At 74.1% G+C, this 56,562-nt stretch carries 47 protein-coding genes and 1 pseudogene (2 of these 48 cut by a window edge); 29 read left to right on the forward strand and 19 right to left on the reverse strand.

Annotation, left to right across the window (positions count from 1 at the left end; genetic code table 11):
* Positions 1–1,039, reverse strand: the 5' portion of a protein-coding gene (locus ANAE109_RS19690; protein WP_012098647.1) for a methyl-accepting chemotaxis protein. It extends 647 nt beyond the left edge of the window; only the first 1,039 of its 1,686 coding nucleotides appear in the window; the start codon lies at positions 1,037–1,039; its stop codon lies off the left edge, out of view.
* Between the two features lie 383 nt (positions 1,040–1,422).
* Here ANAE109_RS19690 and ANAE109_RS19695 point away from each other — a divergent pair, with 383 nt between their 5' ends.
* Positions 1,423–2,751, forward strand: a complete 1,329-nt coding sequence (locus tag ANAE109_RS19695) for a metallophosphoesterase family protein (protein WP_012098648.1) — start codon at positions 1,423–1,425, stop codon at positions 2,749–2,751.
* The gene (locus tag ANAE109_RS19700) at positions 2,748–3,467 is read left to right on the forward strand and encodes a hypothetical protein (RefSeq protein ID WP_041448535.1); all 720 of its coding nucleotides are present in this window, start codon (positions 2,748–2,750) and stop codon (positions 3,465–3,467) included. The genes ANAE109_RS19695 and ANAE109_RS19700 overlap by 4 nt, the downstream gene beginning before the upstream one ends.
* 28 nt (positions 3,468–3,495) lie before the next feature.
* Here the strand turns inward: ANAE109_RS19700 and ANAE109_RS19705 are convergent, their stop codons facing one another.
* The 3 genes from ANAE109_RS19705 to ANAE109_RS19720 form a co-directional block, all read right to left on the reverse strand.
* A complete protein-coding gene (locus tag ANAE109_RS19705; RefSeq protein ID WP_012098649.1) occupies positions 3,496–4,554 on the reverse strand; it encodes an NADH:flavin oxidoreductase/NADH oxidase in 1,059 nt (352 codons plus the stop codon).
* A 173-nt stretch (positions 4,555–4,727) separates the two neighbouring features.
* A complete protein-coding gene (locus ANAE109_RS23720; protein WP_143828023.1) occupies positions 4,728–5,774 on the reverse strand; it encodes a hypothetical protein in 1,047 nt (348 codons plus the stop codon).
* A gap of 95 nt (positions 5,775–5,869) precedes the next feature.
* Positions 5,870–6,211: a hypothetical protein gene (locus ANAE109_RS19720; protein WP_012098651.1), complete on the reverse strand. Its 342-nt coding sequence runs from the start codon at positions 6,209–6,211 to the stop codon at positions 5,870–5,872.
* A 104-nt stretch (positions 6,212–6,315) separates the two neighbouring features.
* Between ANAE109_RS19720 and ANAE109_RS19725 the strand changes: the two genes are divergently transcribed.
* A complete protein-coding gene (locus tag ANAE109_RS19725; protein WP_041448536.1) occupies positions 6,316–6,600 on the forward strand; it encodes a hypothetical protein in 285 nt (94 codons plus the stop codon).
* 4 nt (positions 6,601–6,604) lie between these two features.
* Here ANAE109_RS19725 and ANAE109_RS19730 read toward each other — a convergent pair whose 3' ends face one another.
* On the reverse strand, positions 6,605–8,686 hold the full coding sequence (locus ANAE109_RS19730; protein WP_012098652.1) for a hypothetical protein: 2,082 nt from the start codon (positions 8,684–8,686) through the stop codon (positions 6,605–6,607).
* A gap of 841 nt (positions 8,687–9,527) precedes the next feature.
* Here ANAE109_RS19730 and ANAE109_RS19735 point away from each other — a divergent pair.
* The gene (locus ANAE109_RS19735; RefSeq protein WP_012098654.1) at positions 9,528–10,973 is read left to right on the forward strand and encodes an MDR family MFS transporter; all 1,446 of its coding nucleotides are present in this window, start codon (positions 9,528–9,530) and stop codon (positions 10,971–10,973) included.
* Here ANAE109_RS19735 and ANAE109_RS19740 read toward each other — a convergent pair.
* The gene (locus ANAE109_RS19740; RefSeq protein ID WP_012098655.1) at positions 10,970–12,136 is read right to left on the reverse strand and encodes a cystathionine gamma-synthase; all 1,167 of its coding nucleotides are present in this window, start codon (positions 12,134–12,136) and stop codon (positions 10,970–10,972) included. The genes ANAE109_RS19735 and ANAE109_RS19740 overlap by 4 nt on opposite strands.
* A gap of 23 nt (positions 12,137–12,159) precedes the next feature.
* Positions 12,160–13,539 (reverse strand): pyridoxal-phosphate dependent enzyme, encoded by a 1,380-nt coding sequence (locus ANAE109_RS19745; protein WP_012098657.1) that lies wholly within the window; start codon positions 13,537–13,539, stop codon positions 12,160–12,162.
* A 119-nt stretch (positions 13,540–13,658) separates the two neighbouring features.
* On the opposite strand from ANAE109_RS19745, the gene ANAE109_RS19750 reads away from it, so the two are divergent.
* Complete coding sequence (locus tag ANAE109_RS19750; RefSeq protein WP_012098658.1) at positions 13,659–14,702, forward strand: aminoglycoside phosphotransferase family protein; 1,044 nt, start codon at positions 13,659–13,661, stop codon at positions 14,700–14,702.
* 97 nt (positions 14,703–14,799) lie between these two features.
* Here ANAE109_RS19750 and ANAE109_RS19755 read toward each other — a convergent pair whose 3' ends face one another.
* The gene (locus ANAE109_RS19755) at positions 14,800–17,094 is read right to left on the reverse strand and encodes a nitric-oxide reductase large subunit (protein ID WP_012098660.1); all 2,295 of its coding nucleotides are present in this window, start codon (positions 17,092–17,094) and stop codon (positions 14,800–14,802) included.
* A 127-nt stretch (positions 17,095–17,221) separates the two neighbouring features.
* Here ANAE109_RS19755 and ANAE109_RS19760 point away from each other — a divergent pair, with 127 nt between their 5' ends.
* Positions 17,222–18,079, forward strand: coding sequence for an MBL fold metallo-hydrolase (locus tag ANAE109_RS19760; protein WP_234945188.1), 858 nt, complete (start codon positions 17,222–17,224; stop codon positions 18,077–18,079).
* A 292-nt stretch (positions 18,080–18,371) separates the two neighbouring features.
* On the opposite strand, the pseudogene ANAE109_RS19765 reads toward ANAE109_RS19760, so the two are convergent.
* Positions 18,372–19,548: pseudogene (locus tag ANAE109_RS19765) on the reverse strand (HNH endonuclease).
* A gap of 622 nt (positions 19,549–20,170) precedes the next feature.
* Here ANAE109_RS19765 and ANAE109_RS19770 point away from each other — a divergent pair.
* The 3 genes from ANAE109_RS19770 (at position 20,171) to ANAE109_RS19780 (ending at position 25,366) form a co-directional block, all read left to right on the forward strand.
* Positions 20,171–21,337, forward strand: a complete 1,167-nt coding sequence (locus ANAE109_RS19770; protein WP_012098664.1) for a class I SAM-dependent rRNA methyltransferase — start codon at positions 20,171–20,173, stop codon at positions 21,335–21,337.
* 105 nt (positions 21,338–21,442) lie between these two features.
* Positions 21,443–23,584, forward strand: coding sequence for a cyclic nucleotide-binding domain-containing protein (locus ANAE109_RS19775; protein ID WP_012098665.1), 2,142 nt, complete (start codon positions 21,443–21,445; stop codon positions 23,582–23,584).
* 6 nt (positions 23,585–23,590) lie between these two features.
* Positions 23,591–25,366 (forward strand): ATP-binding protein, encoded by a 1,776-nt coding sequence (locus ANAE109_RS19780; RefSeq protein ID WP_012098666.1) that lies wholly within the window; start codon positions 23,591–23,593, stop codon positions 25,364–25,366.
* Between the two features lie 6 nt (positions 25,367–25,372).
* On the opposite strand, the gene epmA is transcribed toward ANAE109_RS19780, so the two are convergent.
* Positions 25,373–26,389, reverse strand: coding sequence for an EF-P lysine aminoacylase EpmA (epmA, locus tag ANAE109_RS19785; protein WP_041449465.1), 1,017 nt, complete (start codon positions 26,387–26,389; stop codon positions 25,373–25,375).
* A gap of 215 nt (positions 26,390–26,604) precedes the next feature.
* On the opposite strand from epmA, the gene ANAE109_RS19790 reads away from it, so the two are divergent.
* Entirely contained in the window at positions 26,605–27,417 is an 813-nt protein-coding gene (locus tag ANAE109_RS19790; protein WP_012098668.1) for an alpha/beta fold hydrolase, read from the forward strand.
* Positions 27,408–28,202: a methyltransferase domain-containing protein gene (locus tag ANAE109_RS19795; protein WP_012098669.1), complete on the forward strand. Its 795-nt coding sequence runs from the start codon at positions 27,408–27,410 to the stop codon at positions 28,200–28,202. Before ANAE109_RS19790 ends, ANAE109_RS19795 begins: the two co-directional genes overlap by 10 nt.
* Here ANAE109_RS19795 and ANAE109_RS19800 read toward each other — a convergent pair.
* A complete protein-coding gene (locus tag ANAE109_RS19800; protein ID WP_012098670.1) occupies positions 28,199–28,636 on the reverse strand; it encodes a PAS domain S-box protein in 438 nt (145 codons plus the stop codon). The two genes, ANAE109_RS19795 and ANAE109_RS19800, sit on opposite strands and share 4 nt — an antisense overlap.
* Positions 28,637–28,741: 105 nt before the next feature.
* Positions 28,742–28,921, reverse strand: coding sequence for a hypothetical protein (locus ANAE109_RS25915; RefSeq protein ID WP_041448538.1), 180 nt, complete (start codon positions 28,919–28,921; stop codon positions 28,742–28,744).
* Positions 28,922–29,094: 173 nt separating this feature from the next.
* Between ANAE109_RS25915 and ANAE109_RS19810 the strand changes: the two genes are divergently transcribed.
* Together ANAE109_RS19810 and ANAE109_RS19815 are read left to right on the forward strand one after the other, a co-directional pair.
* Positions 29,095–30,792, forward strand: coding sequence for a serine/threonine-protein kinase (locus ANAE109_RS19810; protein ID WP_041448539.1), 1,698 nt, complete (start codon positions 29,095–29,097; stop codon positions 30,790–30,792).
* The gene (locus ANAE109_RS19815; protein WP_012098672.1) at positions 30,789–31,376 is read left to right on the forward strand and encodes an FHA domain-containing protein; all 588 of its coding nucleotides are present in this window, start codon (positions 30,789–30,791) and stop codon (positions 31,374–31,376) included. Before ANAE109_RS19810 ends, ANAE109_RS19815 begins: the two co-directional genes overlap by 4 nt.
* On the opposite strand, the gene ANAE109_RS19820 is transcribed toward ANAE109_RS19815, so the two are convergent.
* The 4 genes from ANAE109_RS19820 to ANAE109_RS19835 form a co-directional block, all read right to left on the reverse strand.
* Entirely contained in the window at positions 31,363–32,148 is a 786-nt protein-coding gene (locus tag ANAE109_RS19820) for an enoyl-CoA hydratase-related protein (RefSeq protein ID WP_012098673.1), read from the reverse strand. The two genes, ANAE109_RS19815 and ANAE109_RS19820, sit on opposite strands and share 14 nt — an antisense overlap.
* A gap of 3 nt (positions 32,149–32,151) precedes the next feature.
* The gene (locus ANAE109_RS19825) at positions 32,152–32,364 is read right to left on the reverse strand and encodes an acetyl-CoA carboxylase biotin carboxyl carrier protein subunit (protein WP_012098674.1); all 213 of its coding nucleotides are present in this window, start codon (positions 32,362–32,364) and stop codon (positions 32,152–32,154) included.
* 192 nt (positions 32,365–32,556) lie between these two features.
* On the reverse strand, positions 32,557–33,099 hold the full coding sequence (locus ANAE109_RS19830; protein ID WP_012098675.1) for a response regulator: 543 nt from the start codon (positions 33,097–33,099) through the stop codon (positions 32,557–32,559).
* A 162-nt stretch (positions 33,100–33,261) separates the two neighbouring features.
* Positions 33,262–36,075, reverse strand: coding sequence for an HAD-IC family P-type ATPase (locus tag ANAE109_RS19835; RefSeq protein ID WP_012098676.1), 2,814 nt, complete (start codon positions 36,073–36,075; stop codon positions 33,262–33,264).
* A 178-nt stretch (positions 36,076–36,253) separates the two neighbouring features.
* On the opposite strand from ANAE109_RS19835, the gene ANAE109_RS19840 reads away from it, so the two are divergent.
* The 7 genes from ANAE109_RS19840 (at position 36,254) to ANAE109_RS19875 (ending at position 44,184) form a co-directional block, all read left to right on the forward strand.
* Positions 36,254–37,027 carry an SDR family NAD(P)-dependent oxidoreductase gene (locus tag ANAE109_RS19840; RefSeq protein WP_012098677.1) on the forward strand — a complete coding sequence of 258 codons (774 nt, stop codon included), beginning with the start codon at positions 36,254–36,256 and terminating at the stop codon, positions 37,025–37,027.
* An 85-nt stretch (positions 37,028–37,112) separates the two neighbouring features.
* A complete protein-coding gene (locus ANAE109_RS19845; protein WP_012098678.1) occupies positions 37,113–38,471 on the forward strand; it encodes a TrpB-like pyridoxal phosphate-dependent enzyme in 1,359 nt (452 codons plus the stop codon).
* A gap of 50 nt (positions 38,472–38,521) precedes the next feature.
* Complete coding sequence (locus ANAE109_RS23725) at positions 38,522–40,111, forward strand: cation:proton antiporter (protein ID WP_012098679.1); 1,590 nt, start codon at positions 38,522–38,524, stop codon at positions 40,109–40,111.
* Positions 40,108–41,436: a cation:proton antiporter gene (locus ANAE109_RS19860; RefSeq protein ID WP_041448542.1), complete on the forward strand. Its 1,329-nt coding sequence runs from the start codon at positions 40,108–40,110 to the stop codon at positions 41,434–41,436. The genes ANAE109_RS23725 and ANAE109_RS19860 overlap by 4 nt, the downstream gene beginning before the upstream one ends.
* A 149-nt stretch (positions 41,437–41,585) precedes the next feature.
* Entirely contained in the window at positions 41,586–42,548 is a 963-nt protein-coding gene (locus tag ANAE109_RS19865) for an ABC transporter substrate-binding protein (protein ID WP_012098681.1), read from the forward strand.
* A complete protein-coding gene (locus ANAE109_RS19870) occupies positions 42,545–43,369 on the forward strand; it encodes an ABC transporter permease (RefSeq protein WP_012098682.1) in 825 nt (274 codons plus the stop codon). Before ANAE109_RS19865 ends, ANAE109_RS19870 begins: the two co-directional genes overlap by 4 nt.
* Entirely contained in the window at positions 43,366–44,184 is an 819-nt protein-coding gene (locus tag ANAE109_RS19875) for an ABC transporter ATP-binding protein (RefSeq protein WP_012098683.1), read from the forward strand. The genes ANAE109_RS19870 and ANAE109_RS19875 overlap by 4 nt, the downstream gene beginning before the upstream one ends.
* Before the next feature lie 85 nt (positions 44,185–44,269).
* Here the strand turns inward: ANAE109_RS19875 and ANAE109_RS19880 are convergent, their stop codons facing one another.
* From ANAE109_RS19880 to ANAE109_RS19890, 3 genes are all read right to left on the reverse strand, one after another.
* A complete protein-coding gene (locus tag ANAE109_RS19880; protein ID WP_049768648.1) occupies positions 44,270–44,635 on the reverse strand; it encodes an immunity 53 family protein in 366 nt (121 codons plus the stop codon).
* Between the two features lie 603 nt (positions 44,636–45,238).
* Entirely contained in the window at positions 45,239–46,135 is an 897-nt protein-coding gene (locus ANAE109_RS19885) for a hypothetical protein (RefSeq protein ID WP_041448543.1), read from the reverse strand.
* 292 nt (positions 46,136–46,427) lie between these two features.
* Complete coding sequence (locus ANAE109_RS19890) at positions 46,428–47,249, reverse strand: NAD(P)-dependent oxidoreductase (RefSeq protein ID WP_012098686.1); 822 nt, start codon at positions 47,247–47,249, stop codon at positions 46,428–46,430.
* Positions 47,250–47,751: 502 nt separating this feature from the next.
* Between ANAE109_RS19890 and ANAE109_RS19895 the strand changes: the two genes are divergently transcribed.
* The 9 genes from ANAE109_RS19895 to murD all read left to right on the forward strand — a co-directional run.
* On the forward strand, positions 47,752–48,189 hold the full coding sequence (locus tag ANAE109_RS19895) for a division/cell wall cluster transcriptional repressor MraZ (protein ID WP_012098687.1): 438 nt from the start codon (positions 47,752–47,754) through the stop codon (positions 48,187–48,189).
* Positions 48,190–48,218: 29 nt separating this feature from the next.
* Complete coding sequence (locus ANAE109_RS19900) at positions 48,219–48,521, forward strand: anti-sigma factor antagonist (protein WP_012098688.1); 303 nt, start codon at positions 48,219–48,221, stop codon at positions 48,519–48,521.
* Positions 48,518–49,450 (forward strand): 16S rRNA (cytosine(1402)-N(4))-methyltransferase RsmH, encoded by a 933-nt coding sequence (gene rsmH, locus ANAE109_RS19905; RefSeq protein ID WP_012098689.1) that lies wholly within the window; start codon positions 48,518–48,520, stop codon positions 49,448–49,450. Before ANAE109_RS19900 ends, rsmH begins: the two co-directional genes overlap by 4 nt.
* Positions 49,447–49,980, forward strand: a complete 534-nt coding sequence (locus ANAE109_RS19910; RefSeq protein WP_012098690.1) for a cell division protein FtsL — start codon at positions 49,447–49,449, stop codon at positions 49,978–49,980. The genes rsmH and ANAE109_RS19910 overlap by 4 nt, the downstream gene beginning before the upstream one ends.
* 3 nt (positions 49,981–49,983) lie before the next feature.
* The gene (locus ANAE109_RS19915; RefSeq protein ID WP_012098691.1) at positions 49,984–51,999 is read left to right on the forward strand and encodes a penicillin-binding protein; all 2,016 of its coding nucleotides are present in this window, start codon (positions 49,984–49,986) and stop codon (positions 51,997–51,999) included.
* 172 nt (positions 52,000–52,171) lie between these two features.
* A complete protein-coding gene (locus ANAE109_RS19920; protein WP_041448544.1) occupies positions 52,172–53,665 on the forward strand; it encodes a UDP-N-acetylmuramoyl-L-alanyl-D-glutamate--2,6-diaminopimelate ligase in 1,494 nt (497 codons plus the stop codon).
* Positions 53,662–55,044, forward strand: coding sequence for a UDP-N-acetylmuramoyl-tripeptide--D-alanyl-D-alanine ligase (murF, locus tag ANAE109_RS19925; RefSeq protein WP_012098693.1), 1,383 nt, complete (start codon positions 53,662–53,664; stop codon positions 55,042–55,044). The genes ANAE109_RS19920 and murF overlap by 4 nt, the downstream gene beginning before the upstream one ends.
* Positions 55,045–56,187, forward strand: a complete 1,143-nt coding sequence (gene mraY / locus ANAE109_RS19930; protein ID WP_012098694.1) for a phospho-N-acetylmuramoyl-pentapeptide-transferase — start codon at positions 55,045–55,047, stop codon at positions 56,185–56,187.
* Positions 56,188–56,193: 6 nt separating this feature from the next.
* Positions 56,194–56,562: the 5' portion of a UDP-N-acetylmuramoyl-L-alanine--D-glutamate ligase gene (gene murD, locus ANAE109_RS19935; RefSeq protein ID WP_012098695.1), read on the forward strand. Its footprint extends 1,017 nt past the window's final position; only the first 369 of its 1,386 coding nucleotides appear in the window; it begins with the start codon at positions 56,194–56,196; its stop codon lies off the right edge, out of view.

Here is a 56,562-nt window from a genome sequence, read left to right on the forward strand (position 1 = left end):
TCATCGCCTCGACGGTCTCGCGGACCGCCGCGGCCCCCTCCTCCGCGTTGCGCGCCCCGCCCTTCGCCGTCGCCTCGGTGCGCATCGAGCTCTCGGCGTTCTGGGCGATCGAGGCGTTCATCTCCTCGAGCGAGCTCGTGGTCTCCTCCACGCTCGCGGCCTGCTCGCCGGTGCCCTGCGAGAGCGCCTGCGCCGTCTCGGACACCTGGGCGGAGGCGCTCGAGAGCGCCTCGGCGCCGGCCCGCACCTCGCCGATGACCTGCGCCAGCCGCGACGTCATCTCGGCCATCGCCGACTGCAGCCGCCCGAGCTCGTCCCGCCCGTCCACCTCGATGCGGGAGGTGAGGTCCCCCCCGGCGATCCGCTGCGCCGCGTCGACCGCGCGCGCCAGCGGCGAGGTGATGGAGCGCGTGACGAGCGCGGCGACGACGGCGGCGAGCAGCGCGGCGAGCGCCACGAGCGCGACGGTGACGTCGCGCGCCGAGCGCTGGATCGCGGCCGCGCCCTCGACCCCGCTCGCGACCTCCCGCGCGGTCTCGGCGATGAGCCGGCCGCACGCCGCCTCGAGCCGCTCCAGGACCGGGAACACGTCCGCCTGCGCCGCGCGCGCCGCGCCGGCCCGATCGGCGCCCGCCAGGAGCTGCTCGACGCGCTCGTGCTGCTCCTCCACGAGAGGCAGGAGGGCGCGCACCTCGGCGACCTCCACGCGCTCGGCGTCGAGCAGCTGCCCGGTGCCCTCCAGGGCGGCGAGCTCCTCGATCGCCTCGGCCCGATGGTCGTCGATCTTGGCGATGGCGCGCCGGACGTGGGCGTCGTCCTCGGCGATGAGCAGGTCGCCCAGCCCGATGCGGATCTCCATCGCCATGTGGCCGACGGCGCGGGCGTGCTCCGCCCTGGCGTAGAGCACGCCCGTGATCCTCTCGGTCGCCTGGCCGATCCGCGACATGGCCCCGACCCCGAGCGCTCCAGCGCCGAGGACGAAGGCGCAGAGGGCGGCGAATGCGATCCCGAGACGAGTGCCGATACCGAGCTTCCTCACTGTGTGACCTCCCATGGCGCTGGCCGCGGTCCCCCTTTGCCGGGTACGTGCCGCCCGAGCGTGACACGTCGCCGCATGGGCGCAGGGTGAAGTGGAGCGGAATCACACCGGTTTGCGGCGCTCTCGGGCCGACCACGGGGGCGGGTGGCTCAAAACCCCGGGTCCCCTTCCGGGTGCACGGAGCGGCACCGTGTAGTGACCCCGACCCTCGGAGCCGAGCGAGCGCCCGGTCGATGAACGCGCGTCATCACAGCGATCAGCCCGCTCCAAGCCGTCGCCATCCCTCGCGCTCTCGATCGCGGGGATGGTTCCAAAGGCGAAGCGGGTTCCACCTGCGCAGTGCGGGTACTGGGCGAGATCCCGGTCCCAGGCCCGGAGGTCGGATGAACACACGGCTGCTCCTGCTCTTGACCACCTTCGCCGCCACGACCGCGGTCGCCGCGCCGTCGCAGGTGCACCTCGGCTGGCAGGGTCCCACGGACACCACGATGACGGTGACGTGGCGATCGACCGAGCCGACGGGCGTCGTCGAGTACGGGAAGGACGGTGGGTACGGGCAGGTGCAGCCGGCGGTGTCCGTCGCGTACGAAGGCACGTATCTCCACGAGGCGCAGCTCACCGGCCTGGAGCCGGGTACGGAGTACCGCTACCGCTGCGGCGTGGACCAGGCCTGGTCGCCCGACCGCGTGTTCGCCACGGCGCCCGCGCCCTCGGCGACCGCGAGCTTCCGCTTCGCGGCGTACGGCGACAGCCGCACGGACGACGCCGCCCGCGCGCGCGTGCGAGCCGCGGTCGAGCGCGCGCGCCCGGCGTTCTCGCTCGACTCCGGCGACCTCGTGGACAGCGGCGGCGTCCAGGCCCTGTGGGATCAGTGGTTCACGACCATGGAGCCGCTCGTCGCCACGAGCCCGTTCGTCTCGGCGGTCGGCAACCACGACGTCGGCAGCCGCTTCTTCCGGCAGTTCCCGCTGCCCCGTCACGCGCCCGCCGCGACGGGGTACGACGACGAGGCGTACTTCTCCTTCGACTACGGGAACACCCACCTCGTCGTGCTCTACTCCGAGTCCGGGAGCGCGGGCGACGCGCAGGAGCAGTGGCTCGAGGCGGACCTCGCCCGCGCCGCGGCGAATCCGGCCGTCCGCTGGACGGTGGTGACGTTCCACCGGCCGCCGTACTCCTCCGGCAGCCACGGCAGCGACACCGGCCTGCGCGATCGCTGGGGCCCCGTCTTCGAGCGGTACGGCGTGGATCTGGTGTTCAACGGGCACGACCATCACTACGAGCGCAGCCACCCGATGGCGGGCGGGGAGCGCGCCACGCAGGGCGGCGTCACCTACGTCGTGACCGGCGGCGCGGGCGCGCCCGTGTACTCCGTGGGCGCGAGCGCCTTCACCGCCTTCTCGCGCTCGGTCCACCACTTCGTGGAGGTGGACGTGACGGCGAACACGCTCTCCCTGGAGGCGCGGGACGTGGACGGAGTCGTGTTCGACACCCTCGTCCTCACGCACCCCTCGCCGCTCGCGGAGCCGCCCGCCGATGCCGGCCCGCCGCCGGACGGCTCGGGACAGGCCGGCGCGCCCATCCCGCTGCCCGCCTCGCCGGCCCGGGTCATCGCCGCCCGCAGCGGCTGCGGGCTCGGCGGTGGCGCCGCGACCCTCACCTCGCTCCTCGCGCTCGCCGCCGCCGGCGCCCTCCGCAGGCGGCACCGATGAGCGCGCCTCGGACCCGCTGCGCCCGCCCCTCCGCCCGGTTCCGCCCGCGGCGCGCGGCCTGGGCCGCCGCGGACGCCGGGGCGCGGGAGCGCCCCCCTGGACCCGCCGCCGCGCGCGCGCCGGTCGCCGCCTGCGCCACGGTGCTCGCCCTGTGCTTCACGTACGCCTTCGTGCGCTACGTGGTGTTCCACGGCGAGCCGCTCGCGAGCGTGCCGCTGTACGTGACGAACAAGGCGGTCGCCCTCGGGGCGGCGCTGCTCATCGCGGCGGCGGCGGCTCGGCCACACGCCGGCTGGGCGCGGGGGGCCCGGTCGGCGGGCCTCTGCGGAGCGGCGCTCCACGCCCTCGCGTCGGCGGTGCTCCTCGATCCGGCGTACCTCCCGAAGCTGCACGGGCCGGGCGGCCGCCTGAGCGGGTGGGCCGAGCTCGCGATCCTCGGCGGAGCCGGCGCGCTGGTGGCCTTCGGGGCGCTGAAGCTCGCGCGGCCGCCGGGGGCTCCCCCACGCGTCGCGCGCCGGGTGGCGCACGTCGCCCTGGCGATCGTGGGGGTGCACTGCGCGGCCCTCGGCGCGCGCGGGTGGATGACGCCCGCGGCCTGGCCGGGCGGGCTGCCACCGATCACGCTCCTTGGCTTCCTCGCGGTCCTGGCCGGGCTCGCCGCCGCGGCGGCGGAGGCCCGGCGGTCGGCGCCGCGCCCCGCTTCGCCCCCGCGCTGAGAGGGCGAGCGCCGCTGCCGCGGCGCCGTCAGCGCGCGCGGAGGTACTGCTTGGGCCAGGGCCCCTCGTGCCCGAGCACCCGCGCCGCCCGCAGCGGGAGGTGCGGGTCCCTGAGCAGCTCGCGCGCCATGAGCACCAGGTCCGCCTGCCCGGAGCGGATCACGTGGTCGGCCTGCTCGGGTGAGGTGATGAGGCCCACGGCGCCCGTCGCCACGTGGGCCTCGCGCCGGATGCGCTCGGCGAAGCCGGTCTGGTAGCCCGGACCGGCCGGGACCTGCGCGGTCGCGAGCAGCCCGCCGGAGGAGACGTCGACCAGATCCACGCCCAGCGGGCCGAGGCCGCGCGCGAGCTCGACCGACTGCGCGATGTCCCAGCCGCCCTCCACCCAGTCGGTCGCCGAGATGCGGACGATGACGGGGAGCGGCTCCGGCCACTCGGCGCGCACCGCGCTCACCACCTCGCGCACCAGCCGCGTCCGGTTCTCGAAGGAGCCGCCGTAGGCGTCCTCGCGCCGGTTGGAGAGCGGCGACAGGAACTGGTGGAGCAGGTAGCCGTGGGCCGCGTGGACCTCGACGGCGCGGAAGCCCGCCGCCGCCGCGCGCCGGGCGGCGGCCGCGAACGCCTGCACCACCCCGCGGAGCTCCTCCGGCGCGAGCGCGTGCGGGACGCGATGACCGTCGGTGAACGGCAGCGCGCTCGGCGCGACGGGGAGCCACCCGCCCTCTTCCGGCCCGACCGGACGGCCCCCCGTCCACGGCGGCGCGGTCGAGCCCTTGCGGCCCGCGTGCGCGAGCTGCACGCAGCTCACCGCGCCCTGGGACTCGACGAAGCGGACGATCCGCGCGAGCGCCTCCACCTGCCGGTCGTCCCAGAGCCCGAGGTCGGCCGGCGAGATGCGGCCGCGGGCCTCGACGGCCGTCGCCTCGAAGGCGACGAGCCCGGCGCCGCCCACGGCGCGGGCGCCGAGGTGGACGAGGTGCCAGTCGTTGGCGAGGCCATCGACGGCCGAGTACTGGCACATCGGCGAGACGGCGATCCGGTTGCGCAGCGTCACCGAGCGGAGGGCGAGCGGGGCGAAGAGGTGCATGGGCCCTGATGAAGCCCGGAGCCGGGCGGTCCGCGCAAGGCCGCGGACGGGGCACGCCTGCGCGGCCCGGGGGCGCCGCGCCGTCGCGCTCGGCGCTCCTCGTGCCGCGAGCGCGGTCGATGGCCGCCGCGCTGCCAGGACCGCTCGTCCAACGGGACGCCGCGCCGTCGCCGCTACCGCTCCTCGTCCTCGTGCGGAAGCGCGGCGCCGAGGTCCTCCTCCCGCACCCCCGCGCCCGCCGGCGGCGCCGAGAACCCCTCGTGCGGCGCCACGTGGACCGGGTCGTGCTCGGAGAGGTCCTCCCCGCCGGCCTCGGCCCGTGGCGGACCGGGCGGCGACCTCATGTCGCGGCGGGCGACGCGTCCCTGGCGGAGGGGATCGGGCCGGCCCGAGGCGATCCCGGGCTCGAGCTCTGCCGGACTCTTCACCTCCGTCACCTCCGTCACCCGCCTCGGCCGAGCGCGCGCCTCGCCCGCGCGCCCCTGGCCCCGCACGAGCGAGGGGCGGCCCCGCGCCGCGAAGGCTGCGGTCTCGCGCACGGAGGCGCGCCGCGCCTCGCCCGCGTCGCCGAGCACGCGCCCGAGCAACGACGCTCCCACGAGGCCGGCGGGGATCCGCAGCAGGCCGCGGCCGAGCAGCGCCCGCCCGACCAGGAACGCCCCGGCGGCGCCCGCGGCGAGCCGATAGCCGGGCGAGGAGATGGGCAGGAGCGCGCCTCGCGCGCGGCGGCGCGGCCCGGCGCCCTCGAGCGCGCGCACGTCGGCGGTCTCGTGCAGATCGAGGCGGTCCTGGACCCGCCGTACGCCGCGGACCATGCGCACGCCCGCGAGGATCGCGGGATGCTCCGCCCGGAACACGGGGCCGGCGAGCTCGACCTCGCCGTCGTGGGCCCGCACCCGGATCGCGTGCGCGTGATCGGTGAGGTGGCCCAGCCTGGCGCGCACCCGCTCCGAGAGCACGTCGTCGTCGGGGGGCTCGGACGCGAGCCGCGCCCGTGCCTCGTGCGCCGCCCCGGCGGCCCGATGACCGAGGTCGCGCGCCCCCGCCTCGACGAAGTCCTCCGCCTCGTGGAACGCGCGGCTCGCGCCCTGCACGAGGGCGCCCCGGCGTCGCTCGTCGCGCATCCACGAGGCGAGCCCCGTGCCCGCGGCGACGACTCCCAGCCCGCCCATCAGCCACGCGCCGCCGAACCCACGCCGTCCTCGCCTGCGCCCTCTCATCTGCCCCTCCCGCGCTCGCCCCGGGGAAACCGTAACCACCGGGCACCCCGCGGTGCATCGCCGGCGTGGAGTCGCTTTCGCCGCCCCTGGCGGCCTCAGGAGCCGATGTCGCCCGGATCCTCTCCGTACAGGACGGGATAGTCCGAGCGCTCGCCGAGGAGCTCGGGCGCCTCCTCCGCGGAGGCCCCGCGCACGGGCGGGGAGATCTCCGGCTCGTCGCGGTGCCCCGGGATCCGCTGCTCAGGCTCGGCGCGCGGCGCGTTCGCGTCTGCGCCTGCTTCCCGGCCCGGGATCCGTCCCTCCCGCGTCCCCGGGATCGTCACGTCCGCGGGCGCGTGCACCCCGCCCGCGGGCGCGCTCGCCCCGCCGGTCTCCCTGCGCTGCGCTGCTCGCGCAGCCGCCTCCGCCGCCTTGTCGGTCCAGTCGTCGTTGGCCATGTCTCGAGGATGCGCATCCGGGGCGCCCGCGGCGGGGCGGTGCGACCGAGCTCCCCGGCGTTATGAGGCAGAGCATGACCCGGGCCGGGGGTGAGGGAGAGACGATGTTCCGGACGACACAGAGCGTGACGGAGATCCGGCGCTGGGCCGAGTCGCGGGACGGGCGCCCCTGCCGCGACGAGGGGAGCGGGCGCCTCGGCATCGCGCTGCCAGGGCAGCCTTGCGAGGCTCGCGAGGTCGGCTGGGACGAGTTCGAGGTCGCCTTCCGCGTCACCGGCTGCGTGTTCCTGTACGAGGACGCCCCGGGGTCGCGCCGCCTGTTCGTGGGATCTCCGGACGACGCGCGCGCCTGGATGCGCGTGGCGTGCGCGCCCGCGGCGCGGCCGTGATCCGTCAGCTCCGGTCGAGCGCCCGGGCGGCCGCGCGGATGAGCGGCTGCGCCGAGACGGGCTCGCCGGTCGCCCCCTTCATCCAGACGTCGGGGGCGAGCGCCCCCTGCACCGTGATGCGCTCGATCTCCTCGCCGAGCCTCTTCCCAGGGGGGAGCCGCTCGAGGTGGTCCTCGAGCTGCGCGGCGATGAGGTGGCCGATCGGGTAGTCGGGCAGGTAGAGCAGGTTCGAGACCAGGTGCGAGTAGATCGCCAGGAGCGGCACGTCGCGGGCGCCGAACACCGGCGCGTACCAGCGGTTCCACACCTCGCGCGCGATGCGGAGCGTGGCCTCGCGCAGCTCCGCCGGCGTGGCCCGCGGGTGCTCGTAGAGCCAGTGCCACATGCGGATGTCGACGAGCGCGACGCCCGCGATCTCGAACGTCGCCCAGAGGTCGTTGAGCGCGAGGAGCCGCTTCGCGTCCGCCGACGGCGGCGGGAGGCCCAGCACCTCGAGGTCGCGCGCCTGGAAGACGAACGCGATGGCCTCCGTGAACGCGGTGTTCGGCACCCCGCGCAGCAGCGTGTGATCCACGCCGTACAGCGAGAACACCTGCTCGACGTTGTGGCCGAGCTCGTGGATCGCGATGTTGAAGCCCTTGTAGTCCATGCCGTCCGCGCCGACGCGGGTGCGCAGGTGGGCCTGGTCGCCGCGCCGCGCCGCCTCGAGCGCGTGGCCCGAGCCGCGCGCCGGATCGACGGCGATGCGCTCGGCGAGGAAGCGCGCCTTCTCGCCGGAGAAGCCGAGCGCCTTCAGGATCGCGGGCAGGTCCTTCGCGAACGCCTCGGCCGTCGGGTAGCGGCCGCGCGTCAGGCGGTCGAGCTCCGCCTCGGAGCGCTCCACGCGCGGCTTGAACCCCGCGTACCAGACGTCGAAGGGCTCGAGCTTGCGGCCGAGCCGTTCCTCGACGACGCGCGCGACGCGCGCGATCTCCGGCGCGCCGAGCACCTCCTCGAGCATCGCCACCACCCGCGCCTCCGGGAGCTCGCGCTCCAGCTCGAACTTGCGGGCGATGTGCGTCGGCGCGGAGGGGGAGTACGGGTCCGCCTCCTTCACGGCCCGGAAGTTCGCGACGATGCGCGCGTAGCGCGCGTCCGGCTCGCGCGCCGCGGAGACCTCCGCGCGCGGCGGGCGCGCCTCCCCCTCGATCGTCTCCGCCGGCGCCGCGCGCACCTCGTTCGTGAAGGGGTTCCAGTCGACGCTCGGGTCGTTCACCACCGCCGCGGGGATGGTCTGCGTGACGATGCGCTCCATCGCCTTGGAGATCACGCGCTGGCGCGCGAGGCCGTCCCCCTGCGCGTACTGCGCCTTGATCTCGTCGCGCAGGTTCCAGTGCGAGAGGAGCCGCTTCCCCTTCGGGAACAGCCGCCGGCCGTCCTCGGCGAGGACGTGGTGCATGTGGAGGTTGTAGTCGGCGATGTAGAGGTCGGCGTCCGCCGAGGCGCGGGCGATGCCCTGGTTGACCGCCGCGGGCACGCGCCGCGCGAAGCGGTTCGCGAGCCGCGCCTCCGCCCACTCCCGGCGCGACCAGCCCTCGCCTCCGGCCAGCCGCTCGTCGAGGGTGGTGAGGGGGAAGTTGAGGAGCGCGACGAAGGCGATCTTGCCGGCGAAGAGATCGTCGACGAGGTGGGCCGAGGGATCGTGCGCCGCGAGCAGCGCGTCCACCGGGCGCATGGGTCCCTCGTCGAGCTGCGCGTAGCGCGACAGCTCGCGGTAGATCTCGAGCGCGTGCCCGTCCAGCGCCTCGAAGGACCGCTCGAGCCGCGCGAAGGTCGCGTCGAGGGCCTCGCCGCGCGGCAGGAAGTGCTCGGCGCAGAACGCCTCGAACGCCTTGGCGTCGCCGTCCGCCGGGCGCCAGAAGGCGGCGGCCTGGGCGACGCCCCGCGCGACGCGAGCGCGCTCCGGCTCGCCGTGCCTCGCGGCGAGCGCCGCGACGGCGCGGGCGACGGCCGGCCGCAGGCCCCGGGGCGGCTGCGGGATCGCGGAGCGGGCGGGCGGAGCGGAGAGGGCGAGGAGCGCGAGCACGGTCGCGGCGGTCGGGATCATGGAGGCGAATCATAACGGCCATCCGCGCTCCGTGGACGGCTACCGGCGAGCCCGCCGGAGCGCGACGGCGGCGGCGGTGACAGCACGCGCACGCGGATGGGTCGTGTGCCGTCGTCCGTACGCAGATGTCGCTCGGGCATCGAAGGGGAAGCGCTCGGTTCCCGCGCGCGCCTCTGCCCATCACGGTGCGTCTTCACCGGCGTCGGCGCGGTGACTGGTCAGCGGGCACCGCAGGTCCGAGGAAGTTGCGCGCACGCTCGGCCGACGGCGACATTCACCCATGTCCCTGCAATCTCCAGCGACAGCTCTTGCGGGCCACGCGAGTCCCAGTTGCGGTGGGTGAACGTTGCCCTCTTGACGAGGTTCGAGGCGAAACGCGCTTCGACGTCCTCGGCACGTCGAGAGCACGCTCCTCGCGAGCGCAGGCAGGCCGCGCCGTGCGCGTCCGGCGCGCCGCGTGGACGGCGAAGGGGCGGGCCCGGAAAGCGGCGCAGGCGCGATCCTGGTGCGTCTCACTCTCGTAGCCCGCTTTCCCTCGCTCGTACTGCTCCCTCGCGCGTGCCCACCACGGTCGCGCGGTCGGCACCTCGTCCCGAGTCCAGGGCGAGCCGATGTGATGAATGGCAAGGGCGAAGCCCCTCCGGCGGGGAACGGTCGCGCACCCGCGCAGCGGTCCCGCTCGACTTTGTGCCCGCTTCGCGTGCGCTGCGCTCGGGGTGAGCTGGACGTCCAAGGCCCCGCCGAGCAGGGGGTGGGGCCCCAGCGGCCACCGCCGCTGGGCGGGGGACGCGGTCCCCGTGTAATTGACCTGGGGCCGGCCCGGCGCTAACGGTCCGCCTCCATGCGCGCGACGAGCCGTCCTCTGACCGTGGTCTCGGTGCTCCTCGGCACGTTCCTCGCCGCCATGGAGATGACCGTCGTCTCGACGGCGATGCCGACCGTGGTGGGCGAGCTCGGCGGGCTCTCGCTGTACGCCTGGGCGTTCTCGGCGTACATGCTCACAGCCACCGTCACGGTGCCGATCCACGGCAAGCTCGCCGACCTCTACGGCCGAAAGCCCGTCCTCCTCGCCGGGATCGCGCTCTTCCTCCTCGGGTCGAGCGGGTGCGGCTTCGCGGGGAGCATGGGCGCGCTCATCGCCTGGCGCGCCGTCCAGGGCCTCGGCGCCGGGGCCATCCAGCCGGTCTCGCTCACCATCGTCGGCGACCTGTTCGAGCTGCGCGAGCGCGCGCGCATGCAGGGCATCTTCGGCGCGGTCTGGGGCCTCGCGGGCCTCGTGGGGCCGGTGCTCGGCGGCGCCATCGTCCACGTGCTCGGCTGGCGCTGGATCTTCTGGGTGAACCTGCCGTTCGGGATCGCCAGCGCGGCGGTGCTGGCGATCGCGTACCACGAGCGGCCGGAGCGCCACCCGCACCGGCTCGATCTCCCCGGCGCGGCGCTGCTCTCGATCGCGGTCGTGGCGCTCCTCTTCGCGGCCCGCTCTGGCGCGGCGGCGCTGGCGGCGCTCCCCGTCGGCGCGCTGGCGCTGGCCGCCTTCCTCCTCGTGGAGCGCCGCGCGCCCGAGCCGCTGCTGCCGCTGGACCTCTTCGCGCAGCGGGTGATGGCCGTGTCCTCCGCGACGGGGGCGCTGCTCGGCGCCGCCATGCTCGCGACGGTCACCTTCGTGCCGCTCTGGGTGCAGGCCATCCTGGGCGCGTCACCCACCGCGGCGGGCGCCGCGATCGCGCCGATGGCCGTCGGCTGGCCGCTCGCGAGCACGCTCGCGGGGCGTCTGCTGCCGAGCCTCGGCTACCGGCGGCTCCTGCTGGGCGGCCTCGCGACGAGCGCGCTCGCCGGGATCGGGCTCGCGCTGCTGCTCGGGCCGGGGGTGAGCCTCCTCGTGCCCCAGGGGCTCACCTTCGCCTACGGCGTCGGGCTGGGGCTCGCCAACACGCCCCTCATCCTCGCGGTCCAGACCAGCGTGCCCTGGCGCCGGCGCGGCGTCGCGACCGCGAGCGCGCTGTTCTTCCGCACCATGGGCGGCACGCTCTCGGTCGGCATCCTCGGCGGCGTGCTCGCGGTGGGGCTCGCGCGCACCGGCGCCGCGCCCGGGATCGCGGAGAAGCTGCTCGGCGCCGAGCGCGCCTCGCTCTCCGCGGCGCAGCTCGCCTCGGTGGGCGGCGCGCTGCAGGGGGCGATGGAGATCGTCTTCTGGAGCGTCGCCGGGATCGCCGCGGCGGCGCTCCTCGTCGCGACGCGCTTCCCCCGCCTCTCCGTGGAGCCCGCGCCCGCGCCGGAGCGCGTCTAGGCGCGCTTCGCCGCCGCGAAGCCGCGCTCGAGATCGGCGAGGAGATCGTCGGCGCGCTCGATCCCGGCGGACACGCGGATGAAGCCGTCCGCGATCCCGAGCTGCTCGCGCGTCTCCTTCGGCACCGAGGCGTGCGTCATGATGGCGGGGTGCTCGATGAGGCTCTCGACGCCGCCGAGGGACTCGGCGCACGCGAAGATCCGCACGTTCTCGAGGAAGGCGCGCGCCGCGGCGAGGCCGCCCCTGACGACGAACGTCAGCATGCCGCCGAAGCCGGTCATCTGCCGGCGCGCGAGGTCGTGCTGCGGGTGGGAGGCGAGGCCGGGGTAGGTGACGCGCTCGACCTGCGGGTGGCGCTCGAGGAAGCGCGCGATGGCGAGCGCGTTCTCGGCGTGACGATCCATCCGCACGTGCAGCGTCTTGAGGCCACGCAGCACGAGGAAGCTGTCGAGCGGCGAGGGCACGCCCCCGACCGCGTTCTGCAGGAAGGCGAGCCGCTCGAAGAGCTCGGCGTCGCTCGTCGCGACCGCGCCGCCGATGACGTCGGAGTGGCCGTTCAGGTACTTCGTCGTGGAGTGGGCGACCACGTCGATGCCGTGCGCCAGCGGCCGCTGGAAGTAGGGCGTCGCGAAGGTGTTGTCGACCACCGTCCTCGCGCCGTGCCCCCGGGCGATCGCGGCGACGGCGGCGAGGTCCACCAGCTTCAGCATGGGGTTCGTGGGGCTCTCGATCCACACGAGCCGCGTCCGCGGCGTGAGCGCGCGCTCGACGTTCCGCGCGTCGCTCATGTCCACGTAGGCGAACTCGAGCCCGTGGCGCCGGTACACCTTGTCGAAGATTCGGAAGGTCCCGCCGTACACGTCGTCGGACACGACGACGTGGTCCCCCGCCTGCAGCAGGTGGAGGATGGCGTCCGTCGCGGCCAGCCCCGACGCGAACGCCAGGCCGTGGCGCGCGCCCTCCAGCGCGGCGAGGCAGTCCTGCAGCGCGTGGCGCGTGGGGTTCTGCGTGCGCGAGTACTCGTACCCCTTGTGGACGCCCGGGCTCTCCTGCACGTACGTGGACGTGAGGTACACGGGCGTCATGATGGCGCCCGTGGTCGGATCGGGGGACTGGCCGGCGTGGATGGCGAGGGTCTCGAAGGAGAGCTTCCGGTCGTCCATGGCGTGCCTCCGCGCGGCGGTCGTTACTTGAGCCGCGCGCCCAGGAACTCGATGAGGTCGATCTTCGTGAGGATGCCGGTCACGCGATCGCCCTCCTTCACCACCGCCACGTGGTCGTCGTTGAAGATGTCGCGCAGCCGGCCGACCGGCGTGTCCGGGCCGACGACGCCCTGGATCGGCTGCACGAGCGGCTCCACGTGCTCGGAGAGCCGGTGCTTCCCCTCGATGAGGAAGTTCAGCAGGTCGTACTCGTGGATCATCCCGATCGCGCGGCCCGCCTCGTCGACGACCGGCATCTGCGAGATGTCGTTCTCCTTCATGGCGCGGACGATCGTCTCGACCTTGTCCGTCTTGCGGGCGGTGATCACCTCGCCGCGCCGCCGGCCGAGCACGTCCTTCACGGTGGCGCTCGCGACCGGCTCCCCGCCCTCGATGGCGAAGCCGTTGTCGCGCATCCACTCGTCCGAGTACAGCTTCGAGATGTAGGCTCGGCCGCCGTCCGGGAGCGGGACGACGATGGTCTTCCCCTTCCCGAGCTCGCGCGCCAGCTGGACGGCCACGTGGACGGCGGAGCCCGAGGAGCCGCCGGCGAAGATGCCCTCCTCGCGGGCGAGGCGGCGGGTCATCGTGAACGACTGCTGGTCGTTCACCTGGCGGACGTCGTCGAGGACCGAGAGGTCCATCGCGCCGCACATCATGTCCTCGCCGATCCCCTCCACCTTGTAGACGTGGGGCTGGGAGAGCTTCCCCGTCTTGAACATCGAGTGGTAGACGGAGCCGATCGGGTCGGCGCCGACGTTCAGGATCCTGGGGTTCCGCTCCTTGAAGTACTTCCCGCACCCGCTCATCGTGCCGCCGGTGCCGAGCCCCGCCACGAACGCGTCGAGCTGCCCGCCGGTCTGCTCCCAGATCTCGGGCGCCGTGCTCCGGTAGTGGGCCTCGATGTTGTCCACGTTGTGGTACTGGTTCAGGTAGAAGCTGTTGGGCGTCTCCGCCGCGATGCGCTTCGCCACGGAGTAGTAGCTGTCGGGCGAGTCGGCCGGCACGTTCGTCGGCGTGACGACCACCTGCGCGCCGAAGGCCTTCAGCGTGTCCTGCTTCTCCTTCGACATCTTGTCCGGCATCGTGAAGATGCAGCGGTAGCCCTTCACCGCCGCCGCGATGGCGATGCCGACGCCGGTGTTGCCGCTCGTGTTCTCCACGATGGTGCTGCCCTTGCGCAGCAGCCCGGCCTTCTCCGCCTTCTCGATGATGTGCAGCGCCATGCGGTCCTTGATGGAGCCGCCGGGGTTCAGGTACTCGAGCTTCACGAGCACCGTCGCGTCGTCGGGGCCGACGAGCTTGCGCAGGCGGACGAGCGGGGTGCGGCCGATCGCGGAGAGGACGTCGTCGTGGTAGGGCATGGGCGCTCCGTGAGGCCTCCGGCGCGGCAGATCGGCCGGTGACGGCGCGTTATAGGCAGGCGGTTCCGGCTCCGTCAACGCGACGCGCCGGGCGCGAAGAGCCGGGAGACACGACCCAGATGAACGATTTCCAGACGGAAGCCCGCGTGCGTGGCGCAGTCGCCCGCGCGACCGGACGCGACACCTCCGGCGCGCCGGTGCGCCGCCTCGCCGGGCACGCCTCGCTGCGCAGCTACTGGCGCGTGGGCGTCGCGCCCGCCTCGCACGTGGTGATGGTGCTCCCGCCCGACGCCAAGCCCGAGGAGGTCACGAAGGGGGGAGCGCCCGCCGAGAACCCGTTCGTGGACGTGCAGCGCTACCTCGCCGCCCTGGGGGTCCGCGTCCCGGGCATCCTCGGCTGGGAGGAGGCCGAGGGCCTCATGGTCCTCGAGGACCTCGGCGACGACATGCTCGAGACGAGGCTCCTCGCCGGCGACGGGCGCGAGCTGCTCTACGCGCGCGCCGTGGATCAGCTCGCCCGGCTGCGCGCCGCGGCCGAGGCCCGTCCCGCCGGCTGCGTCGCGTTCACGCGCAGCTTCGACTACGACCTCTACCGCTGGGAGCTCGACCACTTCCGGGAGTGGCTGCTCGAGGCCTGGAAGGGCGCCGCGCTCTCGCCCGGCGAGCGGGAGGTGGTGGATCGCCACTTCGACCGGATCGCCCGCGCGCTCGACGCCGAGCCGAAGGGCTTCACGCACCGCGACTACCAGTCCCGGAACCTCATGGTCCTGCCCGGCGGCGAGCAGGCGGTGATCGACTTCCAGGACGCGCTCCTCGGGCCGCGCCAGTACGACCTCGTCGCGCTGCTGCGCGACAGCTACGTCGAGCTGGAGGCGCCCTTCGTGGAGGCGATGCTGCGGCGCTACCTCGACCGCCTCGCCGCCGAGGGCGGCCCCCGCCTCGAGTACGGCCCGTTCCGCGAGGTGTTCGACCTGCTCACCGTCCAGCGCAAGCTGAAGGACGCGGGGCGGTTCGTCTTCATCGATCGGGTGAAGCAGAACCCCGGGTTCCTGGTCTCCATCCCGGCGTCGCTGCGCTACGTGCGCGACGCCTTCGGGCGCCGCCCCGATCTCGCCGAGCTCCAGGACGTGCTCGCGCGGCACGTGCCGGAGCTGCGCGGCTGAGCCTCGTGCCTCCCGGGGGCGAGGCGGAGCCCGCGGCGGGAGCCCGCCCCGGTGACCCGCGGGCGGCGCGAGCGACGGGCCCGCGGCGCCCGCGCGATCAGGCGCGGGTCGCCTCGGTCTCGGCGCCCTCGTGCACCTCGGTCGACCCCTCGTCGACGTGGTGCGTGCGCTCGAGCGACCAGCCCGTGGCGAGCCCCAGCACGAACCAGCCGAGGACGAGCGCGCCCACGGCGAAGATCGTGTCCCCGGGCACGCGCAGCCAGCGGAGCACGTTCATGAGCGGGGTCTGCATGAACTCCGCGCTGCGCGCCCACCAGGTCCCGGTCTCGACCGCCGCCCAGGTCTGCAGGATGCCGACCGGCAGCACGGAGACGAGCACCATCAGCGCGAGCCCGCCGTTGATGCACCAGAACGCGACGGCGATCGGCCGCGTCTTCCACGCCGCGCCCGGCCGCAGCGCCCGCAGGCAGAACAGCATGAGGCCGATGCCGAGCATGCCGTACACGCCGAACAGCGCGGTGTGGCCGTGGACCGGCGTCGTGTTGAGCCCCTGCATGTAGTAGAGCGCGATGGGCGGGTTGATGAAGAAGCCGAACAGCCCGGCGCCGACCAGGTTCCAGAAGGCGACCGACACGAAGAAGTAGATCGGCCACTGGTAGGCGCGCACCCAGGTACGCGCCCTCGACAGGCGGATGTTCTGCCAGACCTCGAGCCCGACGAGCACGAGCGGGACGACCTCGAGCGCGCTGAAGGTCGCGCCGAGCGCCATGACGCTGGCCGGCGTCCCGGCGAAGTAGTTGTGGTGGAACGTGCCGAGGATGCCCCCGGCGAGGAACACCGTCGTCGCGAAGAACGTCGCGCGCGTCGCCTTCTCCACGTGCAGGAGCCGCAGCCGCACGAACAGGAACGCGATCACCACGGTCGCGAACACCTCGAAGAAGCCCTCGACCCACAGGTGCACCACCCACCAGCGCCAGTACTCGACCATCGCGAGGTTCGAGCCGCGCCCGTACATGAGCCCCGCGCCGTAGAAGAGGGCGATGGCCGCGGAGGAGAGGACGAACAGGCCGAGCAGCGCGCGCGAGTCCGACGGACGTCGCAGCGCGGGCCAGAGGGCGCGCAGCATGAGGAACAGCCAGAGGAACAGGCCGACGAACAGGAAGATCTGCCAGAAGCGACCCAGGTCGACGTACTCGAGCCCCTGGTGCCCGAACCAGAACCAGAGCGTGCCGCCCAGCATCCGCTTCACGGAGAGCCACTGCCCGGCGAGCGAGCCGACCACGATCACCACCAGCGCGACGAACAGGAAGTTCACCCCCGCGCGCTGGCCGGCGGGCTCGTGCCCGGAGACCGCGGGGCCGACGTAGAGGCCGGTGGCGAGCCACGCCGTCGCGATCCAGAAGATGCCGAGCTGGGTGTGCCAGGTGCGGGCCACGGAGTACGGGAGCACCTGGTCGAGCGGGAAGCCGTAGAACCCGGAGCCCTCCACGCCGTAGTGCGCCGTCACCGCGCCGAGGGCGATCTGCACGACGAGGAGCGCCGCCGCCGTCCAGAAGTACTTCACGGTGGCGCGCTGGCTCGGGGTCGGGTGGAGCCCGAACAGCGGATCCCGCTCCGGCAGCGTCGCGGCGACGGTCTCCGGCTCGACGCGGCTCCCGTGGTACCAGACGAGCGCGCCGATCCCCGCGAGGAGCAGCACGAACGAGATGACGCTCCACACCACCGCGCCGCCGGTCGGGACGTTGCCGACGAGCGGCTCGTGCGGCCAGTTCATCGTGTAGGTCACCGTCTGGCCGGGGCGCTCCGTCGAGGCCGCCCAGCTCGTCCACCAGAAGAAGGCCGCCAGGTCGCGCAGCTGCGCGCGATCCGTGAGCGCACCCGCCGGGATGGCGTACGCGTCCCTCCCCTGGCTGAACACCTCCGCGTAGTGGGCGGCGGTCGCGTCGAAGGCGGCGGCGCGCTCGGCGGAGATCCGCACCGCGCCGGAGCGCGGGTCGTAGGTGTTCTCGCGCATCGCGCGGGTGAGCCGCGCGCGGAGCGCGGCCTGGCGCTCGCCCGGAAGGACCGCGTAGCCGGCGGCCCCCTCGGCCTTCGCCCAGCGGTCGAGCACGAACATGGCCTCGCGGTGGAGCCAGTCCGCCGTCCAGTCGGGCGCCACGTAGGCCCCATGCCCCCAGATCGAGCCGACCTCCTGGCCCCCGATCGACTGCCAGACGTCCTGGCCACGCAGGATGGAGTCCTCGTCGACGACGACCTGTCCCTTCGGACCGAGCACCCGCTCCGGGACCGGGGGGGCGGCCTTGCTGATGCGCGGGCCCCAGGCGCCCAGCACGAGGAAGGAGCCGCCCATGACGAGCAGGAGGGCGATCCAGTGGGCTCGATAACGTCGCATTCGTGTTCACCTCCGGTGGTGGCCCCTTCAAGATGCGGCGCAGGTGCTCGCCCGTGGAGGGGGTGCGCTGGGGGTAAGGCGGGCACGAGCGAAGAAGTGGCCGCCCGCAGCGCGGCCGCGTAGGTTCGTGACCGTGCGCATGGGCCGCTACGAGATCGCCACCGTCGTGGACGCGTGGTTCGCGCTCGACGGCGGCGCGATGTTCGGGATCGTCCCGCGGCCGCTCTGGGAGAAGAAGCTCGCCCCCGACGCGCGGAACCGCATCCGCCTCGCCGCGCGCTGCCTCGTCGCGATCGACCGCGACGCGCACCGCGTCATCGTGGTGGACGACGGCATGGGCGACAAGTGGGACGCGAAGCGCACCGACATCTACGCGATCGATCGCTCGAGCGGCGGGCTCGACGCAGGCCTCGCGCGGCTCGGGATCTCGCGCGACGACGTGACCGACGTCCTCCTCACGCACCTCCACTTCGACCACGCGGGCGGCACCACGCGGCGCGGGCCCGGCGGCAGGCTGGAGCTCTCCTTCCCGCGCGCGACCTACCACCTGCAGCGGCGCAGCTGGCTGTGGGCGCACGCGCCCTCGGAGCGCGACGCGGGGAGCTTCGTCCCCGACGACTTCGCCCTCCTCCAGCACTCGAACCGGCTGCACCTCATCGACGGCGACGCCTCGCCCTTCCCCGACGTGGACCTGATCCTGTCGGAGGGCCACACCGTCGGGCAGCAGCTCCCCCGCTTCCGCGGGGAGGGCACCCACCTCGTCTTCTGCGGCGACATCATCCCCACCCACGCCCACCTGCGGCCGAGCTGGGTCATGGGCTACGACCTCTTCCCGGTCACCACCGTCGAGGAGAAGAAGGTCCTGCTCGCCGAGGTGCTCGAGGACGACGGGGTCCTCGTGTTCGAGCACGATCCCGTGATGGCGGCGTGCCGGCTCCGCGAGGACGAGGGAGAGCCGGTGTTCCACGAGGTGGTCGAGCTCTGAGCCCGACCTCGACCCCGCCTGGATCTCTCGTGGCCGGTCATCCCGCGCGGAGTCGAAAGGTCGCGACCGCGACCGCGACTCCGACCCCGACCCCGACCTTGTCATTCGTCACATCGGCTCGCGCTGGACTCGGGACGAGGTGCCGACCGCGCGCCCGCGGTGGGCACGCGCGAGGGAGCAGTACGAGCCAGGGAAAGCGGCCTACGAGGGGGCCGGAGGGCCGGCGTCGCCGCGCGTCCGCCGCGTCGCCGGAAGACGCTGCGGTCGGCTGCTCCCGTTCCGCCGACCGCGGTCACGTTGCCCACAAGCCCTGCTGAATGGCAGCTGGCGCGGCGCCGGCGTACCCCGTCCGCTCGGAGGCGCTCTCACGCCGGAAACGATCCATGTGCTCGCGCCCGTAGGTCTGTTCGGCGTGCAACAGGTTGTGCGACTTGCAGGCGACTCGGAGGTTCTCGACCGTCGAGGGTCCGCCCAGGGCCTGCGGGTGGATGTGGTCGAGCTCCAGCTGCCAGCGGCTGTCGCAGCGCCGCCCGTCCGGAGCGACCCAGGCGCAGCGTCCGCCGTCGCGCTTCCAGACCTCGCGCCGCACTATCGCCGGGATCGTGCTCGTGGGCGCGGCGGACTCGGCGGAGGGACGTGGCTCCCGGTCGGTCCCCCGCTGCCGCTGCGGCGCGACCGCGCCCTTGCGCCTGCCGTGCTTCTCGATGGCGCAGCGGATGGCCTCCCGGAGCACCGCCGCGAGATCGCCGTCCGGGAACTCGTGCGAGAGCAGCGCGGTGAGCGTCTCGAGGTCCTCCTTGCAGGCCCGGTCGATGGTGACCCGCAGCGACCAGCCGCTCTCGCTCACCGCACGGGTGACCGCCCGCGTCCTCTGGCGAGACGGGTCGGACGGCGCGGGCATCGTGGCGGGGGACACCCCGGCAGCAGCGGCCGACGACGGCGGCGCGAGCGGCGACTCCTGCGGCTCGGCACGTGAAGGTTCGGCTGCCGCCAGCGGCAGCGCCGGGGCGCTCGCGGCTGAGGCGCGGTCGGGCAGCTTGCGCAGGCCCGCCCGCGGAGCGGTGCGCGCCTGGAGCGAGGCGACGAGGTGATCCACCTCGGCCTTGGTGCGGTAGGCGGCACGGCCGACGAGGTCGGGCAGGTTCTCCTCGGTCAGCACCTGGCCGAGCAGCTGGACGGTGGAGATGCAAAGGCGGCCATCTCGCAGGGCGTCCTCGAGGCTGGGGAACCGGCGCAGCACCCGCATCGCCTGGATGCGTCGCCCCGCAGCCGCCCTCGCGCAGGTGGAGCACCTCCAGGCAATACGCCCAGAGCGAGGGGTACCCGGCGTCCACGTACGCGCGGCGGCGATCGAACACCTCGAGGTGGAGGAGGAACTCGACCTGGACGTCGCGCTCCTGGCCTGCGAGCTCGCGCAGGCGCTGGGCGAGCAGGGGCGAGTCGAGGGCGGAAGGGGCGATCGCAGGCACGGTGCACCTCCTTGTGCACCCTTCGTAACACGCGATTTCCGCACCTCCCGAGACGCGCCAGGATCGCGCCTGCGCCGCTTTCCGGGCCCGCCCCTTCGCCGTCCACGCGGCGCGCCGGACGCGCACGGCGCGCCCTGCCTGCGCTCGCGAGGAGCGTGCTCTCGACGTGCCGCGGACGTCGAAGCACGTTTCGCCTCGAACCTCGTCAAGAGGGCAACATTCACCCACCGCAACTGGGACTCGCGTGGCTCGCAAGAGCTATCGCTGGAGATAGCAGGGACTATCAGTGAACGCCGGCATGGGCGGAGACGTGCGCGCAACTTCCTCGGACCTGCTCTGCCCGCTCGTACAGTCCTCGCGCCGACGGCGACGAAGACCCGCCGCGTGCCATGCCCGAGGCGCGCCGGGAACCGGGCGCTTCTCCCCTCGATGCCCGAGCCCTCTGCGTCGAGCGGCGGCACACAACCCCGCGCGCGCGCGCGACCGCGACCCCGACCCCGACCGCGACCCCGACCGCGACCCCGACCCCCACCGCGACCCGTAAACGAGGCGTCGACGCCCTGGCGCCGTGGGCTCACCTCGGGTAAGGGTCACCGGCTTTCGCGCCGGAGGAGTCCGAGGCATGGATGAGCAGAAGGTCACCGTCAGCCGCCGGGGCGCCGAGCGCCTCGCCGCCGGCCACCTGTGGATCTACCGCGCCGACGTGGAGAGGCCGCCGCGCGCGGAGGCCGGCGACGTGGTGGCGCTCGTGGACGGCCGCGGCCGCTTCCTCGCGAAGGCGTTCTGGTCGGCGCGCTCCAAGATCGCGCTCCGCGTCGTGACGCGCGACGAGGTGCCCGTGGACGAGGCCTTCCTCGCCGAGCGGATCGCCCAGGCGGTGGAGCTGCGCCGCCACGCCTTCGGCGACGAGCGCTTCGTCCGGATCTGCCACGGCGAGGCGGACCTCCTCCCCGGCCTGGTGGTCGATCGCTACGGGGACGCCGCGGTGGTGCAGACGCTCGTGCCCGCCACCGACCGCCGCAAGGGGCTCCTCGCCGAGCTCGTCGCGACGGCGCTCGACGTGCGGACCGTGATCGAGCGGAACGACGTCCGCGTCCGCGAGCTGGAGGGGCTCGAGCAGGTGAAGGGGGTCCTGCGCGGCGAGGCGCCGGGCCCCGTCGTCTACCGCGAGGGAGCGGTCCGGATGACGATCGATCTCCTCACCGGCCAGAAGACGGGCGCGTTCCTCGATCAGCGCGAGAACCACCTGCGCGCGGGCGAGTACGCCCGCGGCCGCTGCCTCGACTGCTTCGCCTACGCGGGCGGGTTCGCCCTGCAGCTCGCCACGCGCGCGGAGCACGTCACGGCCGTCGAGATGCAGCCCACCGCGGCGGCGCTCCTGCGCGAGAACGTGACGCTGAACCTCGCCGCCAACGTCGAGGTCGTGGAGGCGAACGCGTTCGACTACCTGCGCGACCGCGCCGAGGAGGAGCCGGCCTTCGACCTCGTCGTGCTCGACCCGCCGGCGTTCGCGAAGAGCAAGGACGCGCTCGCCGCAGCGCGGCGTGGCTACAAGGAGGTGAACCTCCGCGCCCTCCAGGTCCTGAGGCCGGGGGGGATCCTCGTCACCGCGTCGTGCAGCTACCACATGGCCGAGGCGATGCTGGAGGAGCTCGTCCTCGACGCCGCGAACGACGCGGGCCGGCGGGTGCAGCTGCTCGAGCGCCGCGGCGCGGGCCGCGATCACCCGGTGCTGCTCGGTGTCCCCGAGACGCGGTACCTGAAGTGCTTCGTCCTGCGCGTCGTTTGACGCTCCGCGAAGGACCCGCGCGGGCGCTCCGCCGCCCCGCCTCCTATCGGAGCGGACGCGCGGCGGGGTAGGATCCTCCCTTCGAGGCGGAAGGAGACGTCCGGAATGGCCATCCGGCCCGACGAGCTCGGTGCGGGACCACTCGACGCGCTGGCGCGCGCGCCGCTCCTCGCGCGGCTCGACGCCGCCGAGCGCCGGGCCCTGCTCGCTTGCGCGCAGGTCGTGACCGTGCCCGCGCAGGCTCGGGTCCACGGGGCCGGCGACGCGGGCCATCACCTCGATCTGGTCCTCGAGGGCGCCGCGACGCTGCGCCGCGCGGACCTGCCCCTGCGCCGCCTGGGTCCGGGGGATCACTTCGGCGAGCTCGCGCCGCTCCGCACCCACCACCGCGGCGAGACCGTCACCGCCGAGACCCCGCTCACGCTCGCGCGCCTCTCCGCCCGGTGCTGGGAGGGGCTGGAGCGAGATCGCCCCGCGCTCGCCGCGAAGCTCGCGGGCGCCCTGGCGGCGACGCTCTCCGAGGAGCTCGTGCGCCTGACGAGCGAGATGGGGCTCCTGCTGCGGGGGCGGTCCCTGCCGCGCGCCGCCGAGGTCACGGTGCGCGCGCTGGGCGAGGAGCTGCGCGTGCGCACGGGGACGCGCCTCGCGGACCTCCTCCCGGCGGAGGTCGACGGCGCGCTGGTCGTCGCCGGGCTGCTCGGGCAGAAGCCGGTGTCGCTCGCGACGCCGGTGTTCACCGACTCGACCGTGGCGCCCCTCACGCTCCGCCACTGGGAGGGGCGGGCCATCTACGCCCACTCGGTGGGGCTCCTCCTCCTCGAGGCCGCCCACACGCTCGCGCCCTCGCTCCACGTCCGCATGGGCGCGTCGCGCGGCAAGCGGCAGATCGTCGAGCTCGCCGGGGTGCCTCGCGCCGAGCTGCCCGGGTGGGCGGCGCGGATCGCGGCGCGCATGGAGCGGCTGGCGCAGGACGACGCGCCGATCCGGCTCGAGTACTGGCCGACCGACGAGGCGGCGGCGTACTTCTCGGAGCGCGGCTGGGACGACGCGGCGCGGCTGCTGCGCGTCCGCCGGCAGGCCACCGTCCGGCTCGTCTCCTGCGGCGAGCTGTACGCGCTGTCGATGGGGCCGCTCCTCCCTTCGACCGGCGCGCTGCGCGGCTTCCGGCTGGAGCCGTGCGAGGAGGGGCTGGCGCTCGACCTCGGCGAACGCGATCCGCGCAACGGCCGTCGGGGCGGACACGTGGCGCCTCCGCCGGCCGACGGCGGGATGGTGGCGGAGCACCAGCGATGGCTCGAGGCGTTCGGCGTCACGAGCGTCGGCGCGTTCAACGACCTCTGCATCTCCGGGCAGGTGTCCCAGCTCATCCGCGTCGCCGAGGGCTTCCACGAGAAGCGCATCGGGCACATCGCGGACGCGATCGCGGCCCGCCGCGACCAGCTCCGCGTCATCGCCATCGCGGGGCCGTCCTCGTCGGGGAAGTCGACCTTCATCAAGCGCCTGACGGTGCAGCTGCAGATCGACGGCGTGAACCCCGTGGCCCTCGGCCTCGACGACTACTACGTGGATCGCGAGAAGACCCCGCGCGACGAGGCCGGCGAGTGGGACTTCGAGGCGCTCGAGGCCATCGACCTCCCGCTCCTCCACGACCACGTGCGCCGGCTCATCGCGGGGGAGCCGGTTCGCACGGCGCGGTACGACTTCCTCACCGGGACCAGCCACCCCGACGGCGGCCCCCTCATCCAGTTCCGCCCCGGCGACGTCCTGCTCGTGGAGGGCATCCACGGGCTCGACCCGCGCCTGCTCGACGGCATCCCGCCGGCGGGGGCGCTCTACCGCGTCTTCATCCACCCCGCGACCACCCTGCCCTTCGACCGGCTCACGCGGACCTCCGCGACCGATCTGCGCCTCCTGCGGCGCATCGTGCGCGACCGCCACCGCCGCGGGTACGGCGCGGCGGAGAACATCCTGCGCTGGCCGTCGGTGCAGGCCGGGGAGCGCGAGCACATCTTCCCCCACCAGCACGAGGCGGACGCGGTGTTCGACTCCTCGCTGGTCTACGAGCCGGCGGTGCTGAAGGTCTTCGCCGAGCGCTACCTGCTGGAGGTCCCGCCCAGCCACCCCGCGTACCCGACGGCCCACCGGCTCCGCTACCTCGTCGATCGCTTCGTCTCCATCTACCCCGACCACGTCCCGCCGACCTCGCTCCTGCGCGAGTTCATCGGCGGCAGCGGGTTCGAGTACTGAGGCCCGATGCCGCTCGGCCGCGAGCCGCCCTGCCTCCGTCACCTCCGCGACGTCGTCGAGCGCGCGGCGCGCGACAGCACCCCGGAGGAGGCGGCCGCGCTCCGCGCCGAGGTACGGGACCTCGTCGAGGAGCGCGAGCTCGCCGAGGCCATCATCGAGCAGAGCGCCGCGCTGGTGGTGGTGCTCGATCGCGAGGGGCTCATCCGCCGCTGGAACGCGGCCTGCGCCCGGATCACGGGCTACTCCGCCGACGAGATGCTCGGGCAGCCGGTGTGGAACCTGCTCGTGCCCGAGGAGCGCGAGGGGGTGCGCGGCACCTTCGCGCGGCTCGTCGCGGGGAGCCTCGCGTCCACCTTCGAGAACCAGTGGGTCGCGCGCGACGGCGAGCGGCGGCTCGTCTCCTGGAGCAACGCCGCGCTCCTCGACGACGCCGGCGAGGTGCGGGCGATCGTGGCGACGGGGCTCGACATCACCGAGCGCAAGCGGGCGGAGCTGGCGCTGCGCGGCCACGCGAAGCGGCTCGAGGCGCTCGCGGAGGCCTCGCGCGTCTTCGCCTCCGGCCTCGACTACCGGACCACCCTCGACACCGTCGCGCGGCGGCTCGCGGAGCTCATCGGCGACGGGGCGCTCATCCGCATCGTCTCGCCGGACGGGGCGTGGCTCGTCCCGGTCGCCGTGTACCACCCCTCGCCGGAGCGGGCGGCGCTCCGGCGCCGGATCATCGCCGCCGCCCCGCAGCGGACGAACGAGGGGATCACCGCGGGGCCGCTCGCGACCGGGCGCACCCTCCGCATCCCGCACCTCTCTCGCGAGACGGTGCGCAACGAGATGAAGCCGGAGTACTACCCGTACCTCGAGGGCGTGACGAGCCTGCTCATCGCCCCCCTCGCCCAGCGGAACGAGGTGTTCGGGCACATCACCCTCATGCGCGACGCGGGCGGAGCTCCGTACACCGTGGAGGACGAGGCGCTGCTGGAGGACCTCGCCCACCGGGCGGCGCAGGCGATCGAGAACGCCCGGCTCTACTCGGAGGCGCAGAACGCGGTCGCCGCGCGCGACGAGTTCCTGTCGATCGCCTCTCACGAGCTGCGCACGCCGCTCACCGCCCTGCGGCTCGCGCTCGGGAACATGCGGCGCGTCACCTCCCGCGAGGCGCTCGAGCGCCTCCCGCCGGAGCACGTGGAGCGGGTCCTCGCCGCCGCGGAGCGGCAGGGGCAGCGGCTCGAGAAGCTGGTCGCCGCGCTGCTCGACGTGTCCCGCATCCACATGGGCAAGCTCGAGCTCGAGCTCGACGAGGTGGAGCTCGGCGCGGTGGTGAGCGACGCCCTCACGCAGCTCGAGGACGAGGCCTCGCAGACGGGATCCACCCTGTCGGCGGCGGGCGAGCCGGTGCTCGGCGCGTGGGACCGGCTCCGGCTCTCGCAGGTGATCACGAACCTGCTCTCGAACGCGGTGAAGTACGGCGCCGGCAAGCCGGTCGAGGTGAGCTACGGCCCGAGCGCCGCGGGCGCGTACGTCCGCGTCCGCGATCACGGCATCGGGATCGCCCCCACCGACCAGCGCCAGATCTTCGAGCGCTTCGAGCGCGCGGTGTCGTCGCGCAACTACGGCGGCCTGGGGCTCGGGCTCTACATCGTGCGCCGCATCGTGGAGGCGCACGGGGGAACGATCCGCGTCGAGAGCACGCCGGGGGAGGGCTCCGAGTTCCGGGTCGAGCTGCCGCTGCGGCCGCTGTGCGCCCGCCCGCTGCGCGGGGAGGCGCCGCAGGGGGCGAAGCGCTGACGCCCCTCAGCGCGCCGGGAACTCGCGCGCGGGGAAGAGCAGCACGTCCTCGATGGCCGCCGCCTCCGCGACGAGCATGAGCACGCGGTCGAAGCCGACGGCGACGCCGCCCGCCTCCGGCAGGCGCCCCACCGCCTCCAGGAACGGCTCGTCGAGCGGGAACACGGGGCGCCCCAGGCGGCGCCGCAGCGCCTGCTCCTCCGCGAGGCGCGCGCGCTGCTCGGCCGCGTCGTTCAGCTCGGTGTAGCCGTTCGCGAGCTCCAGGCCGCCGGCGTACAGCTCGAACCGCTCGGCCCAGCGCGGGTCGCCGCGCTTCACGCGCGAGAGCGCGGCCATCGAGGCGGGCCAGTCCACGAGGTACTCGGGGCGCTCCACCCCGAGCCGCGGCTCCACGGCGTCCAGCATGACGCGGAAGAACACGTCGTCGAAAGACTCTCCCGCCGGGCCGGGGTCGTGCCCGGCGGCGCGGGCGGCCTCCGCGAGCCGCGCCGCGTCCCCATCGCACGCCGCGAGGTCGACGCCGGCGTGGCGGCGGAACGCGTCCGCCACCGTGGTCCGGGGGTACGGCGCGGCGAGGTCGAGCGTGCGGCCGCCGCGCGCCACGCGGGTCCCTCCGGCGAGGGCGCGCGCGCAGGCCTCCACGAGGCGCTCCAGGTCCTGCATGACGCCCTCGTAGTCGGTGCCCGCGCGGTAGAGCTCGAGCATCGTGAACTCGGGGTTGTGCGTCCGCGAGACCTCGCCGTTCCGGAACACGCGCGAGAGCTGGAAGATGCGGGGGAACCCCTCGGCGAGGAGCCGCTTCATCGCGTACTCGGGGCTCGTGATGAGCCACCGCGGCCGCCCCTCGCCGCCGCCCTCGGGGAGGAAGCGGGTCTCGAAGGGGTGGAGGTGCGGCTCCATCCCGGGGACGGGCACGAGGCAGGGCGTCTCCACCTCCTCGTAGCCGAGCGAGGACAGGAAGCGGCGCACCTCCGCGGCGAGTCGCGCGCGCTGGCGAGCGCGCTCGCGTCGGGTCACGGGCATGCGCGGGAGAGTAACCGCTGGGCACGGCGGGCGCCGAGCGGTTCGGTGGAAGGGGTCGAGGTCGTCGAGGTCGTCGGGGTCGACGGGGTCGACGGGGTCGAGGTCGAGGTCGAGGTCGGGGTCGGGGCCGAGGTCGAGGTCGAGGTCACTCGTCAACCCCTTCGCCGTCCCAGGTTGACGACCCTCTCGCGCCTGCGGTACTCGGATCCTTCGCCATGCCGCCCTTCCTCGACCCAGCGGGCCTCGCCCTGCACTGCGAGGACCAGGGCCGCGGCCCAGCGCTCGTCGTCGTGCACGGGTGGTCGCTGTCCGGCCGCTGGCTCGTCGACGCGCTCCCGCCAGCGCTGCTCGCCGGCCGCCGCGTCATCGCGCCCGACCTGCGGGGCCACGGCCGCTCGGCGGACGGCGCGCCCTTCCGGCTCGCGGAGCTGGCGGAGGACCTCGTCACCGCGTTCGACGCCGCCGGGATCGACGGCGCCCTGCTCCTCGGGTGGTCGCTCGGGGGCCAGGTCGCGCTCGCCGCGCTCCCGCGGCTGCGCGGCCGGGTCGCGGGGCTCGCGCTCGTGTCGGCCACCGCCCGCTTCACGGAAGGCGAAGGGTGGCCGCACGGCGTCCCCGCCCGCACGCTCGCGGCGCTCGCGCGGCAGGTCGAGCGCGATCCCGCGCGCGCGACGGCCCGCTTCCACGACGGCATGTTCCTGCCCGGCGAGCTCGACGCCGAGGCCGCGTCGCGCGCGGCCGCGCTCCGGGACCGCGCGCCGGTGCCGTCGCGGGCCGCGCTCCGCGCCGGGCTCGACGTGCTCGGCGAGGCGGACCTCCGCGGCGCGCTGTCGGACGTGGACGTGCCCGCGCTGGTCGTGCACGGCGAAGGGGATCCGGTGTGCGCCCCCGCGGCGGGACGCGCGCTCGCGGCGAGCCTTCCGCGGGCGGAGCTCGCCCTCCTGGCCGGGGCCGGTCACGCCCCCTTCCTGTCCCGCCCTCACGCCTTCGCCGGCGCGCTCTCCCCCCTCCTCGCCGCATGCGCGTGAACCCCGTCGACAAGCGGCGCGTCGGGGCCGCCTTCTCGCGCTCCGCGGGCGCCTACGACGCGCGCGCGGAGGTGCAGCGGGTGGTGCAGGATCGCGTGCTCGCGCTGCTCGACGAGGCGGCGCCGGGCGCGCGCCGCGTCCTCGACGTCGGCGCCGGCACGGGCGCGCTCCTCGCCCGGCTGCTCGCGGCGCGCCCCGGCCTCTCCGCCTCCGCCGTCGACCTCGCCCCCGGGATGTGCGGCACCGCCCGGAGGGCCGCTCCGGGCGCCGCGGTCTCGGCGGCGGACGCGGAGGCCCTGCCGTTCCGCGACGGCGCCTTCGATCTCGTGGTGACGACCTCGACGCTGCAGTGGCTGCCGCGCGTCGCGCCCGCCCTCGAGGAGGCGCGGCGGGTGCTCGCGCCGGGCGGCGTCCTGTGCGTCGCGCTGTTCGGGGCGCGCACCCTGTTCGAGCTCCGGGAGGCCTGGCGCGAGGCGGGGGGCGAGCGCGCGCTGGGGACGCACCGCTTCCTCGCCCGCGAGGAGCTCGCGGCGGCGCTCGCGGCGGCCGGGCTCGCGGTGGAGGAGACCCGCGACGAGGAGCTCGTCGAGCGTCACCCCGACGCGCGCGCGGTGCTCCGCGCGCTCAAGGCGGTCGGCGCGTCGAACGCGGTGCCCGGACGAGCCGGGCTGGGCGGGCGGCGCGCGACGCTGGAGACGATCCGGCGCTACGAGGCGCGGCACCTCGGCCCGGCGGGCGTCCCCGCGACCTACCACGTGCTGTACGGGGTCGCGCGGCGCCGCTAACCGGCCCTCGCCTCCAGCTCCTTCAGCCGCGCGCGCAGCTCCTTCTCGCGCTTGAAGCGGGCGGTCACGTCGCGGATCACCGCCGACGGCCCGAGGATCCGCCCAGACGCGTCGCGGATGAGCTGGATCGTGAACTCGATCGAGAGGGTCTGGCCGTCCTTGCGGAGCGCGGGCACGGCGAGGACCTCGGTGCCGTAGCGGGTGACGCCCGTCTCCATCACGCGCTTCCAGCCGTCCCAGTGCCGCTGTCGCAGCCGCTCGGGGATGATGAAGTCCATCGACTGGCCGATGGCCTCGGCCGCGCTGAACCCGAACATGCGCTCCGCGCCGCGGTTCCAGAGCCGCACCACGCCGTCGCGATCGGCGAACAGGATCGCGTCTCCCGTCTCCTCGACGATCCGCGCCGCGATGCCCTCGAACCCAAGGTCGTCCATGTACACCTCCTTCCGCGAGCTTAACGGACCGACCGCTCGCCCGCCGCCCGCGAACAAGCCCGATGGGGTCCCGGGGGACCTCACGCCCGCCGTCCGCGTGCGCCGCTATTCGTCGCGGCGATCCGCCGGTCGCCGCTCGGCGGTCCCGCCCTCGCGCTCGGCGCGGGTCGCGTGCTCGCCGCCGCCCGTGTCGCCCTGCTCCTCGTCCTCGAACTCCGCCCGCGCCTGCTTGTTCATCGCGCGCAGCTGGTCGCGGGGGTCCTTCGCGTCCCGGCTCTCGCTCATACGTCCGTCACCTCTCCGCGGCTGGAGCCGCACATCCACCTTGGCGACGCCCGTGCGCGAACGCACCACACCCGGCGGCCGGTCGCTCACGGATCGTGAGCCCGCTTGCCGGCGCGTCCCGCGGGCGCGCGCCTTGTGGGGCCGGCACGGCGCGGGCTAACATCCGCGCGATCGTGGCCCAGGCAGCACTCCAGGCGAGCGGCGCCGACTTCAAGCCGCATCTTTTCGGGAAGTTCTTCCTCCTCCAGCGGCTGGCGGTGGGAGGGATGGCCGAGATCTACCGCGCGCGCGTCCCCGGCGCCGGGGGCTTCGAGAAGGAGCTGGTGGTGAAGCGGATCCTGCCCGCGCGGGCCCAGGATCAGGGCTTCATCAAGATGCTCGTGAACGAGGCGAAGCTGACCGTCCAGCTCACGCACTCGAACATCGCCCAGATCTACGAGTGCGGCAGCAACGACGGGACCTTCTTCATCTCGATGGAGCTCGTGAACGGCGTCTCCCTCAAGGAGATGATGGCGGCGTTCGCGAAGACCGGGACGCAGCTCACGCCCGAGCAGGCGATGTTCCTCGTCCTGCAGCTGCTCCAGGGGCTCGACTACGCCCACCGGAAGACCGACGGCGAGGGCCACCCGCTCCGCATCGTCCACTGCGACGTGTCGCCGGACAACGCGCTCGTGTCGTACGAGGGCGAGGTGAAGCTCCTCGACTTCGGGATCGCGCGCGCCGCGACGAACCTCTCCAACTACAAGGAGGGGATGCTCATGGGGAAGCTCGGGTACGTCGCGCCCGAGCAGGCCTCGCTCGAGCAGCGCTGGGATCACCGCGTCGACCTGTTCGCGGCGGGGATCCTCCTCTACGAGCTGCTCACGAAGCAGAAGGCCTTCCCCAAGGCCACCGACGTCGAGTCGCTCGTCCAGGCCCGCAAGGCGAAGGTCGTCCCGCCCACCTCGCTCGACCCGCGGCTGCCGAAGGAGATCGACGCCATCGTCTCGAAGGCGCTCGCCTACGATCCGGAGCGGCGCTTCCCCGACGCTCGCTCCTTCGCGGACGCCCTCGTCGACGTGCTCTTCCCGACGCCTCACTCGTCGATCCAGGACCTCCTCGCCAGCCAGATGAAGGCGGTGTTCGCCGACAAGATCGCCCGGCAGCGCGCGGCCCGCGCGCACGACCCGCTCATCATGAAGGTCCTCACCAACGCGGCGGCCGCGGCCGGGATGCTCCCCCCCTCCGAGGCGACGCCCGCGCAGGCATGGGAGCCGTCGCCGCCGACCCCCCAGGAGCCCCGCCGCGCTCCTGCGCCCGCGCCGCGGCCCCGGACCATCGTCCGGGAGGGCGTGCGCCTGCGGACCGCCTTCCTGGCCGGGCTCGTGGTCGCGGGCGCCGGGTTCGCCGGGCTGCGCTACGCGGACCCGTGGCTGCGGTCCGGCGTGCTCGTCGTGACCTCCGAGCCGTCGGGCGCCGAGGTGACGCTCGACGGGGCACCCACGGGCCTCAGCACGCCCGCGGTGATCGAGGACGTGCGCCTGACGCGGACGCACGAGGTGGCGCTCGGCGGAGAGGGGCTCCGCGCGGTGACGCTCACCACCCAGCCGACGCCCGGCCGCCTCGTGGCGCGGGTGCACGCCCGGCTCGCTTCCGCGATGGGCGCGCTGCGCGTGGAGAGCGATCCCCCCGGCGCCGAGGTCCGGTTCGACGAGCGCGCCGTGGGACGGACGCCGCTGACGATCCCGGCCGTCCGGCTCGACGAGCGGCACCGCATCGACCTCGCGCTCCCGGGCCACGAGATCGACCAGTTCGTGGTGCTGCCGGAGAAGGACGGGGTGCAGTTCGCGCGCAAGCTCGCGCGCGTCGACGGAGGCCGACCGCGACCGTGACGATACGGCTCGTCATCGAGGACGAGGCGGGGACCCGCTCGACCGTGCCGTTCACCGGCGACGAGATCACCGTCGGCCGCGCCGACGACGTCACCTTCCGCCTCGCCGATCGCGACGTGTCCCGCCGGCACGCCCGCTTCCTCCGCGCGAGCGGCGCGGTGCTCGTCGAGGACCTCGGCAGCCTCACCGGGACGCGGGTGAACGGGGAGCGGATCACCGGCCGCCGCCGGCTGCGCGAGGGCGATCTCGTCCAGATCGGCGACTACGACCTCGCCGTGTTCGGCGAGCCGCAGGCCGGCGTCCCCGGAGAGCCCCCGCCCCTGCCCCCCACCCCGCGGCCCCCGACGGCCGCCGGCGACCTCGTGCCCCCCGGCGCCGCTCCCGAGCCGGTCGCCGCGGCGCCGCACCCGCCGCCGCCGAGGCCGCCACCGGCCGCCGCGCCCGCGTCATCGCCCGGCGCTGGCCTCCTCCGGCTGCTCCTCGTCGGCGCGATCTCGCTCGCCCTCGGCGCCGCCGCGGGCTGGGCCCTCGGCGCCGCCACGGCCCCTCCGAAGGACGCGCCCGCGGCGATCACTCGCCCTTGAACCGCGCCGGGCGCCGCTCCTGCCACGCGGCCCTGCCCTCGCGGATGTCCGCGCTCTCGAACGCGCGCCGCCTGAGCTCCGCGATCTCGGCCCGCTCCGCGTCGGAGAGGCCGCGCTCGTGCGCCCCCTCGAGGAGCCGGAGGATCCGCTTCATCCCGCGGACGGCGAGCGGCGCGTTGGCCGCGATCTCCGCGGCGAGCGCGAGCGCGTCGGCCTCCGCCGCCTCCGCGGGGACGACGCGGTTCACGATGCCCCAGGCGAGCGCGGTGTCGGAGTCGATGGGCCGCCCGGTGTAGAACAGCTCGCGGGTGCGCGCCGCGCCGACGAGATCCAGGAACCGCCGCAGGCCGCCCTCCGGATAGACGACGCCGAGCTTGGCGGGGGGCATCCCGAGCTTCACGCCCGCCCGCGCCACGCGGAGGTCGCAGGTCGCGGCGAGCTCGAAGCCGCCGCCGAACGCCCCGCCGTTCAGGAAGGCGACCGTCGGGCAGGGCACCTCGTCGAGCGCCGCCGCGGCCCGCTCGACCGCCTCGTCCGGACGCTCGCCGCGCGCGGAGGTGAGGGAGATCTCGGCGAGGTCGAACCCGGACGAGAACGCGTCGTCGCCCGCGCCGCGCAGCACGAGGCAGCGCACCGCGTCCGCCGTCGCCGCCGCGCAGGCGGCCTCGAGCTCGTCGAGAGCCTGGAAGTCGAGCGCGTTCCGCTTGCCGGCGTTCTCGAGGACCAGCACGCGGACCGGACCGTGGTCCTCGGCGCGGACGCGGGGTGCCATCGGCTACTCGATGACGGCGAGGAGGTCGCCCTCGGAGACGGGCTGCCCCTCGGCGCAGCGGAGCTCGCGCACCTTTCCCGCGCCCGTCGCCTCGACCGGCATCTCCATCTTCATGGACTCGAGGATGACGACGGCGTCGCCCGCGCTCACCGCGTCGCCGGGCCTCTTCTCGATGCGCACGACGGTCCCGGTGATGTGGGCCGAGAGCTTCTCCATGAGGAATCTCCGCTCGCGATGAGGATCGACAGGTGCGCGCGGAAGTTAGCCCGGAGGCGCCCGCCCGGCAACACGCACGGGGGACGGGCGGGGGCGGCGGGCGCGGCGCGTCTGCGCGCGCGCCAGAAATGAAGAGGGTCCGCTCGATGGCGGACCCTCGCAGCGACGTACCGGGGGCGACCACTCCTCGGTTTACCGGCGTGAGACCGGTATCGCGTGTAGCCGATCAATGCCCACCGGATCGGCGGACGTCAACCCCGCCGCGGCCGTGGCCCCCGCGGGGGAGCCTCGTCCGCGCAGCGCGTCGCGCACTGCGTCGGCGAGCCCCTCGAAGCTCACCGGCTTTCGCAGGAAGCGGGTGATGCCGAGCGCCGCGAGGCGGTCCTCCTCGCGAGCGCCGCCGCTCGTCGCCACGACGACCGGGAGCGAGGAGAGCAGCGGCGCGGCCCGGATCTGCTCGACGAGCTCGACGCCGGAGATGTCGGGCATGAAGACGTCGGTCACGACGACGTCCACGGTCGGCGGGCGCAGGAGCCGCGCGAGCGCCTCACCGCCGTCGCGCGCGATCTCCACCGCCAGCGGCAGGCGGTCGCCCTCCGACACCCGGCGCAGCGCCGCCTCGTACATCGAGGCGACCAGCGCGTTGTCCTCGACGACGAGCACGCGCGCGTCCTGCGGCGCGTGCGAGGGCTCCTCGGCGGTCCGGGCCTGCGGCCCGCGTGTCTCGTCGTGCATGTCCCCTCCAACGAGCTGCGGCGGCCCGCCGCGAGCGAGCCCCCATGATGGCGGGTTCCGCTGCGATCGAGGCACGCCGCAAGCGAACCGTGCCGATGCGTCACTCGCCCGGGGGACGCCGCCGACGCGTGGGCCGCACCCCCTCGGGACCACGTCCCGGCGTCAGGGCGCCGCGCGCGCCAGGTCAGGCCGCGGACGCGCCGGCGGGCGGCTGACCCGGGCAGCGGCGCGGGCGCGGAGCAGCTTCTCCACGGAGACCACCGGCAGCACCACCGCGCCGGCCAGCGCCGCGAGGGCGACGTCGCGGGGGACCAGCGCGGCGGTCCCGAACACCGACTGCAGCGGCGGCAGGTAGATGAAGGCGACCTGCAGCGCCGCGAGCGCGGCGATGCCGACGAAGACCATCCGGTTCGAGAAGAAGCCGATCCGGAAGGCGGACTCGCGGAGCGAGCGGCAGTTGAGGAGGTAGAACGCCTGGAAGAAGACGACCGTCGTGACCGCCATCGTACGCGCCTCGGCGAGCGCGACCGCGTGCCCCACGAGCGGCGCCTCGCGCCGGTACTCCCACAGGAAGAGCCCCACCGCGGCCCCCGCCATGAGGAAGGCGACCAGCACGGTGCGCGCGACCACGAACGCCCCGAGCACCGGCGCGCCGGGGTCGCGCGGGGGACGCCGCATCACGTCCCGCTCCTTCACCTCGAAGGCGAGCGGCAGCGCGAGCGCCACCGAGGCGACGAGGTTCACCCACAGGAGCTGCGTGGGCAGGATGGGCAGGAGCGGCTCGAGCGCGCCCCCCACCTCGTGCAGCGGGAAGAACAGCACCGCCACCACGAGGATGGCCCCGAGCCCCAGGTTCGTCGGCAGCACGAACGCGAGCGCCTTGACGAGGTTGTCGTAGGTGCGCCGGCCCTCCTCGACGGCCGCGGAGATGGTCGCGAAGTGATCGTCGGCGAGCACGACGTCCGAGGCCTCCTTCGCCACCGCCGTGCCGGTGATGCCCATGGCGACGCCGATGTCCGCCTGCTTCAGCGCGGGAGCGTCGTTCACGCCGTCGCCGGTCATCGCGACGACGTGCCCCTCCTCCTGCAGCGCGCGCACGAGCCGCAGCTTGTGCTCGGGCGCGACGCGGGCGAACACGTTCACCTCGTGCGCGGCGCGACGTAGCGCGGCGCCGTCGAGGGCGCCGAGCTCGGCGCCGGTGAGGGCGCGCTGGCCGGGCCCGAGCAGGCCGAGGCGCGCCCCGATGGCCTCCGCCGTCCCCCGGTGGTCTCCGGTGATCATCTTCACGGCGACGCCCGCGCCGTGGCAGGCGGCGATCGCGGCGACCGCCTCCGGCCGCGGCGGATCGATCATGCCGGCGAGCCCGAGGAAGGTCAGGTCGCGGACGTCCTCCTCGTGGAGCGCGGTCGCTCCGTCCGCGCGGCGGTGGGCGAGCGCGAGGACGCGCATGCCCTGGCGCGCGAGCGCGTGGACCTCGCCGAGCACCGCGTCCGCGCCCTCCGGCAGCGCGCAGCGCGCGAGGACCACCTCCGGCGCGCCTTTCACGAAGATCGAGGCGCCGGCGGGCGCCCGCTGCACCGCCCGAGCCGAGGGGAGGGCGTGCAGGGTCGCCATGTACTGCCGCTCCGACTCGAAGGGGATCGCGTCGAGCCTCGGCCAGTCCCGGCGCAGGTCGTCGACCGCGAGCCCCGCCTTCTCGGCGGCGACGACGAGCGCGCCCTCCGTCGGGTCACCCGCCACCGCCCAGGCGCCTTCCTTCGCGTGCAGCGACGCGTCGTTGCAGAGCGCCGCGGCCCGGAGCGCCGCCGCGAGCTCCTCGGGGGGCTGCCCGACCTCGACGCCCGCGCGGCTGACGACCCCCTCTGGCGCGTAGCCGACCCCGGAGACGTCGTACTGCGCGACGGGCGTCCACACCTGCTGCACGGTCATCTCGTTGCGCGTGAGCGTGCCGGTCTTGTCGGTGCAGATGACGGTGGTGGAGCCGAGGGTCTCGACGGACGGGAGGTGGCGGACGACCGCGCGACGGCGCGCCATGCGCTGCACGCCGATCGCGAGCGCGATGGTGATGATCGCGGGGAGGCCCTCCGGGATGGCCGCGACCGCGATGGTGACGGCGACGAGGAGCCCGTCCGCGAGGGAGTAGCCGCGCAGCAGGCCGACGGCGAGGAGCGCGAGGCCGAGCGCGACGACGCCGACCGTGAGCCACCGCCCGACGCGCCCGAGGGCTCGCGTGAGCGGCGTCTGCAGCTCGATCACCTGGCCGAGCAGGGCGGAGATCCGGCCGAGCTCGGTCGCGCCCCCGGTCGCGACCACCACCGCCATCCCGCTACCGGAGGTCACGTGCGTCCCGCCGTAGAGCAGGCTCCTTCGGTCGCCGAGCGGCGCGTCCGCGTTCGCGGGCTCGACGTGCTTCGCGACGGGGAGGGACTCGCCGGTGAGCGCCGCCTCGTCCGCGTGCAGCTGGCGCGCGGACAGGACGCGGGCGTCGGCAGGGACGCGGTCGCCGGAGGCGAGCACCACGACGTCTCCGGGCACGAGCTCCGCGGCGGGGACGCTGAGGCGGCGCCCGCCGCGCACCACCGTGGCGACGTCGGGGACCATGCGCGAGAGCGCCGCGATGGCGCGGCCGGCGCGATACTCCTGCACGAAGCCGATGAGGGCGTTCACCACCACCGCGCCCAGCACGACGGCTCCGTCCACCGGCTTCCCGAGCGCCATCGCCAGCGCGCTGGAGGCGAGGAGGAGATAGACGATGGGCTCGTGCAGCTGCCGGAGCAGGATCCGGATCGGCCCCGGCCCCTCGTCCCGCGCGAGGAGGTTCGGTCCGCAGCGGGCGAGCCGGTCGGCCGCCTCCTGGGGGACGAGCCCGGCCTCGGAGGTACCGAGCCGCGCGAGCGCCTCGGCGGAGGCCAGCGCGTGCCACGCGAGCGCGGGGGTGTGGGTGGCGCCTCGGGGAGTGGTCGTCGTCTCGCTCATCGAGTTCCTCGCTCGAAAGACCGTCCCCTCAGGCTGTGGGCGGCGCCGCTCGCGGACCATCAGATAAATTCCGGGTCATGCTGAGGTCGGACCGAAGTCTCGGCGCCGGCGGGCATTGCGAGCGCCGCCCGCGGGCCGGTATGGTCTGGTGGAGCCCATTGGGACGTGAGGAGGCCGCATGGAGCCCTTGCAGGGACGCGTCGCGCTCGTGACCGGTGGCGGGCGCGGGATCGGTCGCGCGATCGCCCTCGCGCTGGCGCGGGCCGGAGCGGACGTGGCGGTCGCCGCCAGGACGGTCCCGGAGATCGAGGCGGTCGCGGCGGAGATCGCGGCGCTGGGGCGGAAGACGCACTTCTTCCCGCTCGACCTGTCGGACCGGGCGCGCCTCGCCGTGGCGCCGCGGGAGGTCGAGGCGCGGCTCGGACCGGTCGACGTGCTCGTGAACAACGCCGGCATGCACGGCAGCGCGCCGGTGCACCGGCTCGACGACGCCCTGTGGGACGGGATCCTGGCGGTGGATCTCACCGGCCCCTTCGTCCTCGCCCGCGCCTGCCTGCCCGGGATGTACGAGCGGCGCTTCGGGCGCGTGATCAACATCGCCTCCGTGGCCGGCAAGATCGGGCTGAAGTACGGCGCCGCCTACTCGGCCGCGAAGCACGGCCTCATCGGGCTCACCCGCAGCCTCGCGCTCGAGGGCGCGCGCAAGGGGGTGACGGCGAACGCGATCTGCCCGAGCTGGACCGAGACGCGCATGATGGAGGAGGCGGCGAGCGGGATCGCCGCCTCCACCGGCCGGACGCGGGCGGAGGCGCGCGAGGCGATGCTGCGCGACAACCCGCTCGGCCGCGCCGCGCTGCCGGAGGAGGTGGCGGACGTCGCGGTGCTGCTCGCGTCGAACGGCGCGATCACCGGCCAGGCGATCCACGTCGACGGCGGCGAGGTGATGGCCTGACCGGGCGAGAGACGGCGGCGCTCCCAGGGCTTGACGCGCCGGCGGTCGTCCTGCGCTAATCGCCCCCCTTTCCTCGAGGAGACCCATGCAGCAGACCAAGTACCTCCTTGGCGAGGACCGCATCCCCACCCACTGGTACAACGTGGTGGCGGATCTGCCCGCGCCGCCCGCGCCCGTGCTCCACCCCGCCACCGGCAAGCCGGTGACCCCCGCGGACATGCTCCCGCTCTTCCCCGCGCCGATCCTCGAGCAGGAGATGTCGAGCACGCGCTGGATCCCGATCCCCGAGGAGATCCGGCAGATCTACGCCCTCTGGCGCCCCTCGCCGCTCTTCCGCGCGCGCCGGCTCGAGGCGGCGCTGGGGACCCCCGCCCGCATCTACTACAAGTACGAGGGCGTCTCGCCCGCCGGCTCGCACAAGCCGAACACCGCGGTGCCGCAGGCCTACTACAACAAGCTCGCGGGCACGAAGCGGATCGCCACGGAGACCGGCGCCGGCCAGTGGGGCAGCTCGATGGCGCTCGCGTGCCAGATGTACGGCCTCGAGTGCACGGTCTACATGGTGAAGGTCTCGTTCCAGCAGAAGCCCTACCGCAAGAGCATGATGCAGCTGTGGGGAGCGGAGGTCGTGCCATCGCCCTCCCCCCGCACCGCGGCCGGCCGCGCGATCCTGGCGAAGGACCCCGAGAGCCAGGGGTCGCTCGGGATCGCGATCTCCGAGGCGGTCGAGGACGCCGTCTCCCGGGAGGACACCCGCTACGCGCTCGGCAGCGTGCTGAACCACGTCTGCCTGCACCAGACCGTGATCGGGCTCGAGGCGAAGGAGCAGCTCGCCCTCGCGGGCGACTACCCGGACGTCGTGATCGCGGCGCACGGCGGCGGCTCGAACTTCGCGGGCGTGGGCTTCCCCTTCATCGCCGACAAGGCCGCCGGGAAGCAGGTCCGCGTGGTGGCCATGGAGCCGTCGTCCTGCCCGACGCTGACGAAGGGCGTCTACGCCTTCGACTACGGTGACACGGCGAAGATGGCGCCCATCACCAAGATGTACACGCTCGGTCACGACTTCATGCCCCCCGGCATCCACGCGGGCGGCCTGCGCTACCACGGCGCGTCGCCGCTCGTGTCACAGCTCGTGCACCACGGGCTCGTCGAGGCGCGCGCGGTGGGCCAGCTCGCCTGCTTCGAGGCGGCCACGCTCTTCGCCCGGACCGAGGCGATCATCCCCGCGCCCGAGTCGTCGCACGCCATCCGCGGCGCGGTGGACGAGGCGCTGCGCGCGAAGGAGGAGGGGAAGGCCCGCGTCATCCTCTTCAACCTGTCCGGCCACGGACACGTCGACATGGCGGCCTACGACGCCTACTTCGCGGGGCAGCTCGAGGACTTCGAGTACCCGGCGGAGAGCGTCGCGGCCTCGCTCGAGAACCTCCCGAAGGTGAAGCTCTAGCTTTGCCGGGTCGCACGTCTCCCGGCCGCGCGTGCCTCGCCGCGGCCCTGATGGCCAGCGCGTTGCTCGTCTCCGCCGTCGCCGCGGCGGCGGAGAGGCGTCCGGCGGCCGAGATCGGGCCGGTCGAGGCCGCTCGCCCTGAGCCTGTCGAAGGGCGGGCGGGCGTCTCCGCCGAGGGGCCGACCACCCCGACCCCCCTCCCCCCAGCAACCAAGGACCCCGACCCCGCTGAGGACCTCGCCCAGGACGAGGCGACCCTCGGCCCGCAGGACGCGGACCCCGTCCTGCCCGGCCCCGCCCCCACCCGCCCCCCGCCGCGCGCGCTGCCGCCCATCGCGCCCGACCCCGCGCTGGCCCCGGTGCTGGAGTCCCCCGGGCGTCCCGAGGCGGTGGCCCCGCCGCAGCGGCCGGCGATCGTCATCCGGACCATCATCGGGCTGGCGCTGATGCTCGCCCTGGCCTACGCCGCGGCGCACCCCGCGGTCGAGCGCTTCGAGCGGCGCATCGGCGTCTCGCACCTCGTCACGGCGGGCCTGCCCTTCATCGCCCTCGGCATGCTGGCGCGGTCGCCTCCCTTCGGCGTGCTCTCGGACGACGTGCTCGCCCAGCTCGCGCCGGTCCTGCGGCTGGGCCTCGGCTGGATCGGCTTCATCGTCGGGTTCCGGCTGGACGCGCGCCAGCTCTCCGGGACCGACGAGCGCGCCGTCGCCTCGGCGGCGCTGCTCTCGTCGCTGCCGTTCGCCGCGGTGGTCGCCGCGGCCGCGGCGGTCCTCGTCCCCTCCGGCGCGCTCGCCGACCGGTTCAGCGACCCGGTGTTCCTGCGCGACGCGATCGTGCTGGGGACCGCGGCGTCGATGACCGCCGCCACCGTGCCGCACCTGCTCCCGCCCGGCACGCAGCCCGCCGCCACCGCGGCGGTCTGGCGGATCGTCCGCCTCGAGGAGATCGCCGGCATCCTGGGCCTCGCCCTGGTGGCCGCCTACTTCCGCCCGCAGGGGGACGCCGTGACGTGGCGGCTGCCGGGCACCGCCTGGCTCATGCTCACCGCCGGCGCCGGCACGCTCCTCGGGCTCGTCGTGCTCGTGCTGCTGCGCCGCGCGCGGAGCGGAGCCGAGTTCTCGGTGCTGACGCTCGGCTCGGTCGCCTTCTCGTCGGGGCTCGCCGGGTACCTGCACCTGTCGTCGGTGGTCGTCTGCTTCGTGGCCGGCGTGCTGCTCGCGAACTTCCCCGGCGCGCACCAGGCGCGCTTCCGCGCGGTGCTCGACCTGCTCGAGCGGCCCATCCACCTCGTCCTGCTCGTCATCCTCGGCGCGCTCTGGCCGACGCGCTCGGTCACGGGCTGGCTGCTCATCCCGGTGTTCGTGGGCGCCCGCGTGCTCGGGCGCTGGGTGGGCGCGCGGACCGCGGCGCGCATCGGCGCGCTCGAGCTCGACGAGCCGGCCCGCCGGGTGGTCGCCGCCGCCCCCGTCGGCTCCCTCGCCATCGCCATCGTCGTGAACGCGCAGCTCCTCTACCCCGGCGGCTCCATCGCCGACGCGGTGGTCGCGGTCGTCGGGGGCGCGCTCGTCACCGAGGCGCTCGTCCACGCCGTCCGCCGCCGCCGCTTCCCGCCGCGGCCGGCGCCGGAGCCGTCGCCGTGATCGACGCGGTGCTCCTCGCCTTGCTCGCCGGCCTGATGCACACGGCGCGCACGTTCTCGACCGGCGGCGCGGCGCCCGCCGGCACCTCGCTCGGCTTCGGCTACCTGCTGCTCACGGCCTTCCTCTCGGGCCGGATCTTCTCCGCGCTGCGGCTCCCCAAGCTGACCGGCTACATCGCCGCCGGAGTGATCGTGGGCCCCTCGGTGCTGGGGTTCCTCGACGAGGCCGTCGTCGAGAACCTCCAGATCGTGAACGGCGTGGCCGTCTCGCTCATCGCCCTCACCGCCGGCACGGAGCTGCGCATCGACCGCGTCCGCCCGCTCGCCCGCACCATCGGGCTCACCACCGCGCTGGGCGTCGTCGGCGGCGCCCTAGCGATCGCCGCGACGGTGTTCCTGCTGCGGGGCCAGCTCGCGTTCCTCGGCGCGCTCCCGGCCTTCCAGGCGGCGGCGGTGGCGCTCGTGCTCGGGGTCGTGCTCGTGGCGCAGTCACCCGCCGTGGTGGTCGCGCTCTCCGACGAGCTCCGCGCGGACGGCCCCGTCACGCGCGTCGTGCTCGGCGTGGTGGTCCTCGCCGACCTGTTCGTGATCGTGCTCTTCGCGCTCGTGTCGGCCGTCGCGAAGGCGGCGCTGGGGGTGGCGGGCGGCGCCCGCGCCGCCGTGGGGCACATCGGCTGGGAGCTGCTCGGCTCGATCGTGGCAGGGTTCGTGCTGGCCGCGCTGCTCGCCGCCTACCTGCGCTGGGTGCGACGCGGGGCGACGCTCTTCGTCCTCGGCGCCGCGTTCGTCGTCGCGGAGGTCGGGCAGCGGATCGGCTTCGACCCGCTCCTCGTGTCGCTCACCGCCGGCGTCCTGGTCCGGAACCTCACCGCGCTGGGGGACGAGCTCCACGAGCTCGTCGCGGGCGCCTCCCTGCCGGTGTACGTCATCTTCTTCGCGGTGACCGGCGCCAAGCTGCACCTCTCGGACGTCCCGCCCGTCGCCGTCCCGGTGCTCGCGATCGTGGCGGTCCGCGCGGCCGCGCTCCTCTCCGCCGGCCGCGTCGGGGCACGCCTCGCCGGGGCGCCGGCGGAGGTGGCGCGCTGGGCGCCGTTCGGGCTCCTGCCGCAGGCCGGGGTCGCCCTCGCGCTGGCGCTCCTCTTCGCGCGCGCCTTCCCGGAGTTCGGGGGAGAGGCCTCCGCGGTGGCGCTCGGCGTGGTGGCGATGAACGAGCTCGTGGCCCCGGCCGTGTATCGCCTCGCCCTGGTGCGGAGCGGCGAGGCCGGTCGCACCCGCGCGCGCGCGACCCCCGCGCCGTCGCACGAGCGCGCGGTGCACCACGGCTGAGGCCTCCGCGCCCGGTCGCCGCGCCCGTGGGGCGGAGGCTCCCGGAACGCCCCATTGGAGAACGGCGGACCCCTCGTCCGCGGCGTAAGCCTCCGTCTACGCCCCGCGACGGTGCGTGAACTCGCGTCGCGGCCCCACCGGAGGACCTCATGACCCGCTTCCTCGCCCTCGCCGTGGCCGCCCTCACCCTCGCCGGGCCCGCCCGCGCGCAGGACGTCGTCCGCCTCGGCAACCTCAAGTTCGCGCACTACGGCGCGGTCTCGTACATGAAGGACCACTGCGGGAAGTTCGGCCTCAAGGTCGAGGAGATCGTCTTCCCGAAGGGCATCGACATCTTCCCCGCCATCGTGAAGGGCGAGGTGGACCTCGCGGCCAGCGCCGCCGACGCCGCCATCGCGAACCGCGCCGGCGGCGGGCGGATCTACGTGGTCGCCGGCTTCGCCAAGGGCGGCGCGCGGCTCGTCGCCGCGACGGACGCGCCCATCAAGTCGGTGGCCGATCTGAAGGGCAAGAAGGTCGGCGTCGCCCGCGGCGGCGCCCAGGAGCTCCTGCTCCTCGCCGAGCTCGCGAAGCACGGGCTCACCTGGTCGGACAAGCCGGGCAAGGACGTCCTGCTCGTCTACCTGCCCTTCGCCGACCTCAACCAGGCCCTCATGCAGAAGCAGGTGGACGCGATGTGCCAGTCCGAGCCCCAGTCGTCGCAGGCCATCAACAAGGGCTTCGGGCGGGAGCTCCTGAAGCCCTACGACACGCCGCTCGGCGAGCCGGTGCGGGCGCTCGTGATGACCGAGAAGCTCTACAAGGAGAAGCCGGACGTCGCCCAGCGCGTGATCGACTGCTTCGTGGACTCGACGAACAAGTTCCTCGCCGATCCCAAGTTCGCCGAGAAGTACGTGGTCGAGCAGATGTTCAAGGGGCAGATCACGAGCCAGGACTACAAGGACGCGATCGCGAACTCGCCCTTCACGCACGACATCACGGTGGAGCACGTCCAGACGACCACCGACCTCATGGTGAAGTACGGCGTCGGCAAGATGCAGCGGCCGCCGAAGGCGCAGGACTGGGTGAAGCTCGATCTGCTCCAGAAGGCGAAGGCGAAGTTCGACAAGTGACCCTGCGCTCCCAGGCCATCCGGCTCGCGCGCCAGCTCCTCGTCCCGGCGATCGTGATCGCCGCGTGGGAGGGGATCTCGCGCGCGGGCTGGGTCTCCCCCATCGTCCTGCCCGCCCCGTCCCAGGTGCTGCTGCGCTGGATCGACTACGCGCGCCCCCTCGCGCCCTACGATCCGGCGGAGGGGAGCCGGCTCGCCTGGATCTTCTCCGGCGAGCTGCCGCACGACGCCCTCGCGAGCCTCATCCGCGTCGCGGGCGGCTTCGCGCTCGGCGCCGTGCTGGCGCTCCCGCTCGGCCTGCTCATGGGCGCGAAGCCCATGGTCTACGAGCTCATGAACCCGCTCGTGCAGATCCTCCGGCCGATCCCGCCCATCGCCTACATCCCGCTCGCCATCCTCTGGTTCGGCCTCGGGAACCCGCCCGCGTTCTTCCTCATCTCGCTCGGCGCCTTCTTCCCCATCCTCATGAACACCATCGCCGGCGTCCGGAACGTGGACGCCATCTACCTGCGCGCGGCGAAGAACCTCGGCGCCTCCGAGTGGACGCTGTTCTGGCGGATCATGATCCCGGCGGCGATGCCGTACATCCTGGCCGGGGTCCGGATCGGCATCGGGGTCGCGTTCATCGTGGTCATCGTGGCCGAGATGATCGCGGTGAACTCCGGGCTCGGGTACCGCATCCTCGAGGCGCGCGAGTACTTCTGGTCGGACAAGGTGATCGCCGGGATGATCAGCATCGGCCTCGCCGGGCTCGGGATCGACTTCTTCATGAACCGCCTCAACGGCTGGCTGCTGCGCTGGCACCGCGGGATGGAGGGATGATGGCCGGCGCCGAGGTCGCCGCCGCGCCCGCCATCCAGATCCGCGGGGTGCGCAAGGTGTTCAGCGGGGGAGCCGGCGAGGTCGTCGCGCTCGACGGGATCGACCTGGACGTGGCGCCCGGCGAGTTCGTGTGCCTCCTCGGCCCGTCCGGCTGCGGAAAGTCCACGCTCCTCAATGCCGTGGCCGGGTTCTCGCCGCCGACGTCCGGCGCCATCGTCGCCGGCGGCCGGCCGGTGACCGGCCCCGGCCCCGACCGCGCGATGGTGTTCCAGGAGTACGCGCTCTTCCCGTGGATGACCGTCGAGCGGAACGTCGCCTTCGGGCTCGAGACGAAGGGGACGCCGGCGCGCCAGCGGCGCGAGCGCGTGGACGCGCTCCTCGCCATGCTCAACCTGCGCGAGTTCCGCGACCGCTTCCCGAAGGACCTCTCCGGCGGCATGCGCCAGCGCGTCGCCATCGCGCGGGTGCTGGCCATCGACTCGCCCATGCTCCTCATGGACGAGCCGTTCGGCGCGCTCGACGCGCTCACGCGGCGGAACCTGCAGGACGAGCTGCTCCGCCTCTGGGCCGAGCTGCGCAAGACGATCCTGTTCGTCACCCACGGGATCGAGGAGTCGATCTACCTCGCCGACCGCGTGGTGGTGATGACCTACCGGCCCGGCACCGTGAAGCGGATCGTCCCGGTGACGCTCCCCCGCCCGCGCGACCCCGCCGCGGCCGAGTTCAACGCGCTGAAGCGCGAGGTCTCGCAGATGGTGATGGAGGAGCAGGCGCGGCACGCCGAGGCCGAGGCGGGCGGGGTGAGGGCGGACTGAGGAGGATCACGCCGAGCGGCGGCCGAAAGAGCCGGGGGAGAGGCTCGCCTCCGCTGGAGCAGGCCATGCACCGAGCTGCGGATCGCTACTTGGCCTCGCCTTTGGCCGCCAACTCAGCGCGAGCAACTTTCTCTCGGAAGCAGCGAATGATCGCAGCCAACTTGCCAGCGTCGCCTGCACCGATGAATCGAGCACCCTGGGTTCGACAGATCATCCAGTCCGGACCACCGATGTTCTGATTGGCCTCGCTCGGAGGGTCCCCGACGACTTCTAGAACTCCGTCGCCCTTCTCGAAGCCGTCCTTGTCGATGTCGATCATCACCCGCCAGCCCGGGTTGTCGATGGTCTCGATGCTGACGCCCTTCTCGTGCTCCCACTGTCCGTCACATCGGCTCGCGTACCATTGCTGGAGCCACTCCAACTCGTCAGTAGCGTCAGGGGCGACGTTCATAGGCAAATGACGCTCTCCTTCTTGTTGTAGAAGCATTCGCACGTCACAGAGTTTTGATTCATGATCCACTCCTCGACGTGAACGTGATCCCCCGGGCACGGAAAGTGCGGCTTGCTCGGCGGCACTTTGTCGTACCGGACTTGCCGCCCGCCGGGCGCGTCGCTTACCCCAACGCACGGTTCACACGTCTTGGGTAGCGGTGGGCCATCGCACTTCGAGATGACGTCCGCAACCCCGAGCCCCAGCGTCACCCCCGCGCCGAGGATCGCGCGGGTCCCGCCCGAGAGTAACCAGCGCGGGTCCCGCCCGAGAGTAACCAGCGCGAGCACACGGGTCCCGCCCGAGAGTAACCAGCGCGCGGGTCCCGCCCGGGGTCCCGCCCGAGAGTAACCAGCGCGAGCACGAGGAGCGAACGCAGTCGATGCTCAATTCGCGAGGAGGATGGGCAGCTCGCGCTGGCTCCCAAGAGCCTCCGAGAGCCACTCGACGCGGGTTCCCAGCGTTCGTAGGCGGGGAGTAGCCGCTTCAGCGCACACCGCTGCAATGACTGAGCGCGAGCGCACTCAGGCGACCGGACGGACCTGGTGAACGGATGGAATGGTTCTAGGCTGCGCCTGCGCACTGCACGCCATGGAGCACGCGCAGGAGGTAGGTGCCGGCGGGGAAGACCACGCTGCGTTCGCCCGAGCTCCACCTGGCCAAGGCTTGGCGGTACGCGTGAACGAACGACTTCAGGCGAAGCAGGCCTTCGACCCTCCTCCACTTGTCGCGCGCCGCGACCCGGGGCTTGAGCCCAAACCGAGGCTCACCGCCCGACGGCCGCGTGAACGGGTTCTGTGCCAGCACCCGTGCGACGCCGAGGAACCGGCGGCCTTGTGCAACGAGCTCCCGGTGATGCTTCTGCTCGAGGTCCTGCAGCGCCGCCGAGACGAGCGCGCGGAACTCGGCCGCGGAGGCGAAGCCTGGAGGGGACGTCAGCTCGAGCTCGACCTTCTCCGGAAGGTAGCCCTTGGGGTCGAAGAAGACCTGCGGCCGTGTGGCCGTGAGCTTGTTCCCGATCTGCTCGGGGGCGCTCCAGAGGCCCGGCCACTCCGCGCCGCGCCGGACGAGTCCGGCGGCGACGGGGTTGGCGAGCACGTACGCGGTCTTGGCGACGACGTCCGCGGCATCGAGCGGCTCGACCGCGCTGTAGCTCCCGTCGGTCGCCCAGAACCCCTCGAAGCGGCCCAGAGAGGCGTTCACCGCGCGAGCGACGAGGGAGTCGAGATACTGCATGAACGCGGGGAGGCGTCCCAGCGGGTCCGTGATGATGAGGTGGGCGTGGTTGGAGAGGACGCAATACGCGTGGACGAGGATGCCGTGGCGGGCGGCCGCGAGCGCGAGGACGTAGAGGAAGATCTCGTTGATGAGCTTGGATGGACGAAGGAAGAAGCGTCGTTCCGAGCAGCGCCGAGTCATGAGGTAGACGGTCCCGGGCAGAACGCGGCGAGGAGTGGTCACGGGAGCGGCTGCAAGGCACGCATCGTGCCGTCGCAGGCCGCGCGTCGGTACACCCATTTACCGATCGTGGCCGAAGGAGAAGGGGTCGCGCCTCAGGCGCTCGGTCCGCGGCGCGGTACTCTCGGTCAGGCTCGGCTCGCGGCTCGCGGCTCGCGGCTGGCTCGGCTCGGTCAGGCTCGGCGGGCTCGGCGGGCTCGGCGGGCTCGGCGGCGGAAGGGCGCCCGCTCGCAGTCCCGCAAGCACGCGATCGCGTGCGCGTGAGTTTGCGAAGAGCGCCCGCTCGGGCGTTCGCTCAGTCGAGGAACAGGTCCGGCATCAGCTCCTGCCCCGGCTCCACCGCGTACCTCGCGAAGCCCGCGACGCCCTCCTCCCGAAGCACGTCCTCGTCGATGAAGAAGTTGCCGGTGCAGCTCCGGCTCTCGCGCTTCAGGATCGCCACCGCCGCGTCCGCGACGATCTCCGGAGTCCGGCCGTGCCTCGCCGTCTCCTCGCCGCCGAGGAGGTTCAGGGCCGCGGTCGCGATCACGGTGCGCGGCCAGAGGGCGTTCACCGCGATGCCCTGCTCGCGCAGCTCCTCCGCCATCCCGAGCACGCACAGGCTCATGCCGTACTTCGCCATGGTGTACGCGACGTGCGGGGCGAACCAGCGCGGGTTCAGGGAGAGCGGCGGCGACAGGTTCAGGATGTGGGGGTTCGCGCTCTTCTCCAGGAGCGGGATGCACGCCTGCGAGCAGGCGAAGGTGCCCCGCGCGTTCACCTGGTGCATGAGGTCGTAGCGCTTCATCGGCGTGGCCACGGTGCCCGCGAGGAAGATCGCGCTCGCGTTGTTGACGAGCACGTCGATCCCCCCGAACCGCTCCGCCGCCGCCTTCACCGCCGCCGCGATCTCCGCCTCGTCGCGGATGTCGCAGTGGACCGCGAGCGCCTTTCCTCCGGCGGCCTCGATCTCCTGGGCGGCGTCGTGGATCGTCCCCGGCAGCTTCGGGTTCGGCGCGCTCGACTTCGCCGCGACCACCACGTTCGCGCCCTCGCGGGCGGCGGCGATGCCGATCGCCTTGCCGATGCCGCGGCTCGCGCCGGTGATGAAGAGCGTCTTTCCTCGAAGTGAAGGCATGGCCGACCTCGCGCTGGGGTGATCCGCGAGGATGGCGGGACACCCGGCGGGGAGCAACGCGACGGACGGGGCGGGGCGAGGTCCCGACCGCGACCCCCACCGCGACCCCGACCGCGCGACCCCCACCGCGACCCCCACCGCGACCCCCACCGCGACCCAGACCACCCCGACCTCGACCGCGACCCCGCCGTGACAGTCCGGCGCGCCTGATCGGGCCTGATCGGGACCCCTCTGCCCTTCTCGAGTGGGAACGGTCCAGCGCTCGTCGCTCGACCGGCCGACCGACCGATCGGGTGTCCCCGCCGGCTCCAGACGCCCGCCCGTCGTATGTAGGCATGCGCCTACACCCACCCGCCGTGATCGCGCCCTGAACGCATTGCCAGCGCGTGAAACCCGCTGATCCGGGCGCCCGTTGACTTCACCCGCCGATGTCCGTAGATCGGGACCATTCAGTGGGAAAAAGTGGCAAGCAGCGGTTCAGAGCGGCAGGATCGGCCAGCCCGTGTTCTTCGGAACCTTCAACCACGCGATCGACGCGAAGGGGCGCACGAGCCTCCCGGTGAAGTTCCGGGAGTCGCTGGCCGCGGCGGGCGAGCCCCGCATCGTGCTGATGCAGTACCCGCACTGGCGGGCGGTGCAGGCGCTCCCGCAGTCGGTCTGGAACGAGCTCGTGAAGAAGGTGATGGACGCCTCTCCGCTCGACGCCCGGACGCAGCGGAGCGTCCTCAAGTTCGTGTCCTCGGCCCACGAGGTGGACCTCGACGCGAACGGCCGCGTCCTCGTGCCGCCGGCGCTGCGCGAGTGGGCGGGGCTGCAGAAGGACGTGGTCTGGGTGGGGATGGGCCGGACCATCCACCTCTACGACAAGGCCGCCTACGAGACGCAGGTGGCCGAGGAGATCCCGAGCGACCAGGTGGTCGACTTCTTCGGGAAGGTGTAGCGGCGGCACGCGGGCGGAGGAGGCGAGCGATGTTCGAGGCGAGACATCAGGACGACGTGACGATCATCCGTGGCGTGGGAGAGCTCACGAAGGACGAGCTGTCGGCGATCGCCGCCATCGCGCGGCGGGCGCGCGACGACGGGCGGCGCGTGGTGGTCGATCTCAAGAACGTCACGCACCTCCACTACGCGGGCGCCGCGCTCCTGAAGGCGATCCCCGGGCTGCGCGCGGCGGGTGCGAGCCGTTACGTTCGCGATCTCGTCCACGCCGGCGGCGCGGGCGGTCACCTCGAGCTCTTCGAGGACGTGGAGGCGGCCTTCCGGGCGGCGTGAGCGGGGAATTCGTCCATGCTTCGGTACTCGCGAGAGAGGTCGTCGAGGTCCTGCGCCCCGCCCCGGGCAAGCTCCTGCTCGACGGGACGCTCGGCGGCGGCGGCCACTCTGAGCTCCTGCTGGAGCGGGGGGCGCGCGTGATCGGCCTCGACAAGGATCCGCGCGCGCTGGCCGCCGCGACCGCGCGCCTCGCGCGCTGGGGCGAGGCCTTCCGCGCGGTGCGCGCCGACTTCCGCGACGCCAAGAACGTCCTCTCCGCCCTCGGCCTCACCGGGGTGGACGGGACGCTCGTGGACCTCGGGGTCTCCTCCCCTCAGCTCGACCAGGCCGACCGCGGCTTCTCGTTCTCACGGCCCGGCCCGCTCGACATGCGCATGGGCGACGAGGGCGAGCGGCTCGAGGATCTGCTCCGCCGCATCGACGAGCGCGAGCTCGCCCGCATCCTCCGCGAGTACGGGGAGGAGCCCTTCGCGCGGCCCATCGCCCGCGCCGTGAAGCGCGCCGTCGAGTCGGACGAGGCGCTCGACACCGCGCGCCTCGCCGACATCGTGGCGAAGGCCATCCCGCGCAAGGCCTGGCCGCGGCGGATCCACCCCGCGACGCGCACCTTCCAGGCCCTCCGCATCGCGGTGAACGACGAGCTCGGCGCGCTCGCCGCCTGGCTCGACGGCCTGCCCGCGACGCTCAACGTCGGCGGCCGCGCCGCGGCGATCTCGTTCCACTCGCTCGAGGACCGCATGGTGAAGGAGCGCTTCCGCGCCCTCACCCAGGCCTGCACCTGCCCGCCCGATCTGCCCGTGTGCGCCTGCGGCGCGCGCGCCTCGTTCGCCGCGATCACGCGCAAGGCCGTCGTTGCGTCCGAGGCCGAGGTGGCGGAGAACCCCCGCGCGCGCAGCGCGAAGCTGCGCGCGGTGGAGAAGATCCGATGAGGCGCGCCCCCGCCCGAGGTCGCGCCGCGGCCGCTCCTCCCCGCGCCTCCGCCCCCACGAGCGCCGTGCCCGTCGCCCGGGCCGCCACCGTGGCGCTGCTCGTCGTGGTCCTCGGCGTCTTCCACATCTGGTCCCGCACGCGCGTGGTCGCGACGGGATACCGGCTCGGCGCGCTGCAGGCCGAGCACACGAAGCTCACCTCCGAGCACGACCGCCTCCGCATCGAGGTGGAGAGCCTCCGCGCGCCCCGCGCGCTCGAGGCGTTCGCTCGGACCAAGCTGGGCATGGCTCCGCCGGACTCGGGTCCGGTGTGGGCGGCAGGCCCGCGCCCCGCAACGGCGGGCGCGGGTTGGGCGGGCGTGGACGGTGTGGATCACCGGTCCGGCCCGGCGGAGCCATCCCATTCCTCGAAGGCTGGGCGGGCGGCGGCGGGGCCCGCGGCGGACTCCGGTCCGCTCGTCCTGAACGTCCGGGGCGAGCGCGAGCGGGGCCCGCTGCGGGCGGGCCGCTCCCTGCCGCGCGAGAGGTAGCCGTTGCGCCCCGGTCCCGATCCGCGCGCGACCCGCTGGATCGCCGTCCGGATCGGCGCCGTCGCCGTCCTCTTCGCCGCCGGCTTCGCCGTCGTCGCGGGCCGGGCGTTCCAGCTCCAGGTGCTGCGCCGCGACGTGCTCATGGGCGAGATGGTCGACCAGTACCGGCGGCAGCTCGTGCTGAAGCCGCGGCGCGGCGTCATCACCGATCGCTCGGGCCTGCTGCTCGCCGGCAGCGCCGACGCCCAGTCGGTGTTCGCGGATCCCGCGGTGCTCGACAGGGAGGACGGCGGCGCCGAGGCGCTCCGCCGCATCTCCAGGGCCCTGAAGCTCGACGCCCGCGCCGTCCGCAGGAAGCTCGGCAAGAGCGGCCGCTTCCTGTGGATCGCGCGCCGGATCTCGCCGGCGCAGGCCGCCGAGGTCGAGGCCATCGTGAAGGCCACCGGCGTGCGAGGGATCGCCCTCGTCCCCGAGACCCGCCGTTACTACCCCAAGCTCGAGCTCGCCAGCCAGCTGCTCGGGCTCGTCGGGGACGACGGCGAGGGGCTCGAGGGGATCGAGCTCGCGCTCGACGACGTGCTGCGCGGCGAGCGGTCCAAGATGCCCTCCCTGCGGGACGGGGCCGGGAACATCGTGCTCCCCCACGCCCCCAAGCCCGGCCAGGAGCGCGAGGGCGTGCGGGTCGAGCTCACCATCGAGCAGGGGATCCAGCTCTCCGCCGAGCGCGCCCTCGCCGCGGCGGTGAAGCGCTCGCGCGCGCTCTCCGGCATGGCGGTCGCGCTCGAGCCGCGCACCGGCGAGGTGCTCGCGATGGCGAGCTGGCCTCCCTACAACCCGAACGCTCCCGCCCGCGGCGCCGAGCTGCGCAACCGCGTCGTCACCGACTCGTTCGAGCCGGGCTCGACGGTGAAGGCGCTCACCGTGGCGGGCGCCCTCGCGCGCGGCGCGCTGCACCCGCTCGATCCCATCGACTGCGGCAACGGCCGGTACGCGATCGGCGCCCACGTGATCCACGACCACGACGCGCTCGGCTGGGCGGGCGCCTCGAAGATCCTCGCGGTGAGCTCGAACATCGGGGCGTCCAAGATCGCGGCGCGGCTCGGGCGGGCCGGGCTGCACGCGTCGCTCGCGGCCTTCGGCCTCGGGGAGAAGACCGGCCTCGGGCTGCCGGGCGAGATCCGCGGCCAGCTCCCCGTGCCGCGCTCCGAGGTGTCGCTCGCGACGCAGAGCTTCGGTCACGGCCTCACCGCGAACGCGCTCCAGATCACCAACGCCATCGCCGCGCTCGCGAACGGCGGCAAGCTCATGCGCCCGATCGTGGTCCGGCGCATCGTCGACCCCGCCACCGGCGAGGTGCTCGAGGCGGCGACTCCGGAGCTCGTCCGGCAGGCGGTGCCGCCCGCGGTGGCCGAGACGATGACCCGCTTCCTCGTGGGGGTCGTCGAGGACGAGAAGGGCACCGGGAAGCGCGCCCGGATCGACGGCTGGCGCGTCGCCGGCAAGACCGGCACCGCGCGCAAGGTGGACCCGGTCTCCGGCGGCTACGCCTCGGATCGCCACTTCAGCTCGTTCGTCGGCTACGCGCCTGCGGAGGCGCCGCGCATCGTCGTGGGCGTGTTCCTGGACGAGCCCAAGGGCGACGTGCACGGCGGCGAGATCGCGGCCCCCGCGTTCCGAGAGATCGTCATCGAGTCGATGCGGGTGATGGGAGTGCCCGCGACCGGCCCCACGGCGCCGCGCCCGCCAGCGGTCGCGGCGTCGGAGCCCGCCGAGGAGGAGCCCGAGGGGCCGCCGCCCGTCGAGCTCGCGGCTCGCGCCACGGGGACGGGGAGCGAGCTGACCGTCGCGGTGCCCTCGCTCGCCGGGCTCCCGGCGCGCTCCGCCATCCGCGCGCTCGAGCGGCTGGACCTCGCGGCCGATCTCGACGGTGCGGGCCGCGTGGTGCAGCAGTGGCCGTCGCCCGGCAAGGTGGTGGAGCGCGGGACGCGGGTGCGGATGCGGCTCGCGCCGACCGGGTGACGCGGCGCTCGCCCGCCCGGGCGATGCACCGAGGCTGGGCGCCGCCCCCCTTTGCTGTAAGATGTGCCGCGCCGCGCCGTGGTGCGTGTCCCGGCGGACACGACGGCGCGTAACCGGGCGAGCGCACAGGGGAAGAGATTCCGGACGGCGGCTTGCATTCCGGTGCGGTGACATGAAGCTCTCGGCGGTCATCCAGGGTACGGGCGCGCGGGGTGAGGCGGCGGACGATCACGAGATCGTCCTCGTCACGGGCGACTCGCGCGAGGTCGTCCCCGGCGCGCTCTTCTTCGCCCTCCCCGGCGCGGTGCGCGACGGCCACGACTTCGCCGCCCAGGCCGCGGCCCGCGGGGCCGTGGCGATCGTCGCGGAGCGCCCGGTCGCCTGCGCCCCCGCGGCGCTCCTCCTCGTCCCCTCGTCGCGCCGCGCGATGGCGGTGGCGGCCGCGAACTTCCACGGTCGTCCCGCCGACGCGCTCCGCGTCGCCGGCGTCACCGGCACGAACGGCAAGACGACCGTCACCTACCTCGTGGAGGCGTGCGCGCGCGCGGCGGACCTGCCCGTCGGCGTGCTCGGCACGGTCACCCAGCGCTTCCCCGGCGTCGAGCGCCCCGCCAGCCACACCACCCCCGAGTCCACCACCCTCCACGCGGTCCTCGCCGAGATGCGCGCGGCCGGTACGCGGGCGGTCGTGCTCGAGGTCTCCTCGCACGCGCTCGCGCAGGAGCGGGTCGGCGGGATGCGCTTCGCGGCGGCGGGGTTCACGAACCTCACCCGCGATCACCTCGACTACCACGGCGACATGGACGCGTACTTCGCCGCGAAGCGCCGGCTCTTCGCCGAGCACCTCGCGCCCGACGGCGTCGCGGTGGTGAACGCGCGCGATCCGTACGGCGCGCGGCTCGCGGCCCAGCTCGGACCGGGCCGGCGCGTCTGGCGCTACGGCACCCGCGCGGACGACACGCTGCGGGCCGAGGCCGTCTCGACGGGGCTCGCCGGCATCGCGGCCACCTTCGCGACGCCGGCGGGGCCGATCGCGATCCGCTCGCCGCTCGTCGGCGCGCACAACCTCGAGAACCTGCTGTGCGCGGCCGGGCTCGCGCTCGCGCTGGGGATCGCGCCCGACGCAGTCGGGCGGGGCCTGTCCGCCTCGGCCGGGGCGCCCGGGCGGCTCGAGCGCATCGACGGCCGAGGTGTCTCGATCTTCGTGGACTACGCCCACACCGACGACGCGCTCGGCCGCGCGCTGGAGGCGCTCCGCGCCCTCGCGCCGCGGCGGCTCCTGTGCGTGTTCGGCTGCGGCGGCGATCGCGATCGCGGCAAGCGCCCGCTGATGGGCGAGGTCGCCGCCCGCGGCGCCGACCTCGTGGTGGTGACGAGCGACAACCCCCGCACCGAGGCGCCCGAGGCCATCATCGCGGACGTCCTGCCCGGCCTCGAGCGGGCGGGCGCGGCGCGCCTCTCCGCCCGGGCCGCGGCCGACGGCGCGCGCGGCTTCCTCGTCGAGGCCGACCGCCGCGCCGCGATCGCCCTCGCAGTCTCCCTCGCGCACCCCGGCGACGCCGTGCTCGTCGCCGGCAAGGGGCACGAGGACTACCAGCTCGTCGGCACGACGAAGCACCCCTTCTCCGACCGCGAGGAGGCCCGGAAGGCCCTCGGCTTCGTATGACCGTCCCCCGCTTCTCCCCCGACGAGCTGGCCGCCGCGACCGGCGGACGCTGGATGGGCGCGCCGCCCGCAGAGCTCGCCGGCGTCTCGACCGACACCCGCACGATCGTGCCCGGCGCGCTCTTCGTCGCGCTCCGCGGCGAGCGCTTCGACGGCCACGCCTACCTCGGCGAGGCCTCCGCGAAGGGCGCGGCCGCCGCCGTCGTCGCCCACGGCGCCGCCGCGGGGGCCCCGCTGCCGGTCCTCGCCGTCCCCGACACGCTCGCGGCGCTCGGCGCGATCGCGCGCCACCACCGGCGCCGGTTCCACATCCCGGTCGTGGGGGTCACCGGCTCGAACGGCAAGACCACCACCCGCGAGATGATCGCGGGGATCCTCGCCACGCGCGGGCCGGTCCTCAAGACCGAGGGCAACCTCAACAACGAGGTGGGCGTCCCGCTCACGCTCCTCGGGCTCGGGCCGGAGCACCGCTCGGCCGTGATCGAGATGGGGATGAACCATCCGGGCGAGATCGCCCGGCTCGCCGCCATCGCCGAGCCGTACGTCGGGGTCGTGACGCTCGCCGCCGCCGCGCACCTCGAGGGGCTCGGCACGGTGGACGCGGTGGCGGACGCCAAGGCCGAGCTGTACCAGGGGCTCCAGGACACCGGCATCGTGGTCGCCAACGCGGACGACCCGCGCATGCTGAAGCGGGCGCAGGCCGCCGGCAAGCGCATGCTGACCTTCGCGGCGGGCGCGGGTCGGCGCGGCGACGTGGTCGTGCTCGAGATCGGCTCGCAGGGCGACGACGGCCTCCACTTCGTGCTCGGCGTCGGCAACCGCGAGGTCCCCGTGCACATCCCCGGGCTGGTGGGCGCGCACAACGCCGTGAACGCGGCGGCGGCCGCCGCGGCGGCGATCTCGCTCGGCTGCAGCGACCGCGAGATCGCGCAGGGGCTCGCGGCGGTCCGTCCGGTCGGGCGGCGCCTGCGGCTCGAGCGGCTCGCCTCCGGGCTGCGCCTCGTGGACGACTGCTACAACGCGAACCCGGCGTCGATGTCGGCCGCGCTCCGCACGCTCGTGGACCTCGCGCGGCCCGACGCCCGGGCGGTGGCGGTCCTCGGGGACATGCTGGAGCTCGGCGCCTTCGAGGAGCCGGCGCACCGCGAGCTCGGCGGCGAGGCCGCCCGCGCGGGCGTGAGGCTCCTCGCCGCCTTCGGCCCGCGTTCCCGCGCCACCGCCGAGGCGGCGCGCGCCGCAGGCCTCGAGACCTTCCACACCGACGACATGGACGCGCTCGTCCGCTGGGCCCGGACCGCGCTCGCGCCGCCGTCGGACGTCCTCCTCGTCAAGGGCAGCCGCGGCATGAAGCTCGAGCGGCTGGTCGAGGCCCTCCGCTAGATGCTCTATCACTTCCTCTACCCGCTCTCGGGGCAGTTCGGGCTCTTCAACGTCCTGCGCTACCCCTCCTTCCGCATCGTCGCGGCGGGCCTCGTCTCCCTGCTCATCGGCCTGCTCCTCGGACCGCTCTTCATCGAGCGGATGCGCGTCCTGCAGTACGGGCACTCCAACGTCCGCGAGGACACGCCCGAGCGGCACAAGAAGAAGGCCGGCACGCCCTCCATGGGCGGCGCGCTCATCCTCCTCGCCGTCACCGTCTCCACGCTGCTCTTCGCCGACCTCGGGAACCGCCTCGTGTGGGCGGCCCTCCTCGTCACGCTCGGCTACGGCGTGATCGGGTTCTGGGACGACTGGCTCAAGATCTCGAAGCGGAACTCGAAGGGGCTCGCCGGAAAGAAGAAGCTCGTCCTCCAGGTGCTGGTGGTGCTGGCCGTCTACTACGGCCTGCTCACCGACTGGCAGCCGCGCACGACGGACGGGTTCCCCTTCCTCACCATCGGCAGCCTCGTCGACCTGCACCTCACGCTGCCGTTCGTGCCGACGCACCTGTTCTCGCCGTCGCTCGGCTGGCTCTACCTGCCGTTCATGATCTTCGTGGTGGTCGCCACGTCGAACGCGGTGAACCTCACCGACGGGCTCGACGGCCTCGCCATCGGCCCGACCATCGTCTCGTCGATGACGTTCCTCGCGCTCTCCTACGTGGCGGGCGCGACCATCGCCGGCTTCAGCCTGGCCGAGTACCTGCGCATCGCCTACATCCCCGGCGCCGAGGAGCTGGGCGTGTTCTGCTCCGCCATCTTCGGGGCCGGCATCGCGTTCCTCTGGTACAACACGTACCCCGCGTCGGTGTTCATGGGCGACGTCGGCTCGCTCGCGCTGGGCGGCGGCCTCGGCATGCTCGCCGTCCTCACCAAGAACGAGGTGGCGAGCGCCATCCTCCACGGCGTGTTCCTCGCCGAGACGGTCAGCGTCATCCTGCAGGTCTGGTCGTTCCGCACCACCGGCAAGCGCATCTTCCGGATGGCCCCCATCCACCACCACTACGAGCTGAAGGGGTGGGCCGAGCCGAAGATCATCGTACGGTTCTGGATCATGTCGATCATGCTCGCCCTGGTGGCGCTCATGTCCCTGAAGCTGAGGTAGCGCCGCGTGACTCCCCAGCTGAAGGGCAAGCGCGTCACCGTCGTCGGCCTCGCCAGGAGCGGCGTGGCGGCGGCGCGCCTCTGCGCGCGCGAGGGCGCGCGGGTCACGGTCACCGACCGGCGCGCCGAGGAGCACCTCACCGGCCCGCTCGCGGCCCTGGAGACGGCCGGCGTTCGCCGGGTGCTGGGAGGCCACGACGCGGAGGACTTCACCCGCGCCGACCTCGTGGTGGTCTCGCCGGGCGTCCCGATGGCGCTCGCCGAGGTCGTCCGCGCCCGGGCCGCAGGGGTGCCGGTGTGGGGCGAGGTCGAGCTCGCGGCCCGGTTCCTCGCGGGCGTGCCGATCGTCGCGATCACCGGCACGAACGGCAAGAGC

Source organism: Anaeromyxobacter sp. Fw109-5, assembly GCF_000017505.1.
GTDB lineage: Bacteria > Myxococcota > Myxococcia > Myxococcales > Anaeromyxobacteraceae > Anaeromyxobacter.

Bases quoted from the DNA above. Each gene is read 5' to 3' on its own strand.
- ANAE109_RS19695 (WP_012098648.1), top strand. From the start codon at position 1,423: ATGAACACACGGCTGCTCCTGCTCTTGACCACCTTCGCCGCCACGACC.
- ANAE109_RS19700 (WP_041448535.1), top strand. From the start codon at position 2,748: ATGAGCGCGCCTCGGACCCGCTGCGCCCGCCCCTCCGCCCGGTTCCGC.
- ANAE109_RS19705 (WP_012098649.1), bottom strand. From the start codon at position 4,554: ATGCACCTCTTCGCCCCGCTCGCCCTCCGCTCGGTGACGCTGCGCAAC.
- ANAE109_RS23720 (WP_143828023.1), bottom strand. From the start codon at position 5,774: ATGAGAGGGCGCAGGCGAGGACGGCGTGGGTTCGGCGGCGCGTGGCTG.
- ANAE109_RS19720 (WP_012098651.1), bottom strand. From the start codon at position 6,211: ATGGCCAACGACGACTGGACCGACAAGGCGGCGGAGGCGGCTGCGCGA.
- ANAE109_RS19725 (WP_041448536.1), top strand. From the start codon at position 6,316: ATGTTCCGGACGACACAGAGCGTGACGGAGATCCGGCGCTGGGCCGAG.
- ANAE109_RS19730 (WP_012098652.1), bottom strand. From the start codon at position 8,686: ATGATCCCGACCGCCGCGACCGTGCTCGCGCTCCTCGCCCTCTCCGCT.
- ANAE109_RS19735 (WP_012098654.1), top strand. From the start codon at position 9,528: ATGCGCGCGACGAGCCGTCCTCTGACCGTGGTCTCGGTGCTCCTCGGC.
- ANAE109_RS19740 (WP_012098655.1), bottom strand. From the start codon at position 12,136: ATGGACGACCGGAAGCTCTCCTTCGAGACCCTCGCCATCCACGCCGGC.
- ANAE109_RS19745 (WP_012098657.1), bottom strand. From the start codon at position 13,539: ATGCCCTACCACGACGACGTCCTCTCCGCGATCGGCCGCACCCCGCTC.
- ANAE109_RS19750 (WP_012098658.1), top strand. From the start codon at position 13,659: ATGAACGATTTCCAGACGGAAGCCCGCGTGCGTGGCGCAGTCGCCCGC.
- ANAE109_RS19755 (WP_012098660.1), bottom strand. From the start codon at position 17,094: ATGCGACGTTATCGAGCCCACTGGATCGCCCTCCTGCTCGTCATGGGC.
- ANAE109_RS19770 (WP_012098664.1), top strand. From the start codon at position 20,171: ATGGATGAGCAGAAGGTCACCGTCAGCCGCCGGGGCGCCGAGCGCCTC.
- ANAE109_RS19775 (WP_012098665.1), top strand. From the start codon at position 21,443: ATGGCCATCCGGCCCGACGAGCTCGGTGCGGGACCACTCGACGCGCTG.
- ANAE109_RS19780 (WP_012098666.1), top strand. From the start codon at position 23,591: ATGCCGCTCGGCCGCGAGCCGCCCTGCCTCCGTCACCTCCGCGACGTC.
- epmA (WP_041449465.1), bottom strand. From the start codon at position 26,389: ATGCCCGTGACCCGACGCGAGCGCGCTCGCCAGCGCGCGCGACTCGCC.
- ANAE109_RS19790 (WP_012098668.1), top strand. From the start codon at position 26,605: ATGCCGCCCTTCCTCGACCCAGCGGGCCTCGCCCTGCACTGCGAGGAC.
- ANAE109_RS19795 (WP_012098669.1), top strand. From the start codon at position 27,408: ATGCGCGTGAACCCCGTCGACAAGCGGCGCGTCGGGGCCGCCTTCTCG.
- ANAE109_RS19800 (WP_012098670.1), bottom strand. From the start codon at position 28,636: ATGGACGACCTTGGGTTCGAGGGCATCGCGGCGCGGATCGTCGAGGAG.
- ANAE109_RS25915 (WP_041448538.1), bottom strand. From the start codon at position 28,921: ATGAGCGAGAGCCGGGACGCGAAGGACCCCCGCGACCAGCTGCGCGCG.
- ANAE109_RS19820 (WP_012098673.1), bottom strand. From the start codon at position 32,148: ATGGCACCCCGCGTCCGCGCCGAGGACCACGGTCCGGTCCGCGTGCTG.
- ANAE109_RS19825 (WP_012098674.1), bottom strand. From the start codon at position 32,364: ATGGAGAAGCTCTCGGCCCACATCACCGGGACCGTCGTGCGCATCGAG.
- ANAE109_RS19830 (WP_012098675.1), bottom strand. From the start codon at position 33,099: ATGCACGACGAGACACGCGGGCCGCAGGCCCGGACCGCCGAGGAGCCC.
- ANAE109_RS19835 (WP_012098676.1), bottom strand. From the start codon at position 36,075: ATGAGCGAGACGACGACCACTCCCCGAGGCGCCACCCACACCCCCGCG.
- ANAE109_RS19840 (WP_012098677.1), top strand. From the start codon at position 36,254: ATGGAGCCCTTGCAGGGACGCGTCGCGCTCGTGACCGGTGGCGGGCGC.
- ANAE109_RS19845 (WP_012098678.1), top strand. From the start codon at position 37,113: ATGCAGCAGACCAAGTACCTCCTTGGCGAGGACCGCATCCCCACCCAC.
- ANAE109_RS23725 (WP_012098679.1), top strand. From the start codon at position 38,522: ATGGCCAGCGCGTTGCTCGTCTCCGCCGTCGCCGCGGCGGCGGAGAGG.
- ANAE109_RS19865 (WP_012098681.1), top strand. From the start codon at position 41,586: ATGACCCGCTTCCTCGCCCTCGCCGTGGCCGCCCTCACCCTCGCCGGG.
- ANAE109_RS19875 (WP_012098683.1), top strand. From the start codon at position 43,366: ATGATGGCCGGCGCCGAGGTCGCCGCCGCGCCCGCCATCCAGATCCGC.
- ANAE109_RS19880 (WP_049768648.1), bottom strand. From the start codon at position 44,635: ATGAACGTCGCCCCTGACGCTACTGACGAGTTGGAGTGGCTCCAGCAA.
- ANAE109_RS19890 (WP_012098686.1), bottom strand. From the start codon at position 47,249: ATGCCTTCACTTCGAGGAAAGACGCTCTTCATCACCGGCGCGAGCCGC.
- ANAE109_RS19900 (WP_012098688.1), top strand. From the start codon at position 48,219: ATGTTCGAGGCGAGACATCAGGACGACGTGACGATCATCCGTGGCGTG.
- ANAE109_RS19910 (WP_012098690.1), top strand. From the start codon at position 49,447: ATGAGGCGCGCCCCCGCCCGAGGTCGCGCCGCGGCCGCTCCTCCCCGC.
- ANAE109_RS19920 (WP_041448544.1), top strand. From the start codon at position 52,172: ATGAAGCTCTCGGCGGTCATCCAGGGTACGGGCGCGCGGGGTGAGGCG.
- murF (WP_012098693.1), top strand. From the start codon at position 53,662: ATGACCGTCCCCCGCTTCTCCCCCGACGAGCTGGCCGCCGCGACCGGC.
- mraY (WP_012098694.1), top strand. From the start codon at position 55,045: ATGCTCTATCACTTCCTCTACCCGCTCTCGGGGCAGTTCGGGCTCTTC.